Annotated in this window: 47 protein-coding genes (1 of these 47 running past the window's edge); 24 read left to right on the top strand and 23 right to left on the bottom strand. The window is 62.9% G+C overall.

What is annotated here, in order from left to right; all coding sequences use genetic code 11:
* The 5 genes in view from J3R84_RS01045 to J3R84_RS01025 are tightly spaced (at most 55 nt apart) and all read left to right on the top strand, a layout consistent with a single transcriptional unit that may run on beyond the window.
* Positions 1-2,861, top strand: the final stretch of a protein-coding gene (locus J3R84_RS01045; protein ID WP_203527364.1) for a type I polyketide synthase. It extends 4,681 nt beyond the left edge of the window; 2,861 of the gene's 7,542 nt are visible here — the last part of the coding sequence; its start codon lies beyond the left edge, outside the window; its stop codon occupies positions 2,859-2,861.
* Positions 2,858-4,273, top strand: a complete 1,416-nt coding sequence (locus J3R84_RS01040) for an aminotransferase class I/II-fold pyridoxal phosphate-dependent enzyme (protein WP_057204242.1) — start codon at positions 2,858-2,860, stop codon at positions 4,271-4,273. The genes J3R84_RS01045 and J3R84_RS01040 overlap by 4 nt, the downstream gene beginning before the upstream one ends.
* Positions 4,274-4,325: 52 nt before the next feature.
* Positions 4,326-5,144: an SDR family oxidoreductase gene (locus J3R84_RS01035; protein WP_203527362.1), complete on the top strand. Its 819-nt coding sequence runs from the start codon at positions 4,326-4,328 to the stop codon at positions 5,142-5,144.
* Positions 5,145-5,199: 55 nt separating this feature from the next.
* Positions 5,200-6,834 carry an LTA synthase family protein gene (locus J3R84_RS01030; protein WP_038575873.1) on the top strand — a complete coding sequence of 545 codons (1,635 nt, stop codon included), beginning with the start codon at positions 5,200-5,202 and terminating at the stop codon, positions 6,832-6,834.
* 28 nt (positions 6,835-6,862) lie between these two features.
* Positions 6,863-8,176 (top strand): capsule polysaccharide biogenesis protein, encoded by a 1,314-nt coding sequence (locus J3R84_RS01025; RefSeq protein ID WP_371412228.1) that lies wholly within the window; start codon positions 6,863-6,865, stop codon positions 8,174-8,176.
* Positions 8,177-8,207: 31 nt separating this feature from the next.
* Here J3R84_RS01025 and J3R84_RS01020 read toward each other — a convergent pair whose 3' ends face one another.
* The 8 genes from J3R84_RS01020 to J3R84_RS00985 all read right to left on the bottom strand — a co-directional run bounded on the left by J3R84_RS01020 (position 8,208) and on the right by J3R84_RS00985 (position 17,384).
* A complete protein-coding gene (locus tag J3R84_RS01020) occupies positions 8,208-9,218 on the bottom strand; it encodes a KpsF/GutQ family sugar-phosphate isomerase (protein WP_038575867.1) in 1,011 nt (336 codons plus the stop codon).
* Positions 9,219-9,363: 145 nt separating this feature from the next.
* Positions 9,364-9,819 carry an RrF2 family transcriptional regulator gene (locus J3R84_RS01015; RefSeq protein WP_025425861.1) on the bottom strand — a complete coding sequence of 152 codons (456 nt, stop codon included), beginning with the start codon at positions 9,817-9,819 and terminating at the stop codon, positions 9,364-9,366.
* Between the two features lie 171 nt (positions 9,820-9,990).
* On the bottom strand, positions 9,991-10,203 hold the full coding sequence (locus tag J3R84_RS01010; protein ID WP_203527360.1) for a hypothetical protein: 213 nt from the start codon (positions 10,201-10,203) through the stop codon (positions 9,991-9,993).
* Between the two features lie 509 nt (positions 10,204-10,712).
* Positions 10,713-13,253 carry a protein translocase subunit SecD gene (gene secD, locus J3R84_RS01005; RefSeq protein WP_057204246.1) on the bottom strand — a complete coding sequence of 847 codons (2,541 nt, stop codon included), beginning with the start codon at positions 13,251-13,253 and terminating at the stop codon, positions 10,713-10,715.
* 101 nt (positions 13,254-13,354) lie between these two features.
* Positions 13,355-13,696 carry a hypothetical protein gene (locus J3R84_RS01000; protein WP_128090456.1) on the bottom strand — a complete coding sequence of 114 codons (342 nt, stop codon included), beginning with the start codon at positions 13,694-13,696 and terminating at the stop codon, positions 13,355-13,357.
* A gap of 255 nt (positions 13,697-13,951) precedes the next feature.
* Positions 13,952-15,556 (bottom strand): 5-guanidino-2-oxopentanoate decarboxylase, encoded by a 1,605-nt coding sequence (locus J3R84_RS00995; protein ID WP_025425857.1) that lies wholly within the window; start codon positions 15,554-15,556, stop codon positions 13,952-13,954.
* Complete coding sequence (locus J3R84_RS00990; protein WP_025425856.1) at positions 15,553-16,743, bottom strand: pyridoxal phosphate-dependent aminotransferase; 1,191 nt, start codon at positions 16,741-16,743, stop codon at positions 15,553-15,555. The genes J3R84_RS00995 and J3R84_RS00990 overlap by 4 nt, the downstream gene beginning before the upstream one ends.
* Before the next feature lie 17 nt (positions 16,744-16,760).
* Positions 16,761-17,384: a TetR family transcriptional regulator C-terminal domain-containing protein gene (locus J3R84_RS00985; RefSeq protein ID WP_025425855.1), complete on the bottom strand. Its 624-nt coding sequence runs from the start codon at positions 17,382-17,384 to the stop codon at positions 16,761-16,763.
* Positions 17,385-17,669: 285 nt separating this feature from the next.
* On the opposite strand from J3R84_RS00985, the gene J3R84_RS00980 reads away from it, so the two are divergent.
* The 8 genes from J3R84_RS00980 to J3R84_RS00945 all read left to right on the top strand — a co-directional run bounded on the left by J3R84_RS00980 (position 17,670) and on the right by J3R84_RS00945 (position 25,524).
* The gene (locus tag J3R84_RS00980; RefSeq protein ID WP_025425854.1) at positions 17,670-18,443 is read left to right on the top strand and encodes an ABC transporter ATP-binding protein; all 774 of its coding nucleotides are present in this window, start codon (positions 17,670-17,672) and stop codon (positions 18,441-18,443) included.
* 37 nt (positions 18,444-18,480) lie between these two features.
* Entirely contained in the window at positions 18,481-19,263 is a 783-nt protein-coding gene (locus J3R84_RS00975) for a transporter substrate-binding domain-containing protein (RefSeq protein ID WP_025425853.1), read from the top strand.
* A gap of 59 nt (positions 19,264-19,322) precedes the next feature.
* Positions 19,323-20,048: an ABC transporter permease gene (locus tag J3R84_RS00970; RefSeq protein ID WP_025425852.1), complete on the top strand. Its 726-nt coding sequence runs from the start codon at positions 19,323-19,325 to the stop codon at positions 20,046-20,048.
* Positions 20,045-20,869 (top strand): ABC transporter permease, encoded by an 825-nt coding sequence (locus J3R84_RS00965; RefSeq protein ID WP_025425851.1) that lies wholly within the window; start codon positions 20,045-20,047, stop codon positions 20,867-20,869. Before J3R84_RS00970 ends, J3R84_RS00965 begins: the two co-directional genes overlap by 4 nt.
* Position 20,870: 1 nt before the next feature.
* Positions 20,871-22,040, top strand: coding sequence for a M20 aminoacylase family protein (locus J3R84_RS00960; protein ID WP_025425850.1), 1,170 nt, complete (start codon positions 20,871-20,873; stop codon positions 22,038-22,040).
* Positions 22,041-22,366: 326 nt separating this feature from the next.
* On the top strand, positions 22,367-23,770 hold the full coding sequence (locus J3R84_RS00955) for a cytochrome ubiquinol oxidase subunit I (protein ID WP_025425849.1): 1,404 nt from the start codon (positions 22,367-22,369) through the stop codon (positions 23,768-23,770).
* Positions 23,760-24,764, top strand: a complete 1,005-nt coding sequence (cydB, locus tag J3R84_RS00950; protein ID WP_025425848.1) for a cytochrome d ubiquinol oxidase subunit II — start codon at positions 23,760-23,762, stop codon at positions 24,762-24,764. Before J3R84_RS00955 ends, cydB begins: the two co-directional genes overlap by 11 nt.
* 442 nt (positions 24,765-25,206) lie before the next feature.
* Positions 25,207-25,524 carry a chorismate mutase family protein gene (locus J3R84_RS00945; RefSeq protein WP_025425846.1) on the top strand — a complete coding sequence of 106 codons (318 nt, stop codon included), beginning with the start codon at positions 25,207-25,209 and terminating at the stop codon, positions 25,522-25,524.
* 9 nt (positions 25,525-25,533) lie between these two features.
* Here the strand turns inward: J3R84_RS00945 and galE are convergent, their stop codons facing one another.
* From galE to mscL, 3 genes are all read right to left on the bottom strand, one after another.
* Complete coding sequence (gene galE, locus J3R84_RS00940) at positions 25,534-26,556, bottom strand: UDP-glucose 4-epimerase GalE (protein ID WP_025425845.1); 1,023 nt, start codon at positions 26,554-26,556, stop codon at positions 25,534-25,536.
* A gap of 286 nt (positions 26,557-26,842) precedes the next feature.
* The gene (locus J3R84_RS00935) at positions 26,843-28,009 is read right to left on the bottom strand and encodes a pyridoxal phosphate-dependent aminotransferase (RefSeq protein WP_025425844.1); all 1,167 of its coding nucleotides are present in this window, start codon (positions 28,007-28,009) and stop codon (positions 26,843-26,845) included.
* 257 nt (positions 28,010-28,266) lie between these two features.
* Positions 28,267-28,695 (bottom strand): large conductance mechanosensitive channel protein MscL, encoded by a 429-nt coding sequence (gene mscL, locus J3R84_RS00930; protein WP_025425843.1) that lies wholly within the window; start codon positions 28,693-28,695, stop codon positions 28,267-28,269.
* Between the two features lie 271 nt (positions 28,696-28,966).
* On the opposite strand from mscL, the gene J3R84_RS00925 reads away from it, so the two are divergent.
* Positions 28,967-32,470: a PAS domain-containing hybrid sensor histidine kinase/response regulator gene (locus J3R84_RS00925; protein ID WP_203527359.1), complete on the top strand. Its 3,504-nt coding sequence runs from the start codon at positions 28,967-28,969 to the stop codon at positions 32,468-32,470.
* 125 nt (positions 32,471-32,595) lie between these two features.
* Here the strand turns inward: J3R84_RS00925 and J3R84_RS00920 are convergent, their stop codons facing one another.
* Both J3R84_RS00920 and J3R84_RS00915 read right to left on the bottom strand, forming a co-directional pair.
* Entirely contained in the window at positions 32,596-33,246 is a 651-nt protein-coding gene (locus J3R84_RS00920; RefSeq protein WP_025425841.1) for a response regulator transcription factor, read from the bottom strand.
* A 75-nt stretch (positions 33,247-33,321) separates the two neighbouring features.
* Positions 33,322-33,741: a hypothetical protein gene (locus tag J3R84_RS00915; protein ID WP_025425840.1), complete on the bottom strand. Its 420-nt coding sequence runs from the start codon at positions 33,739-33,741 to the stop codon at positions 33,322-33,324.
* A 122-nt stretch (positions 33,742-33,863) separates the two neighbouring features.
* On the opposite strand from J3R84_RS00915, the gene J3R84_RS00910 reads away from it, so the two are divergent.
* Positions 33,864-34,211, top strand: a complete 348-nt coding sequence (locus tag J3R84_RS00910) for a DUF952 domain-containing protein (protein WP_025425839.1) — start codon at positions 33,864-33,866, stop codon at positions 34,209-34,211.
* Positions 34,208-35,296: a quinone-dependent dihydroorotate dehydrogenase gene (locus tag J3R84_RS00905; protein ID WP_025425838.1), complete on the top strand. Its 1,089-nt coding sequence runs from the start codon at positions 34,208-34,210 to the stop codon at positions 35,294-35,296. The genes J3R84_RS00910 and J3R84_RS00905 overlap by 4 nt, the downstream gene beginning before the upstream one ends.
* Here the strand turns inward: J3R84_RS00905 and J3R84_RS00900 are convergent.
* The 3 genes from J3R84_RS00900 to J3R84_RS00890 all read right to left on the bottom strand — a co-directional run bounded on the left by J3R84_RS00900 (position 35,272) and on the right by J3R84_RS00890 (position 37,745).
* Positions 35,272-36,630 (bottom strand): MATE family efflux transporter, encoded by a 1,359-nt coding sequence (locus tag J3R84_RS00900; protein WP_025425837.1) that lies wholly within the window; start codon positions 36,628-36,630, stop codon positions 35,272-35,274. The genes J3R84_RS00905 and J3R84_RS00900 overlap by 25 nt on opposite strands.
* A gap of 342 nt (positions 36,631-36,972) precedes the next feature.
* Positions 36,973-37,476, bottom strand: a complete 504-nt coding sequence (locus tag J3R84_RS00895; protein ID WP_025425836.1) for a CAP domain-containing protein — start codon at positions 37,474-37,476, stop codon at positions 36,973-36,975.
* Positions 37,477-37,478: 2 nt separating this feature from the next.
* Positions 37,479-37,745 carry a DUF6460 domain-containing protein gene (locus J3R84_RS00890; RefSeq protein WP_025425835.1) on the bottom strand — a complete coding sequence of 89 codons (267 nt, stop codon included), beginning with the start codon at positions 37,743-37,745 and terminating at the stop codon, positions 37,479-37,481.
* A 424-nt stretch (positions 37,746-38,169) separates the two neighbouring features.
* On the opposite strand from J3R84_RS00890, the gene J3R84_RS00885 reads away from it, so the two are divergent.
* Together J3R84_RS00885 and J3R84_RS00880 are read left to right on the top strand one after the other, a co-directional pair.
* Positions 38,170-39,108 carry a class I SAM-dependent methyltransferase gene (locus J3R84_RS00885; protein WP_025425834.1) on the top strand — a complete coding sequence of 313 codons (939 nt, stop codon included), beginning with the start codon at positions 38,170-38,172 and terminating at the stop codon, positions 39,106-39,108.
* Positions 39,109-39,215: 107 nt separating this feature from the next.
* Positions 39,216-39,851 (top strand): YitT family protein, encoded by a 636-nt coding sequence (locus J3R84_RS00880; RefSeq protein WP_025425833.1) that lies wholly within the window; start codon positions 39,216-39,218, stop codon positions 39,849-39,851.
* 64 nt (positions 39,852-39,915) lie between these two features.
* On the opposite strand, the gene J3R84_RS00875 is transcribed toward J3R84_RS00880, so the two are convergent.
* The gene (locus tag J3R84_RS00875; RefSeq protein ID WP_025425832.1) at positions 39,916-40,380 is read right to left on the bottom strand and encodes a carboxymuconolactone decarboxylase family protein; all 465 of its coding nucleotides are present in this window, start codon (positions 40,378-40,380) and stop codon (positions 39,916-39,918) included.
* A gap of 32 nt (positions 40,381-40,412) precedes the next feature.
* On the bottom strand, positions 40,413-40,916 hold the full coding sequence (locus tag J3R84_RS00870; protein WP_025425831.1) for an Rrf2 family transcriptional regulator: 504 nt from the start codon (positions 40,914-40,916) through the stop codon (positions 40,413-40,415).
* 108 nt (positions 40,917-41,024) lie between these two features.
* Here J3R84_RS00870 and J3R84_RS00865 point away from each other — a divergent pair, with 108 nt between their 5' ends.
* On the top strand, positions 41,025-43,568 hold the full coding sequence (locus tag J3R84_RS00865; protein WP_025425830.1) for a ligase-associated DNA damage response DEXH box helicase: 2,544 nt from the start codon (positions 41,025-41,027) through the stop codon (positions 43,566-43,568).
* 47 nt (positions 43,569-43,615) lie between these two features.
* Positions 43,616-44,341: a ligase-associated DNA damage response endonuclease PdeM gene (gene pdeM, locus J3R84_RS00860; protein ID WP_025425829.1), complete on the top strand. Its 726-nt coding sequence runs from the start codon at positions 43,616-43,618 to the stop codon at positions 44,339-44,341.
* A gap of 36 nt (positions 44,342-44,377) precedes the next feature.
* Here the strand turns inward: pdeM and J3R84_RS00855 are convergent, their stop codons facing one another.
* From J3R84_RS00855 to J3R84_RS00835, 5 genes are all read right to left on the bottom strand, one after another.
* The gene (locus tag J3R84_RS00855) at positions 44,378-44,956 is read right to left on the bottom strand and encodes a dihydrofolate reductase family protein (protein ID WP_025425828.1); all 579 of its coding nucleotides are present in this window, start codon (positions 44,954-44,956) and stop codon (positions 44,378-44,380) included.
* A 203-nt stretch (positions 44,957-45,159) separates the two neighbouring features.
* The gene (locus tag J3R84_RS00850) at positions 45,160-45,396 is read right to left on the bottom strand and encodes an Lrp/AsnC ligand binding domain-containing protein (RefSeq protein ID WP_025425827.1); all 237 of its coding nucleotides are present in this window, start codon (positions 45,394-45,396) and stop codon (positions 45,160-45,162) included.
* Positions 45,397-45,580: 184 nt separating this feature from the next.
* Positions 45,581-46,384 (bottom strand): TIGR02186 family protein, encoded by an 804-nt coding sequence (locus J3R84_RS00845; protein ID WP_025425826.1) that lies wholly within the window; start codon positions 46,382-46,384, stop codon positions 45,581-45,583.
* A complete protein-coding gene (locus tag J3R84_RS00840) occupies positions 46,384-47,310 on the bottom strand; it encodes a sulfite exporter TauE/SafE family protein (RefSeq protein WP_203527357.1) in 927 nt (308 codons plus the stop codon). Before J3R84_RS00840 ends, J3R84_RS00845 begins: the two co-directional genes overlap by 1 nt.
* A gap of 247 nt (positions 47,311-47,557) precedes the next feature.
* Positions 47,558-51,346, bottom strand: coding sequence for an SEL1-like repeat protein (locus tag J3R84_RS00835; protein WP_203527392.1), 3,789 nt, complete (start codon positions 51,344-51,346; stop codon positions 47,558-47,560).
* Between the two features lie 434 nt (positions 51,347-51,780).
* On the opposite strand from J3R84_RS00835, the gene J3R84_RS00830 reads away from it, so the two are divergent.
* The 4 genes from J3R84_RS00830 to J3R84_RS00815 all read left to right on the top strand — a co-directional run bounded on the left by J3R84_RS00830 (position 51,781) and on the right by J3R84_RS00815 (position 57,597).
* Positions 51,781-53,577 carry an acyl-CoA dehydrogenase C-terminal domain-containing protein gene (locus J3R84_RS00830; RefSeq protein ID WP_025425823.1) on the top strand — a complete coding sequence of 599 codons (1,797 nt, stop codon included), beginning with the start codon at positions 51,781-51,783 and terminating at the stop codon, positions 53,575-53,577.
* 170 nt (positions 53,578-53,747) lie between these two features.
* Entirely contained in the window at positions 53,748-54,956 is a 1,209-nt protein-coding gene (locus tag J3R84_RS00825; RefSeq protein WP_025425822.1) for an acetyl-CoA C-acetyltransferase, read from the top strand.
* Between the two features lie 2 nt (positions 54,957-54,958).
* On the top strand, positions 54,959-55,369 hold the full coding sequence (locus tag J3R84_RS00820; protein ID WP_025425821.1) for a YbaY family lipoprotein: 411 nt from the start codon (positions 54,959-54,961) through the stop codon (positions 55,367-55,369).
* Positions 55,370-55,380: 11 nt separating this feature from the next.
* On the top strand, positions 55,381-57,597 hold the full coding sequence (locus tag J3R84_RS00815) for an FAD-dependent oxidoreductase (RefSeq protein ID WP_025425820.1): 2,217 nt from the start codon (positions 55,381-55,383) through the stop codon (positions 57,595-57,597).
* The last annotated feature ends 74 nt before the right edge of the window (positions 57,598-57,671 follow it).

Here is a 57,671-nt window from a genome sequence, read left to right as displayed (position 1 = left end):
CGAATGCTGCTGCCTCAGCGGCGGGCTCCTACCTTCTGTTGCAGATCGGCGCGCCCAAGACAAAGCAGTCGTCCACCGGCGCCATCCCCGTCGACCTGACGGGTGATGCGGCGACGGATGCGGCCTTGCTTCGCGATGCACTTGAGGCCTTCCGCGATCGCCCCGTTCGCGCCGTCTTCCTTTCGTCGCCTGCGCCGAAGAGCCGGACGGACGATTCTGCCTCGCTGCAAAACCAGGTTCTGGCGTTTAGCGCCGTAGCCGAAGTATTGCGGCGGCATGTCGGCGATACCGATCCAAGTGGCGACGCACGTCCGAGGCTCGTTCTTGTCGCGCCTGGCGGGGCGCCGGTCGCCAGCCGTGTCTCAGGCACGACGGCCGCAAGCTCCGGCACCAATGCCGGCCTTTGGGCTTTCGCCCGGGTGCTGCAGAACGAATATGAGTTCCTGGACGTTCATGCTCTGGATCTGGCCGCAGACGCCTCGACGTCTGACGAGCAGATTGCCGCATCGCTTCCATTGCTCACCGTTTCCGGCAGCAATCGCGAATGGCTGCTGGAAGGACCGAACGGATCGCTTTCGGAAATCCGTGCGGTTCCCGGTCCGACCGACAACGCCCATGGCTCGACGGCCTCCTTCGAGGCCGCCACCATCCGCCAGCGTGTCGCCTCTCAGGTCGGCAGCATCGTTTGGGAAGAAAGCAACGTGCCGTCCGCGGGCCCCGGCGACGTCGTCGTCAAGGTTGCGGCCACCGGCCTCAACTTCCGCGACGTGATGTGGGCGATGGGTCTTCTGCCTGAAGAAGCCCTCGAGGACGGCTTTGCCGGTGCGACGATCGGCATGGAACTGTCCGGTCACGTGGTTGCCGTCGGTCAAGGCGTGGACGACCTTTCGGTCGGCGATGCGGTCATGGCGATCGCGTCTGCGGCCTTCTCCACCCATGCCGTCGTTTCGCGCGCCGGCGTCGCCAGGCTGCCGCAATCGGTCAGCCCGGTTGCCGCGGCCACCGTGCCTGTTGCGTTCCTCACGGCCTACTACGCCATGGTCGAGCTCGGCCGCATCCAGGCCGGTGAAACGATCCTCATCCATGGTGCGGCCGGCGGGGTCGGCCTCGCAGCGCTGCAGGTTGCCAAGCTCAAGGGCGCGAAAGTCATCGCCACGGCCGGCACCCGCGAGAAGCGCCGCTTCCTTTCGATGCTCGGTGCCGATCATGTGTTCGATTCGCGCTCGCTCGGTTTCGTCAACGACGTGCGCGCCGTGACTGATGGAGAGGGCGTCGACCTCGTGCTGAACTCACTCTTCGCCGAGGCGATGGAGCAGAGCCTGGCACTGGTCAAACCGTTCGGCCGCTTCCTCGAACTCGGCAAGCGTGACTACTACGCAGACAGCAAGATCGGCCTCAGGCCGTTCCGCCGCAATGTCAGCTACTTCGGCATCGACGCGGACCAGTTGCTGGTCAACGCGCCGGCCCTGACCAAGCGCATCTTCACCGAGATCGGCGCCCTGTTCGAGGACGGCAAGCTTACGCCGCTGCCGTACCGTGCTTTCGATTTCGACGAGATCGGCAATGCGTTCCGCCTGATGCAGAACGCGGGTCACATCGGCAAGATCGTCGTGCTGCCGCCGGTGGCCGGCAAACACCAGGTCGCGACCCGGCCGCACGGTGGCGTCAAGGTCGACCCCGAAGGCATGCACCTGGTCGTCGGTGGCATCGGTGGCTTCGGCCTGGCCGCCGCCAACTGGCTTGCGGAAAAGGGCGCCAAGACGATCGCGCTCTGCTCGCGGCGCGGCCTTGCCGACGCGGAAACGACGGCGATGATCGAGCTTTGGGCCAAGGCCGGCATTTCGGCCACGGTTCACGCCTGCGATATCACCGATGCAACCGCTGCGGATCTCCTGCTCACCGAATTGCGAGCCATCGCACCGCTACGCTCCATCGTTCATGCAGCGATGGTGCTGGATGACGCGCTGATCAGCAATCTCAATCGCGAGCGCAACCGGCCGGTTATCGACACGAAGGCAAAGGGTGCCGCTGTTCTCGATCAGCTGACCCGCAACGATGCGCTCGACAACTTCATCCTGTTCTCGTCGGCAACGACGCTGGTGGGCAATCCCGGCCAGGCAAACTACGTTGCGGCCAACGGCTACCTCGAAGGTCTTGCCCGCGCCCGGCGCGCGGAAGGTCGTGCCGGTTTGGCGGTCGGTTTCGGCGCGATCGCCGACAAGGGCTATCTCGTGCAGAACACCGACGTCAACGATCTGCTGGCCAAGCGCATCGGCAAGACGGCACTGAAGGCGCAGACGGCGCTGGACATGGTCGAGAGCCATCTCGCCAGCGATCCCGGCACAGTCGACGCCGCCGTCGTGATGATATCGGAGATCGATTGGTCGGCCGCCCGCAACTTGCCGGTCGCGCGCAACGCGCTCTTCGAAGTCATCCTGCGTAGCGCCGATCAGCATTCGTCCGGCGGCGAAGGCACCAAGATGGACCTCGTCGCGATGATCGAGGGCAAGTCGGCGCAGGAAGCCGAGGATATTCTCTTCGAACTGGTCGCAGGCGAAATTGCCGCCATCCTTCGGGTCTCGAAGGATACGGTCACGCGCAGCAAGGTCCTGAAGGAAATCGGCCTCGACAGCCTGATGGCCGTGGAACTCGGCATGAGCTTCCAGCAGAATACCGGTTTCGACATGCCGCTCAGTGGTGTCGCAGACAACACGACGGTTGGCGACGTCGCCCGCAAGCTCTATGACAAGGTCAGCAAGCGCGACCAGGGCGAAGAGAGCGACGGTGCGGACGACAAGTTGGTCACAGAACTGGCGCAACGGCATGTCGGCACGGCAAAGGAAAAAGCACAGAGCCAATGAGCACGAACGGAAATGGTCCCGGCTCATCCAAGATGACCAGCAGCCTCAAGGAGAACCTGCTGGACCGGATGAGAAACACGCATCAATCCTCCGAGCGCAACCGCATGGCGCGTTCGGAGCGGGAGATGCCGCCGCCGGCCCGCCGGCAACAGGCCCGTTTCGAGGACCTGCCGGAGTACAAGCAGGTTCTGACCCAGAAGTTTGCCAGCGAACAGCTGGGGATCGCCAATCCGTTCTACCGCGCGCATCAGACCGCAGCCGGCGCCACCACCGTCATCGACGGGCGCAAGCTGATCAACTTCGCCTCCTATGATTATCTCGGCCTCAACCGGCACGCGGAAGTGCTGGCAAGGGCAAAGGAAACCGTCGACGCCTTCGGGATCTCGGCTTCTGCCAGCCGGCTTGTCGCTGGCGAGCGCCCTGTTCATGTGGAGCTCGAAGAAAAGATCGCGCGCTTCTACGGCGTCGATGCCGCGGTCTGCTTCGTCAGTGGCTATCTCACCAATGTCGCGGCCATCAGCTGCCTGATGGGCCCGAAGGATCTGGTTGTCCACGACGAGTTCATTCACAATAGCGCGCTTGCGGGCATCAAGCTCTCCGGCGCCACGCGCCGGCTGTTCAAGCACAATGACGCGAGCGACCTGGAACACGTGCTGCGCACGGTCTCGGGCGACTATCGTCGTATCCTTGTCATCGTCGAGGGCATCTACTCGATGGACGGCGACATCGCCGACCTGCCGGCCCTCCTGAAGCTCAAGGCCGAATACGGCTTCTGGCTGATGGTCGACGAGGCCCATTCCTTGGGGGTCGTCGGCAAGCATGGTCGTGGTCTTGCCGAGCACTTCGGCGTCGATCCGCATGAGATCGACATCTGGATGGGAACGCTTTCGAAGACGACGTCCAGCTGCGGCGGCTACATTGCCGGCAGCGAGGCGCTTGTTGCCGTGCTCAAGGCCTCTGCCGGCGGCTTCGTCTACAGCGTCGGCCTGGCGCCGGTTCTGGCCGCCTCGGCGGCCGCCAGCCTCGACGTGCTTGCGCGCGAGCCGTCGCGCACTGCCGCCCTCCGGCGCAATGGCGCGCTCTTCCTCAAGCTTGCCAAGGAAGCGGGTCTGGACACCGGCCTCAGCAGCGGCTTTTCGGTTGTGCCGGTGCTGGTCGGGGATTCCCTGCGCGCGGTTCAGCTGTCCAACGATCTGCTTGCGGCCGGCGTCAATGCGCTGCCGATCATCCACCCCGCCGTTCCCGAAGGACTGGCGCGGTTGCGCTTCTTCATCACCAGCGACCATACCGAAGAGCAGATCCGCAAGACGGTGGCCCTGACGGCGGAACGCCTGAAGGACCTGACCGAACGCAACTTCGGCCTCGGCGGCATCGATATCGATCAGATGATGAAGGCGCTCTCGGCGCGCTGAGGATGACGTGCAGGCGCCCTTCACGGGCCGGATGCCGCAGGCGGAAACCAGCATGACCCATGTGATCATCACCGGCGGCTCGAGCGGCATAGGGCTGGCGATCGCATCGATCTATGCGGGTCGTGGCGCGCGCCTTTCGCTGATCGCCCGTTCGGCCGAGATCCTGAAGCGTGCCCAGGATGAACTCTCCTCCAAGTCGGCAACAGCCGGCGACATCCGGATCGAGACGGCGGATGTCGCGCGGGAAGAGGAAATCATCGCCGCCATCCATCGCTGCGAAGCGGCATTCGGGCCCTGCGACATCCTGGTGACCTCTGCCGGCGTCGTCGAGCCGAGCCGGTTCGACGAACTCGGCAGCGCCGCCTTCCGGCGTCAGATGGAAACGAATTTTTCCGGTACCGTCCATGCGGTTCGCGCCGTCTACGCCGGCATGAAGCAGCGTGGGCACGGAAAGATCATGATGATCTCCTCCGGTGCCGGCCTTCTCGGCATCTATGGCTATTCGGCCTATTGCGCCTCGAAGTTCGCACTGCACGGCTTTGCCCAGGCACTCCGCTCCGAGGCGCGCGCGCATGGGATAGACGTCTCGATCTGCTTCCCGCCGGACACCCAGACGCCGCAGTTCCAGCGCGAGCTTGCCTTCCGTCCCCCTGAAGCCGCCGCCGTCATGGGTACGGTCAGCCCCTGGCCGGCGGAAGCAGTTGCCCGCAAGATCGTCTACGGCATCGAGCGCGGACGGTTCGAAGTCTATTTTGGAATGACGCTTTTTCTTCTCGGTCGGTTCGGCCCCACCGTCAGACCACTCCTCAACTGGTGGTTCGACCGCGCAATCGCCCGCAGTAGCGGTGGAGTATCAAAGGGCGGCAGGTGACGGCGCTTGTGCGCGCCGGCGATAGGATCTAAGTGTCAGGCGGATGCCGTGCTGCATGAGGCGGCGCCGGTGTGCAAGAAAGCATGAAGGTTTCCGCTTGGCGTTGCTCCCCTTTCAATTGCACGACTATCCGATAACGCTGACGATCTGTTGTTTCATCTTGTCCTGTGCGGTGATCTTCTTCACCGACCGCTTCGCTCTGCCGAAACGGGAACGCCGGAAAAACCCGTCTCCCTTTGGCCGCAAGCAGGACATCATCGATGTTATTGCCCGCCTGCCGGTCATCGCGCTGGTGTTCGCCGGCTTTTTCGCTGGCTCCTGGCGGCCACTTTATGCCGCCGCCGGCACGATGAGCTTCTTCATCATCTTCACCGGGATTTCTAGGGCCAAGTTCAAGTTCATCCGCGAGCCGCTGATCTTTTCCGACATCGCCCTCGTCGTCGACGTCTTCAAATACAAGACGATCTTCTATGCCAGTTCGCTGAACATCGTGTTCTGGACCGTTGCATTTCTCTATGTCTTCGGCGTTTCCGGGCTCTACCTCTATTTCGAACCGTCTGTTCTGCCCAACAGCGGCAAGGCCTTCTGGATCCTGGTGATGGTGGCAGTCGCCGCAGGCCCATGGCTCCTGCTGTTCTACGGCCCGGTGAACCGACCCACGGCGGCCCTCGTTCAGAGGCTCGTCAAAGTGCTCGACGTCAAAATGAATACGGTGCGCTTCGGCACCTTCGGGTCGGTGATCTTCCGCTTCATCATCTGGCTCGGCGTCAAGCGGGAGAAGATCGTCGCCGAACTCTCACAAATCGTTCGGGCGGCCGTCCAGGACCTGATCGGTGACGACGGTTCGCCGCTCATCGTCGTCTGGCAGTCGGAGTCCTTCATCGACATGCGCCATTTCGGTGTCGACACGCTGAAGATGCCGACACTCGACCGGTTGCGGCGTCAGGCCGCCCAGTGGGGACGCCTCAGCAGCGTCTTCGAAGGCGGCTATACGCTGCGCACCGAGTTTGCCGTCATCAGCGGGCTCGTGCCCGACGATATCCACGTGGATGCAAGCTACCCTTATCTGCGCGCGTCCCACTATTCCGACGTCGTCTGGCCGGGAAAGATGAAACGCGCCGGCTGGCACACCCATTTCATGCATCCTTACGACCGCACGTTCTTCCTGCGCCACAAGGCGATGCCGCAGCTCGGCTTTGCCGAGCTGACGATGCTCGATGGATTCGACCACGTGCCGGCGCGCGACGGGCCTTACGTCTCCGACGAGAAGCTCGCCGCCAGGGTCATCGATGCCTGCGAGAACCTGCCGGAAGACAAGAGCGGTTTCGTTTTCGTCGCCTCGATGGCAAACCACGGACCTTGGGAACCGGGTCGCGTTGGCGATCTTGCCAACCCGGTGGACATCTATCTGGCGATCCTTGAGCAATCCGACGCAGCACTGAAGCAGCTGACCGATCGGCTCGACAGGCTCGACCGGCCTGTCTGGTTCGTCTTTTATGGCGATCATGCGCCGCTGCTGAAATCGTTCGCAGACCCCTTCCCCGACCCACGCACGGATTATCTCATCGTGCCTTTTTCCAAGGCGAAATCGACGCATCATCGACCGGTCGAACCACGGGATGTCGCTGCCTGGGATCTGATCGAGGCGCTGCTCAACCACGCCAACCTCAAGAAGGACACGCTGCGTTAGCGGCGGCGAGACGATGGAAAACGCAGCGTTGAACACCCGTGTGTCAGCCGATCGGCCAAGCCGACGGGTCTTCCTGTTCCTGCAAGGCCCGTCATCGCCGATCTTCCGCAAGATCGCCGATCGGCTTGAGAGCTACGGCCACACCTGCCTGCGGATAAACCTCAATGTCGGCGACGAGATCATCTGGCGTCGCAAAGGCGCATCCAACTACCGCGGGAGAGCGGAGGATTGGCCGGACTATCTGGCACGCTTCATCGGCCTGCACCAGGTCACCGACATGATCCTGCTTGGCGAAGAGCGCCCCTATCATCAGGCTGCCACTGCGGTCGCCCGGCGGACCGGGGTCGCGATCGCCATCGTCGAGATGGGCTATCTCCGACCCGACTGGCTAACACTCGAGCGCGACGGCATGTCGTCGAACTCCCACTTTCCCGCCGACGCCGCCCATATCGTCGAAGCCGCGAAGACCCTGCCGGAGCCGGATTGGCGCAAGCACTACAGCCAGACCTTTCTCGCCGATGCCAGCTACGACCTTCTCTACAACCTGCCCAACGTCTTCCTGTGGTTCCTCTTTCCGCATTATCGCCGTCACGCGATCTTTCATCCACTTGCCGAATATGCCGGCTGGATCCGCCGCCTTTTCACCGGCAAAAGACGCAGTGCCGAGGCCGAGGAAACGGTCCGCATCCTGCTTTCGGAACGCGTGCCCTTTTTCGTCTATCCGCTGCAGCTCGAAACCGATTTCCAGCTGCGCGCCCACTCGCCGTTCCACAGCCAGAAGGACGCGATCGACGAGGTCATGCACTCGTTTGCAGCCGATGCGGCTAGGGAAACCAGACTGGTCTTCAAGGTTCATCCGCTCGACAACGATCTGATCGCCTGGCGCAAATTCATCGACGACAAGGCAGCGGAACTCGGGCTGACCGGTCGCGTGTTCTATCTCGATGGCGGCAATCTCGATGTGCTGGCAGAGGCCAGCGCCGGCATGGTCACGGTCAACTCGACCGCCGGTCTGCACGCGCTAAAGCAGGGACGCCCGGTCAGGGTGCTGGGCACGGCTGTGTTCGACATTGCCGGTTTGACGGACCAGCAGCCGCTGGAGGATTTCTGGCAAAGGCCGACAGCACCCGACGCCGAGGTGAGCAGCGCCATGTTCCGGCTGCTTGCGGCTTCGATCCAGGTGCGGGGCAATCTCTATTCAAGAACAGGAACCGACGCAGGCGCCCGGGCAATCGCCGAGCGCCTGCACGAGAACACGGTCAACCAGCCCGGCGCGTTCATCGATCCGCCACCGCGCCGGAAGCCGCAGAAAAGACAACGGCCAGCCTCGCGATCGGCATAGGCTGGCCGTAAAAATTCCAAGACGGCTTAACTCAGGCAACGCCGGCGCGAAGCAGATCGTGAATGTGCAGGATGCCGACGGGAAGCCCGTCGTCGTCGACGAGAAACAGCACGGTCACCTTGTGATCCTGCATGAACTCCATTGCACCGCTTGCCAGAACATCTCCCCTGATGACACGGGGGTTACGCGACATGACCGCCTCGACGGTCTGCGCAAGCAGATCGCCCGACATGTGGCGACGGAGGTCGCCGTCGGTGATGACGCCGGTCAGCTTGCCATCCTCGTCGACGATGCCGACGACACCAAAGCCCTTGGAAGACATCTCGATGACGGCTTCGCTCATCGGGCGACCGACGCTCAAGAGCGGCACCTGTTCCCCGGCATGCGCCAGTTCGCGCACGAGACGCAGTTGAGCGCCGAGCTTGCCGCCGGGATGGAAGGTCTTGAAATCTTCGGCGGAGAAACCGCGGCGCTCGAGCAGGGCGATGGCAAGCGCGTCGCCGACCGCAAGCTGCAGCATCGCCGACGTCGTCGGCGCCAGCCCATGCGGACAGGCTTCCTGAACCTTCGGCAGCACGATCGGCACTTCGGAGTTGCGAGCGAGAACGCTGTCGCGGTTGGACGAAATCGAAACGACCGGCACCTTGAAGCGCTTGGCATAGGTGAGCATGTTGGCGAGTTCCGCCGTTTCGCCCGACCAGGACAACAGGATCAGCACGTCCTGCGACGTGACCATGCCGAGATCGCCGTGGCTCGCCTCGGTCGGATGGACAAAATAGGCGGACGTGCCTGTTGATGCCATGGTCGCCGCCATCTTGCGGCCGATATGGCCACTCTTGCCGACGCCGGAAACGACAACGCGCCCCTGGCTTTCGCCAATGAGTTCGATCGCTTCGACCATGCTTTGCGCAAACGCCGTATCGGCACCGAGATGATCGGCCAGCGCCTTGATGCCTGCCATCGCCGTCGTCAGCGTCCTGCCGACCGACTCCAATGCGGCAGAACCGCGTCGCTCATCCGCTGATGCGTGTCTCAAACCCATGATGTTTCCATTCCCGCGAAGACGTTTGCGCCGGTTAGAAGCGGCGTTTCTCAGACCCATTGCAGGCAGATAGGCGCTTTTTCTTGGCAAACCAAGCCAAAGCCATCGAGTTTCGGCAGGAAATCCCACAAAGACGACGGTTTCGTCAGCCGACGCGCTGTTCTTCCGGCGCTTCGAGCGGCATCGACTTGTCGGCCGCAAACTCTTCGAGCGTCATGGAGTCCAGGATCGCGGCAACCGCGTCGCGCACGGTCGTCATCGACACACGGACCTGACAGGTCTCGGGATCATTGCAGTCCTCGCAGACCTCGTAAGCCGTGCGGCTGGCGCAGCGGATCGGCGCAAGCGGACCGTCAAGCGTCCGGATGACATGGCCGATGCGGATTTCCGCCGCCGGGCGCGACAGCGAATAGCCGCCGCCTGGCCCCTTCTTCGAACGCAGCATGCCGGCGTTGCGCAGTTCGAGCAGGATCGTATCCAGGAATTTTTTCGGGATATTGTTGCGCTGGGCGATTTCGGTAATGAAAGCCGTCTCTCCCGGCTCCAGTCGAGCGAGGTCGACAAGAGCCTTCAATCCGTACTTTCCCTTCTTCGTCAGCATTCCGGCAAGCTTTCCCTACGGTTCCCTTGAGAACGGGAATCATCCGCGCAAACGCAATCTTGTTTTGGCATAGCACAAGAATCGTGCGGCAAACACACAATTGTGGCACAGAATCAATGCAAAGCTTGGTCTGGGATTATACTCGGAATAAGGGGGCGGCCGCCCCAGACATTATGCTGCGGCCGCATCGCCATGGCGTTCGGCAGGCACTCCCTGACGCGCGAGCAGATGGCGAATTGCCGCGCGTGCTTCGTCAGCCGACCGGAACCGCTGAGCGTCCAGATCCCAGACATGGTACTTGACTGCCAGGAACTTGAACCGGCCGTCGTCCGGGACGACGACCCCGACGGCTTCGCCGCCATATTCGATAACCTGCTTGCTCATGCAAATAACGCTCCTTCCACACCCGGAGGCGCGGACATTTCAATTTCGGCAAAGGATGAATTTCGAGAGTTCGAGGATCACATTCGGCAGAGGCGAATGAGACGTTTCTTCACTGTTGCACGACAATGGGAACGCGTGCCGAAGAAGGCGGCGGTCGAGACGGTTTCGGACATGTCACACTCCTTTGGCTTGGTCCGGCATCGCAATGCCGGAGCGGTTCATGAACAACTGTGAGGCGGACTCGCCCGCGTCACAGAGCTGCAAACTAGAATAATCTACCAATTCCGTCAATTAAAAACATGATGACGCGAAAAATATTTCTCAACCCATCAAATTTTAGGGGTCCCGGATGCAATATCCGTTCTCCCGATCCGAAACCGGAGACCCTCGCTATCTAGGAAGCGACGAATCAACCTGCAAGGTACGGGGCGATAAAGACAGCACTTTCTGACAAAAAAGGGGCGGCCCATAGGACCGCCCCTTCACATTTTATAACCTCAGCCCTGATATCAGGCGGCCGGTGCGCCCGGCTGCGTGGTTCCGGTGCCGGTGCGGGTCGCTTCGCGATCCTTCCACCAACGATTGAGGAAGAGCAGGATCGGGCCGCCGATGTAGATCGACGACGTCGTCGCGACGATAACACCGAAGATCATCGGCCAGGCGAAGCTCTTGACGGCATCGCCGCCCCAGATTGCCATCGGCACCAGTGACAGCGCCGTGGCCATCGAGGTGAAGATGCATCGCGCGATCACCTGGTTGATGCTCATGTCGATGAGGTCGGAGAACGGCATCGACTTGTACTTGCGCAGGTTCTCGCGCATGCGGTCGTAGACCACGACCTTGTCGTTGACGGAGTAACCGATCATCGTCAGCAGTGCGGCGATGGCCGTCAGGTTGAAGTCGATGCCGGTGAGCGCGAAGAAGCCGATCGTCTTGGTGATGTCGAGCAGCAGGACCGCGATCGCGCCGACGGCGAAGTGCCATTCGAAGCGGAACCAGATGTAGAACAGGATCGCCACCATCGCGAGACCGACGGCAAGGAAGCCCGAACGCGCGAGTTCCGTGCTGATCGTCGGGCCGACGACTTCCGTCCGCTCGAAGGTCACGTCGGGAATGGTCTGAACGGCTGCATCCTTGATCTTGTTCAGGGCAACCGTCTGCTCCTGCTCACCGCCGGGCTGGCGCTGAACGCGGATCAGGACCGACTTGTCCTGGCCGAATTCCTGAAGGGCGACTTCACCGATGTTGAGCGACTCCAGACCATGGCGCAGCGCCGGCAGATCGAGCTTCTGCTTGGATGTCGCTTCCACCTGGATACCGCCGACGAAGTCGATGCCGTAGTTGAGGCCGGGCGTGAAGAACAACACGACCGAGCTGATCGACAGGAAGGCGGACATGCCGATGGCAACGAAACGGCCCTTCATGAAGGAGAAGGACGGCAGATGCGGAACACGTCCGAAGAGCGAGGGGATCTCGAGCTTCTTCATCTTCCGGCGGATGACGACTTCACGCATCATCAGGCGCACGACGGTCACCGACGTGAACATCGAGATGACGATGCCGAGCATCATGGTCACCGCAAAGCCCTTGACCGGTCCGGAGCCGAACGCAAACAGCAGCACGGTGCCCGAAAGCGTGGTGACGTTGGAGTCGATGATCGTCGCATAGGCTTTGTTGAAGCCGATATCGAGCGCCTTCATGGCGCCGGCGCCGCCCTCGGTTTCTTCTCGAATACGGGCATTGATGAGAATGTTGGCGTCCACCGCCATGCCGATGCCGAGGATGATACCGGCGATGCCGGGAAGCGTAAGGGTCGAGCCGAGCATTGCGAGCACGCCGATCGTCAGAATGGTGTGCAGTACCAAGCCGACGTTAGCGATCATGCCCCATGCGCCGTAGAGCACGACCATGAGGGCAACCACGAGGCCGAAACCGGCAAGGCCGGTGAAGATGCCCATGCGGATGGAATCGCTGCCGAGGTTCGGGCCAACGGAACGCTCTTCGATCACGGTCAACGGTGCGGGCAGTGCGCCCGAGCGCAGCAGTGCCGAAAGAACGGTTGCTTCCTGTGCGGTGAAATTACCGCTGATCTGACCGTTACCGCCGATGATCGGTTCGCGGATGACGGGCGCGGTCAGGACTTTGCCGTCAAGCACGATGGCGAAGGGCCGGCCGACATTGTCACGGGTGATTTCGGCGAACTGCCGGGCGCCGAGCGAATCGAAGGTGAACGAGACAATCGGCTCATTGGTGCGCTGGTCGAAGCCGGCCTTGGAATCGGCCAGACGCTCGCCTGAAATGGCGATGCGGCTTTCGACCGGATATCTGTTGCCGTCGTTGGCACCGGGCAGGATGTCGACGCCACGGGGCGCCGGCTGCGTCACGTCGACGGTCTGATCCAGCATGTGGAAGCTCATCTGGGCGGTCGAGCCCAGGAGTTGGCGGAGCCCGGTCGGATCCTGCAGGCCCGGAAGCTGGACGAGAATACGGTTGGAACCGACGCGCTGGATCAACGGCTCGGCGACGCCGACCGTGTCGACGCGCCGGCGAATGATCTCGAGGCTCTGTTCGACCGCCTTGGTCATCCGGTCGTTGAGGCCGGCTTCGGTCATTGCCAGGCTAATGTTGCCACCGTTCTCGGTGACTTCGATATCCGAGGCCGAACCACCGAAACCGAGCGTGCCGACAGGGGCTGCGAGCTCCTTGAGCTTCGGCAGCGCCTTTTCGAGGTCGGCCGGATCGTCGATCTTGACGGTGACGGCATCGCCGCTGATGCGCGCCGACGAGGCGGGAATGCGCTCGCCGCGAAGCGCCCTGCGCGTATCGTCGAGCAGGGTTTCAAGCCGCGCCTTGCGCAGGCCGGCGGCGTCGACCTCGAGGACGAGGTGAGAGCCGCCCTTCAGGTCGAGGCCGAGGGTAACGGGCTTCACCGGCAGCCAGGCGCCGAATTGCTCGCGTTGTGCCGGCGAGAGAACGTTTGGCAGCGCTGCTATGCATCCGAAGATGATAACGACGACATAGGCGAAAATCGCCCATTTGGATGTACGCATGTTGTGGTTCCAAGAGAGCCTGTACGGGCGAAAGCCGCGTGATCAGGACTTTGTTTCATCAAGGGCATGAACACGATCGCAGCGATCATCGTGCCCGAATATCAGCAATCACCAGAGGCGCGCGGAGGCGCACGGATTTGCGGGCCGCGGTTCGACAAACCATCGGCGAAGGGGGTACGGCCGAAAGCGAGGTCTTCGCCGGACGGCTCGAAAGCAAGAAACTGGACCGACGCAAGCAGCATCGGCACCGCGCCGTCGCCGGTCGCGGATTTGCCATCCTTGCGTTCGGCGGTAAAGCGCAGATCCGAAACCGGGGTGGCGCGCGAAATCTGGCGCGCGGCGGGGTGATCCGAAGGAACGGTGTCAGGCGCGGAGAAATTGCCCGCCTGCTGTTCGGCTGAAAGACGCGAGGAGAAGCCCTGCCCGACGACGATCAGCTGCATGGCGAGCGAGGCACAGAAGAGCCACAGCACGGCGATTAGCCGGCCGGCAAACTTGCCTCTGTTGCCACCACACACTGGGTCCATTCGGGACGCCGCCCCTTCCTCGGCGCTTGGCGCCTGAAAGTTCAATTCAGCCGGAATGCAACAAATCTAGCCGAAGAACATGGCCGGAATCGAGCACGAGGCGCTCTTAACACCATTGCGGGCGCGAAATGTCAAATTTCGCGCCGCTCAAACGGTGACATGATTTGCAGGTTACGCGGTTGCGCCGCTGGTTTTCACCTGATGAATCTCGATCAGCGACGGCCCGCTGCGCGCGCCGGCATCCGCAAGTGCCCGCGAAAGGTCAGTGACCGACGTCAGCCTTTCCGCCTCGATGCCATAGGCCTTGGCGGCGAGGATAAAGTCCGGCGCAGACGGCCTCACACCCTCCGGCGTCACACCGGAATCGATCATGTAGGACTCGATCTCCTGATAGCCGTCGTTGTTCCAGACGAGGAAGATCACCCGCGCTTGGACATCGACGGCAGAACCAATCTCGGCAAGCGAAAACTGGAAACCACCATCGCCGACAAGGCAGACGACCGGCCGCGACGGGTCGGCCACGGCAGCACCGACGGCTGCCGGCGGCGCGTAGCCCAATGCCCCGTACCCCGTCGCCGAGTTGAACCAGCTGCGCTGGCGCGGCGCGTCGCAATAAAGGTTGCCGGCGTAGACGGCCTGAGTGGAGTCACCGACGATGGTGCAGTCCGGCAGCGCCTTGTAGACCGCATCGATCACGGCAATCTCGGCCCGCATCTTCGCCGTCAGCTCCTTCAGCGCCGCCTTACGCGCTACCTCGGCGCGGGCCGCTCCATCCTTCGGCGCATGTCCCGGCAGGAAAGCCAGAATGCTCGCCGTCGCCGTCTTGGCGCCGGAGAGGATCGAAAGTGCGGCATGCGGACCGCGGGCCAGCTGTGCTGCATCGATGTCGGTACGGATCAGGTTGCGCAGCACCGGGAACCCGCCATCGGCATACATGTCGTAGTCGGTCTGGCCCATCTCAGTGCCAAGCGCCAGCACGAGATCAGCCTCCTTGAGCAGCGATCGCACCGCCTTGAGGCTGGGGCTTGCCGGAACGCGCAGCGGGCTGCCGGCCAGCATGCCGCGCGCATTCACCGTCGTGACGACGGGCGCGCCGATCTGCTCGGCAAGTGCCCTGACCTCCGCCTCGGCAGTCAGAGCGCCGCCGCCGCAGATGATCACCGGGCGGGTCGCGTCGGCGCAGAGGATCGCGGCGCGTTGTAGCGTCTCGCTGTCGGAGCGCGGACGGGTCGCGGCGGCCGAGCGGATCGTCTTCGGCTCGATCCGTGCCGTCATGACGTCGGTCGGGATCTCGATATGCACCGGCCCTGGCCGGCCGGACAGCAGCACAGAGAAAGCCCGGTCGACGACAAAAGGCAGGTCGTCGGGATTGAGCAAGGTGTGCGAATAGAGCGCCAGCGTCTTGATCATGCCGTGCTGGTCGGGAAGCTCATGCAGCAGCCCGCGACCGTGCCCAAGCGAATCGCGACGATTGACGCCTGAAATTACCAGCATCGGGATCGAATCCTGCCGGGCCTGCGCCATGGCGGTGATGGTGTTGGTCAAGCCCGGTCCGGTGATGACAAGGGCGACGCCCGGCTTGCCGCTGACGCGGGCATAGCCATCGGCCATGAAGCCGGCGCCCTGCTCGTGACGGGGGGTGACGTGGCGGATCTTCGATGCCGCCAGGCCGCGATAGAGCTCGACCGTATGAACGCCCGGAATACCGAACACCACCTCGACGCCATTGGCCTCGAGCAGATCGACCAGGGCTTCGCCTACTGTTTTCGTGGTCATGCGCGGCGCTCCTGACGCAGTGTGGCGCGCTCGGCAAGCACGGTGATGCGACGGCAAGCCTCGTCGATGTCCTTGTCGGGCACGGTCAGGCTGACGCGCAGAAAGTTCTGCGCCTCGTCACCGAAGGAGGATCCCGGCATCACCGCGACCCCCTCTTCCTCCAAAAGCGCCCAGGCGAAGGCTTCGCCGGTCATGCCGGTGGCCGACACGTCGATCAGCGTGAACATGCCAGCCTCCGGTGGCAAGACCAGGATGCCTGGCGCATTGGCGAGGCCCTCGACGATGCGGCGCGAGCGAGACTTGTAGGTCTCGCGCATCCGCCGCGCCGTATCGATGTCATGCGTCAGCGCGTAAGCCGTCATATCGGCAATGAACGGCTGCACGCCGAACAGCATGGTTTCCGACACCGGCAGAAGCCTATTGGTAAACTCCTCCGGCCCGACGGCCCAGCCGCTGCGGAAGCCTGGCGCTGCATGCGACTTGGAGATCGACGACACGACGATAGTGCGCTCGGCCAGATCCGGATTGTCGAACGGAGAGGCAAACACGGCGTCGAACACCAATTCCTCGTAGACCTCGTCGCAGACGATCCAGAGATCGTGGCGGCGCGCGACCTCGCCGATCTCGGCGATTTCAGCCGCGGTCAGTACGGCCCCGGTCGGATTGTGCGGCGTGTTGAGCAGCAGCACCCGGCATTCCGGCGTGATCGCCTTCTCGATATCGGCGGCCTGCATGTGAAAACCAAACTCCGGCTTCAGCGGCACCAGCACGTGATGGGCGCCCGTCGACTGGATGACGCCCTCATAGGTGGCGTAGAGCGGATCGCCGACGAGAACGGCATCGCCGGCCTCGACCAGGCCCAGCATGACGCCGAAGAGCGCCGTCTGCGTGCCCGGGAAGCACATGACGTTTTCGGTGGTGACATCGGCGCGGCGACGGCGGTACTTCTCGACGAGCGCCGCCACGACCGCATGCTCGCCGCGGCCGTTGGAATAACGATAGCGACCGGCATTCATGGCACGCTGGCATTCATCGAGCAGAGCGCGGTCCGGCGGCACGTCCGGCTCGCCGATCGTCAGCTCGATGATATCGGCACCACTCGCCTTCAGTTGCCGCGCACGGATGTGCAGCGACCATTTTCCCGAACCGAGGTCGGCGAGGCGTTCGGTGATCGATGCATACCGCATGGTGTTTTCTCCCGTTTTCATTGTTTGTCACTGCCAATCGAGGTGCCGAGCAGCGCCTCGACCGAGGCCATGGCGATGGCGACCAGTTCGCCTTCCCGAAACAGATCTCCCGCCAGGCACCCTTCGATCCACAGGCCGTCGACGAGGCCGTTGATCGCGATCGCGTAGGCGCGGCAGGTTTCCGCGTCGGCCGGTTTGTTCTTCACCGCCAAGAAATCGGCAAGCAGGTCCTGCAGCGTGTTGCGAAAGGTCAGGTAGCCGTCCCGGTGGATTTCGGCGAGGATCGGGTCGACGCGGACCTGGCTGATGAAAGCCGCCCAGAGCGAGATGCTGCGGCTGTCGGCGACCGGCTCGGTCAGGTTGATGGCGATGAAGTCCCTCAGCCGCGTTTCCGGGTCGCCTTCGACATGGGCGGCCTTGTCGGTCAGCGACGCGATCACCGCACGGTAGGCCTCGGCGACCATCTGGTCCTTCGATTCGAAATAGTGCCGGACCAGCCCAGCCGTCACCCCGGCGCGGATAGCGATCTGGCGCACTGTCGCACCCTTCAGGCCGAATTCGGCGATGCAATCGAGCGTCGCTTCGATCAGCTCCTGGCGGCGTTCTCCTTCAGGGGCCCGGTGAAACGCGCGACGATTCATGCCGTCATCCGTGCCATCATCCGCGCACGGGGGTCGGCGAACGGGTTCGTCAAATCCTTCGAGCGGAACGGATGCATGGGAGCTCCTTCAGGGAAAATCGGGCACGCGGCGGGCGATAAAAAAACGACGATACGTGTTATTATACGCTTGAACAATAGCGGCACAAGTGCAACCATGCCTGCCAACAAAGACCGTGACAAGCCAAAGATGCTGCACGGAAAGACGACAGGGGAACTGTTTCATGCCTTCACGGAAAGCTCGCAGAGCCATTGGATCGGCGCGTCGATGACGGATGCGGCCCAGGCAATCGCGGTCACTGACCTGCACAAGCGTTTCGGGCCATTGGAAGTGCTGAAGGGAGTTTCGCTCACAGCGAAACAGGGCGACGTCATCGCCATCATCGGCGGCAGCGGCTCCGGCAAGTCCACCTTCCTGCGCTGTATCAACATGCTGGAACTGCCGTCCGCCGGCACTGTCAGCGTACACGGCGAAAAGATCCGGATGAAACCGGACGGCCGCGGCGGACTTGTCCCGGAAGACCGAAAACAGGTCCAGCGCATCCGCAGCCAGCTCGGCATGGTCTTCCAGAGCTTCAATCTCTGGCAACACATGACAATCCTCGAAAACGTCATCGAGGCGCCGATCCATGTGCTCGGCAAACCGAAGGCCGAGGTGATCGCCACCGCCGAATCGCTGCTCAAGCGCGTCGGGCTCTATGAAAAACGCGATGCCTATCCGGCTTTCCTGTCGGGCGGTCAGCAGCAGCGTGCCGCCATCGCCCGCGCGCTCGCCATCCAGCCGCTGGTCATGCTCTTCGACGAACCGACCTCGGCGCTCGATCCTGAACTGGTCGGCGAAGTGCTCTCGGTGATCGGCGATCTCGCTCGCGAGAAGCGCACGATGATCCTCGTCACCCACGAGATGAAGTTCGCGCGCGACGTCGCCAATCACATCATCTTTCTGCACAACGGCGTCATCGAGGAACAGGGCTCGCCTGAGGCCATCTTCGGCGCGCCCAGATCCGAAAGGCTCAAGAAGTTCATCAGCTCCATTCACTGAATTCAACAATGCTCAACAACCAAAAAAGGGGAACAGCATGAAGAAGACATTGAAAGTCCTGGCGGTTGCGGCCGCCATCGCCGTCAGTGGCGGCATCGCCGCTTCGGCGGAAGCATTGAAGGTCGGCGTCGCCGCCGAGCCTTACCCGCCCTTCACTGCGCCGGATGCGAACGGCAACTGGGAAGGCTGGGAAGTCGAGTTCATGAAGGCCGTCTGTGCCGAGGCGAAGCTCGAATGCGTGCTGACCCCCGTCGCCTGGGACGGCATCATCCCGGCGCTGACCTCGAAGAAGATCGACATGATCATGAGTTCGATGTCGATCACCGACGAGCGGCTGAAGACGATCGACTTCTCCGACAAGTACTACAACACACCGACCGGCGTCATCGGCACCAAGGGCGTCGACTTCAAGCCGACGCCTGAAGGCCTTGCTGGCAAGACGATCGGTGTCCAGGTCTCGACCGTGCACCAGGCCTATGCCGCCAAGCATTTCGCCTCGGCCGGCATCGAGGTCAAGGAATACCAGACGCAGGACGAGGCCAACAACGATCTGGCCGCCGGACGCGTGGACGCGGTCCAGGCGGACGCGATCGCGCTCAAGGCCTTCCTTGCGACGGACCAGGGCAAGGAGTGCTGCGACTACAAGGGTGATGTGGCCGAGGACGTGGCCGTGATCGGCCCGGGCGTCGGCGTCGGCCTGCGCAAGGGCGAGACCGAACTCAAGGACAAGCTCAACACCGCGATCAAGGCGATCCGCGACAACGGCACCTACGACACGTTCTCGAAGACGTACTTCGACTTCGACATCTACGGCAAATAAGGCGCAACCGGCCGGCAGCCCTCGGGCTGCCGGCCGGTGCCTTCGGAGGTCGAAGACGCATGGCATCGGATTCTATCGTCAACTGGAGCCTGCTCGCACTGTCCGCACCCGGTTGGGGCGGCGTGCTGCTGCAGGGTTTCTTCAACTCGATCCAGATCGCCGTCGGCGGTTTTGCGCTCGGCATGGCGCTCGGCGTCGGCGGCGCCTTCGGCAAACTCTATGGCGGTCCGATCCTGCGTGACCTGCTCGAATGCTACACCACGGTCGTCAGGGCCGTGCCCGAGCTGGTGCTCATCCTTCTGCTCTACTACGCCGGCACCGATCTGTTGAACCAGTTGCTGGCGCTGTTCGGCATCGGCCCGGTCGACATCAGCGGCCTGATGGCCGGCATCTTCGTCATCGGCGTGGTTCAGGGCGCCTATTCGACCGAGGTGCTTCGCGGCGCGATCAAGGCGGTTCCGGCCGGGCAGATCGAAGCCGCCCGCGCCTATGGCATGTCGCCCCTGAAGGTGCTGCGGCGTGTCACCTTGCCGGCCATGCTGCCCTACGCCATCCCGGGCCTTTCCAATCTGTGGCTGATCGCCACCAAGGACACGGCGCTTCTGGCCGTCGTCGGCTTCAGCGAACTGACGCTCGTCACGCGCCAGGCGGCGGGCACGACCAAGGCCTATCTGTTGTTCTTCCTTGCGGCCGGCGCGCTCTATCTGGCGCTGACGCTCATCTCCAACATCTTCATCGGCATGCTGGAACGACATGCGAGGCGCGGTTTCGCGGAGCAGCGATGACGGATCAAACCACCCACGCCATCGCCTTCACGCCCGAGGACCTGCCGAACGCGCGCAGTTTCTTCCAGCCGCATCGCATCGTGATGATGCTGGTCTTTGCCGCGTTCGTCGTCACCGTCGCCGTCTTCATGCGCTGGGACTGGTTGCCGCGCTACCTGCCGCGTCTCGGCTGGGGCATTCTCATCAGCCTGGTGATGCTGTTCAGCACATCGATCCTCGGCTTCCTGCTCGCCGTACCGATCGGCCTGGCGCAGGTGACCGGCCCGTGGTTCTTCAAGTTGCCGGCAAAGGTGTTCTGCACCGTCATTCGCGGCACGCCGCTGCTCCTCCAGCTTTGGCTTCTCTATTACGGGCTCGGCTCGCTGTTCCCGCAGTTTCCTGCCATCCGCCAATCCTTTCTCTGGCCGTATCTGCGCGAAGCATGGCCCTATGGCGTCGCGGCGCTGACGATATCCTTCGCAGCCTACGAGGGCGAAGTGATGCGCGGCGCTTTTGCAGGCGTTCCCGCCGGCGAACTGGAAGCTGCCAAGGCCTATGGCATGAGCCGTTGGACGATGTTCCGCCGCATCTGGCTGCCGCGCGCCATCCACCGTGCCCTGCCGACGCTCAATGGCGAGGCAGTGCTGCAGCTGAAATCAACGCCGCTGGTGGCGACGATCACCGTCGTTGACGTCTACGCGGTGATTTCGAAGGTCCGCCAGGAAACGTTCCTGACCTACGAGCCGCTGCTGCTGCTCGCGCTCATCTACATGTGCCTCACCGGCATTCTGGTGGTGGCCTTCCGCACGTTCGAGAATCGCATACCAACCCGTGGTGCATGACATGAAGCTTTCCTCCTCCATCGACAACGCCATGCCGGACCTCGTCGCCATCCGGCACGATCTGCATGCCCACCCCGAACTCGGCCTGGAGGAGACGCGCACCTCCGCCTTCATCGCCCGGCACCTCGCCGAACTCGGCTACGAGGTGACGACGGGGCTTGCCAAGACCGGCGTCGTCGGGACGTTGCGCAATGGCAGCGGGTTACGTTCGATCGGCATTCGCGCCGATATCGATGCGCTTCCGATCCTTGAGGAAACCGGCCTCGGCTACGCCAGCAAGACACCGGGGCTGATGCATGCCTGCGGCCACGACGGCCACACGACGATGCTGCTCGGCGCGGCACGCGCCCTTGCCGAACGCCGCAATTTCGATGGCACCATTCACCTGATCTTCCAGCCGGCCGAGGAGAATTTCGGCGGCGCCAAGATCATGATGGACGAAGGGCTGTTTGAAAAATTCCCCTGCGACGCGGTCTTTGCGCTTCACAACGAACCGGGCCTGCCCTTCGGGCAGTTCGCTTTGCGCGAAGGGCCGATCATGGCGGCGGTCGACGAAGCGCGGATCACCGTGCACGGACGCGGCGGCCATGGTGCCGAACCGCAGGACACCGCCGACCCGATCGTCTGCGGCGCTTCGATCATCATGGCGCTGCAGTCGATCGTCTCGCGCAACATTCACCCGATGGATCCGTCCGTCGTCACCGTCGGCGCCTTCCATGCCGGCTCCGCCAGCAACATCATCCCGGAGCGCGCCGAGATCGTCGTCGGCATCCGGTCCTTCGACCCCGCCGTGCGCGACGAGCTGGAGCGCCGTATCCGCATGATCGCAGAGGCGCAAGCCGCAAGCTTCGGCATGCGCGCAACGGTCGACTATCTGCGCAGCTACGACGCGACCATCAACCACAAGGCAGAGACGGATTTTGTCCGCGATCTTGCCGTCCGCTTTGCCGGTGCCGACAAGGTGATCGATCTCGCCCGCCCGTTCATGGGCAGCGAGGACTTCGCCTACATGCTGCAGGAGCGGCCGGGGACTTACTTCTTCCTCGGCTCGAAAGTGAGCGGCGAGGAGAAGCCGCTCCATCATCCCGCCTACAACTTCAACGACGATCTTCTGCCCGTCGGCGCCGCCTTCTGGACGGAGCTTGCGGAAGCCTATCTGCCGACGCGCTGAAAACGGCGACACAACACCAAGCGCCCCCATGTGCTCGTGCCATCGATGACCGGCGCGCCCGCTCCCTTTTGCCGCAAGCGCGACATTGCCGCAGTGTGACAACGTGGCGGCCGGCCCATCATTGACCTTTGGCAATTTTGGCTCAGATTCAATCACATGCTGAAATTCGGGTGCAACCACAGGATTGGCCCGGCCCGAAAGGCACCGCGTAACGCCTTAGGTCGGAAACGATCCGAGGCCGAAAGTGCGCAGCAGACCAGAGAGCTGCAGTGAGCCTTGCGCGTCCAAATGGACACGCGGCGCTGCACGTCTGAAAGGATTGTGCCGTGTTTGAAAATTTCGATGCGACGATACTTGCCCGCATCCAGTTCGCCTTCACCGTCTCGTTCCACATCATCTTCCCCGCCTTTTCGATCGGGCTTGCGAGCTACCTTGCGGTGCTCGAAGCGTTGTGGCTGTGGAAGAAGGACGAGGTCTATCTCGAGCTCTTCAATTTCTGGAAGACGATCTTTGCCGTCGCCTTCGGCATGGGCGTCGTCTCCGGCATCGTCATGTCCTACCAGTTCGGCACCAACTGGAGCGTCTTTTCCGACAAGGCAGGGCCGATCATCGGGCCGCTGATGGGCTACGAGGTGTTGACCGCCTTCTTCCTCGAGGCGGGGTTCCTGGGCGTCATGCTCTTCGGCCTCAACCGCGTCGGCCCGAAACTGCATTTTCTGGCGACTGCCATGGTCGCGATCGGCACGCTGATCTCGGCCACCTGGATCCTTTCGGCAAATTCGTGGATGCAGACGCCGAGGGGCTTCGAGATCAATGCGGTCGGCCAGTTTGTGCCGGTCGATTGGTGGGCTATCGTCTTCAACCCGTCCTTTCCCTATCGCCTGGTGCACATGGTGCTTGCCGCCTATCTGACGACCGCCTTCGTCGTCGGCGCCTGCGGCGCCTGGCACCTCATCCGCAAGACGGCGCCGCGCCGGGCGCGAAAGATGTTCTCGATGGCGATGTGGATGGCGGCGATCGTTGCGCCGATCCAGATCTTTGCCGGCGACATGCACGGCCTCAACACGCTGGAACATCAACCGGCCAAGGTGATGGCGATGGAAGGCCACTACCAGAGCCACCCGGACGGCGCGCCGCTCATCCTCTTCGGCATTCCCAATTCCGCCGAAAAGCGCGTCGACTACGCCATCGACGTGCCGAAGCTGTCGAGCCTCATCCTCAAGCACGATCTCAATGCGCCGCTTGCCGGCCTCGACACCATTCCCGACGAACTGCATCCGCCTGTTGGTATCATCTTCTGGTCGTTCCGCGTCATGGTCGGCCTCGGCTTCGCCATGCTCGGTATCGGGCTGTGGAGCCTGTGGTGTCGGTATCGCGGCACGCTTGACAGCAATGCCTGGCTACACCGTGCAGCAGTCCTCATGGGCCCGGCCGGCTTCGTCGCCGTGCTTGCCGGTTGGATCACCACGGAGGTCGGCCGCCAGCCCTATACGGTCTACGGCCATCTGCTGACGGCAGACTCGGTCGCACCGATTGCGGCCCCTGCCGTCGGCGCTTCGCTGCTGGCCTTCATCATCGTCTACTTCTTCGTTTTCGGCGCAGGCACTTTCTACATCCTGCGGCTGATGGCGCGGCTGCCGCGTGATCCGACGCCGGATCTCGACGAGGGGCCGATCCGCACGGCCGGTGCCGCCCTCGCCAACCCCCATGGAGGTCATCATGGACATTGATCTGCCGCTGATTTGGGCCGGCATCATCGCCTTTGCGGTGCTCGCCTATGTCATCCTCGACGGGTTCGACCTCGGTGTCGGCATCCTTTTCCCGTTCTTTCCGCAAAAGCATGATCGCGACGTGATGATGAACTCGGTCGCACCCGTCTGGGACGGCAACGAGACCTGGCTCGTGCTGGGCGGTGGCGGCCTGATGGCGGTGTTCCCGCTCGCCTACGCCACCATCCTGCCGGCACTTTACGCGCCCATCATCGCCATGGTCATCGGCCTTATCTTCCGTGGCGTTGCCTTCGAATATCGCTGGCGCACCAAGCGGGCCGAGTATCTCTGGAACTGGGCCTTTGCCGGCGGCTCGATGCTCGCCGCATTTGCCCAAGGCATCACGCTGGGGGCGCTGGTTCAGGGCATTCCGGTTGAGAACCGGGCCTATACCGGCGGCTGGTGGGACTGGTTGACGCCATTCTCGATCATGACCGGCATCGCCGTCGTCGTCGGCTATGCACTGCTCGGCGCCACCTGGCTTGTCATGAAGACCCATGGGGATCTGGCGGAGCGGGCTCGCAGCCTTGCCCTCAAATGCTCGTTCGGCACAATCGCCGCCATGGGCATCGTCAGCCTGTGGACGCCCTTCCTCGAACCGCTCTATCTGCAGCGCTGGTTCGGCTGGCCGACGGCAATCTTCAGCATCATCGTGCCACTGCTGGTGCTCGGTTGCCTCTATCTTCTGATAACCGGCATCAGGACCCGTCATGACACCCGGCCGTTCCTTGCCGCGCTGGGGCTGTTCGTGCTCGGCTATGCCGGCATCGGCATCAGCTTCTTTCCCTATATCGTGCCGCCATCGCTGACGATCTGGGATGCGGCGGCACCTGACGCCAGCCTGTCGTTCCTGCTTGCCGGCGCGCTGGTGCTGGTGCCGATCATCCTTGCCTATACCGGCTACGCCTATTGGGTCTTCCGCGGCAAGATCGACCCGGAGGAGGGCTACCATTGAAAAGCGAAACGGGAACCGGTCGCAAGCTTCTGTGGTTTGTCGGCCTCTGGTGTGCGGGCGTGGTGACCGTCACCGTCGTCGGCCTGATAATCAAGCTGATGATCGGCACCTGATCATGATGGTTCGGTGACAGGGCATAAAGCCTCGCTCAAGCTTGGCGGGTTAGCTTTTCCCAACACGTCAGCAGGCGATCGCCGCGGACGGAGACAGGACCGCACCCTCCTCCCTCGCCAAGCGATCGCCTGCTGAGGTGACCACCAACCCGGTGGCACCTGGTGATTACGGTCCCGGTGTCACCTCGTGATCACCGTTCCGCTGACACTGGGACCGTGCGACCCTGTTGCCTCTTCTCAGATCCCCCGCCGTTTGTTAGCAGTGCGCCGCAAGAGCGCCGCGTGCCCCTGCGGGCGCAAGGCATCCCTGCCGCAACCGGACGAGACAGATGCAAAAGACCCCAGCCGAATGCACTGATATGGCCGATGTGCGCGCCGAGATCGATCGGCTCGATCAGGCGCTGATGGCGCTTTTCGCCGAGCGCTGGGGCTATATCGACCGCGCCGCAGAGATCAAGCGGCCGCTGAAGCTGAAGGCCGATATCCCGGCGCGGGTCATGGAAGTGCGCGAGAATGCCCGCAAGAATGCCGAGAGCCAGAACCTGGACCCGGATTTCTACGAGGAGATCTGGGCACGGCTGATCAACCACGCGATCGCGCATGAACAAAAGATACTGGGCGAAACGAGCGACGATCAAACGCCCTGATCGAGGGCCTCAGACCAATCGCATCTGCGGGCGTGGCAGGTCGTAGCTGTTCTTGCGTGAAAGATGCTCTTCCCAGGCGAAGGCGCTCTCTACGATCTGGTCAAGACTTGCATGGGCCGGCACCCATCCAAGCTTCAGCCGTGCGAGCGCGGGATCGGCAACGATGCGAGCGATATCGCCCGGTCGCCGCGGCCCATGCTTAACCGCAATGTCACGGCCAGAGATGCGCCTGATGGTGTCGATGACCTGCAACACCGAAAAACCCTCGCCGTAGCCGCAATTGCTGATCAACGGCTCGCCACCGGCCCTGAGATAGGCAAGCGCACGCATGTGGGCTTCGACGAGGTCGGCCACGTGGATGTAATCGCGGATGCCGGTGCCGTCGGGCGTGGAATAATCCGTGCCGTAGATATCGACCTTCGGCCGCTTGCCGAGCGCGGCTTCACAGGCGACCTTGATCAGATGGGTTGCGCCGGTCGTCGACTGACCTGTCCTACCCAGGGGATCGGCGCCGGCGACGTTGAAATAGCGCAGCGCCACATAGCTGAAATCGTGGGCTGCAGCGGCATCCCGCAGGATCAATTCGGCCATCAGCTTCGATAGCCCATAGGGGCTTTCGGGGTGGAGGGCTGTCGTCTCGCGCACGGGTTCCGCGCCGTCCTGGCTGCCATAGACGGCCGCCGTCGACGAGAAAACGAAACCGCCGATCCCCGCTTTCACGCCGGCCTCTATCAGCGTACGCGTGTTGCCGGTGTTGTTTTCGTAATAGGCAAGCGGGTTGGCAACCGATTCAGGAACGATCGCCGAACCGGCGAAATGCACGACCGCATCGATGCTGTTCTCGTCGAAGATGCGTGCCAGCAATACCTTGTCGCCGACATCGCCACGGTAGAAACGCGCCTCTGATGGCACGGCCCAGCGGAAACCGGTCGACAGTCGATCGAGCACGACCACATCCTCGTGGGCGTCGAGCAACGCCCACGTCATGTGGCTGCCGATATAGCCGGCACCGCCCGTTACCAACACAGCCATTTACTGCTTCCCGTTCCCTGGAACATAGGAGACAGCAAAACCCACAGATGCTTTCGGAATAGGTAAGGGCCGCACGTCTGCGCGGCCGCGGGACCACAATTCCTTGGTGTAGAGTTAAGAAATAGTCACGCCGAAAGGTCGGCGGGGCACTTACAGCGCCGCGCGTCAAATCTGACGCGCTAAGGACGCTGTAACATTCTAAACTTGCTGCATAATTTTTGCCTTAAATCTATCCTGATTTAAGGAATTATGCAGGAGCGCACGCCGACCTAAGCGATGGCGACCGTTACCGACCGAGAATGTAATTTTGCAGGCGGTGTGCCGCTTCCGCGACCTGCGCCGGATCACGCAGGAAGCAGGCGCGCATGAACAAGGAGCCGCCATCGCCGAATGCGGTTCCCGGCGCAAGGCCAACGCCTGTCTTGTCGACGATGTCGATCGCCGCAGCGCGCGAATCCGTGACGCCGTCGATCTTGAGGAACGTATAGATCGCACCGTCCGGCTTCAGCGTTTCGACCCGATTGGTGGCGATCAGCGCGTCGCACAAGAGGTCACGGCTCTGTGCGGCCTTGGCAATGTTGGCGTCGACGAAAGCATCGCCCTCTTCCAACGCCACGACGGCGCCGCGCTGCATGAACTGCGCCACGCCTGAGGTTGCATATTGCACCAGGTTTTCAAGCACCTGGCCGATTGCCGGCGGGGCGACGATCCAGCCGACGCGCCAACCGGTCATCGACCAGTTCTTGGAGAAGGAGTTGACGAAGATGATGCGCTCGTCGTCGTCCATCACATCAAGGAAAGAAGGCGCCCGGCCGCCTGCGTAGTGATAAAGCGCATAGATCTCGTCGGCGACGATCCAGAGGCCGTGCTTGCGCGCCAGCGCCAGAATGGCGCGAAGATCGTCATGGCTGGCGGTCCAGCCGGTCGGGTTGGACGGCGTGTTGATGAAGAGAGCCTTGGTCTTCGGACCGATTGCCGCTTCGAGCCGCTCGTGATCGAGCTGCCACGTGCCGTTTTCGAAGCGGAGCTCAACGGAGACGGGCTTGACGCCCGACAGCTCGGCAGCCGCGGCAAAATTCGGCCAAGCCGGGGTCAAAAGCACCATCTCGTCGCCCGGCGAGGTGATCGCCTCGATCGAAAGCTTGATTGCCTGCATGCCGGAGCCGGTGACATAGAAATGCTCCGGTGACAGGGTCTTCTGGAACCGGCGCTGGTAATAGCGCGACAGCGCTTCGCGCAGTGGCGGGATGCCGCGCTGCCAGGTGTAGAAGGTTTCTCCGGCGAGCAACGCTTCGCTGGCGGCCTCGGAAATGAAGGTCGGGGTCGAAAGATCGCCTTCGCCGACCCAGAGCGGGATCAGACCGTCGCGCCCACGGGCATAGTTCACGACCTCGACGATGCCGCTTTCCGGCGCCGAGAGTGCACGGGGACTGAGGGTGGTGATGATGGTCATCGACGGGCTCCTGGATCACGTTTTTGATTTGGTCGGGTTGGCTCGACCCAAATCAAAAACGTGATCGATTTTCATGAGTTAGAGCGGGATGCGGGCGGAAAACCGCCCACACTTTTCCTGATCCCGCTCCGGATCGCCCGTCGCTTCTAGCCGCTTTCGCAGCGGCGATCACGCGACTTTATCTGACCGGTTTATTGATTTCTATGATGTTTCGCGGGCTTCGGTCGACGACGCCGGAGCCCGCGGGAAGAGGAAACTCAGGCGCGCTGCTTCAAGAGATCGCGGATTTCCGAAAGCAGCCGGACATCTTCCGGCGGCGGAGCGGCCGGCTCGGATTCCTTCTGCTTTTCGACCGATGCACGCACGCGGTTTACCGCTTTGATCATCAGGAAGATGATCCAAGCGAGGATCAGAAAGTTGATGAGGACAGTGATGAAGTTGCCATAGGCGAAGACGGCGCCCTGTTCACGGGCAGCGGCAAGAGACGTCGCCGTCACGTTGGCCGAGAGCGGCAGGAAGTAGTTGGAGAAGTCGAAACCGCCACCGGTGAGCGCACCGACAACGGGCATCACCAGGTCTTCGACGATCGACGTGACGATCTTGCTGAAAGCGGCGCCGATGATCACACCCACCGCGAGATCCATCACGTTCCCGCGGGCAACAAACTCTTTGAACTCATTCAGCATACGTCTCTCCGTATTATCCCCGTTGAAAGCGACCGCTGGCGCTGTCCCGCGCTGCAACCGTTTACGGAAACTAAACCAAAGCGGGCAGGGGGGAAACCATTCTTTGCCTTTGATCAAATCGTATGCAAGCGAGTTGCCCGATTGCGATCGCCCGCTGACGACACCGGCGGGCCGCGCGCTTTCTTCAACGCCGCCTTGAACTTAAGACTGATGCCGAGGCAATTCTCAACCTCTTGCAGTTGGCCTATGCTTGCCCCCGGAGGAATGAGGCATGCTCTCGGGTTCGGTCATCTTCGCCTCGGCCTTCGCCTATCTGCTGCTGCTTTTCGCAGTCGCAAGCTACGGCGACCGGCGGGCCAGGAAAAAAAGCACTGCGGTCAACGGCAGGCCGCTGGTCTATGCGCTGAGCCTTGCGATCTATTGCACGTCCTGGACCTATTTCGGCGGCATCGGCCTTGCGGCCGAGCGTGGCCTCGAGTTCACCGGCATCTATATCGGCCCGATCCTGATGTTCACGCTTGGCATGCCGCTGATCCGCAAGATCATCCGGCTTGCCAAGACCGAGAAGCTGACATCGGTCGCCGACTTCATCGCCGCCCGCCATGGCAAGAACCCGGCGGTGGCGGCGATCGTTGCGCTGATTTCGCTGGTGGGCGCCGTGCCCTATATTGCGCTGCAGCTGAAGGCGATCTCGAGCTCGGTCGCGGCGATGATCAACACCAGCGACTATGGCATCGGCGCCGGGCAAAGCTTCATCGACCTGCCGCTCCTCGTCACCCTGTTCCTCGCCTGCTTCGCCATCGTCTTCGGCACCCGCCATACGGATGCAACCGAACACCAGGACGGCCTGATCCTCGCGATCGCGATGGAATCGGTGGTCAAGCTGGTGGCGCTGATCACCGCCGGCCTCTACATCGTATTCGTGATTTTCGACGGGCCGACGCATCTGTGGACCCTCGCCCAGCAAAGCCCGGCGGTCGAAAAGGCGCTCTCCTACGAAACGCCGATCGCGCGCTGGATCCTGCTGATCGTCACCTCGGCCTTTGCGATCATCATGCTGCCGCGGCAGTTTCATGTCACTGTCGTCGAGAACCGCACCGAAGGCGAGTTGCGCACCGCCGGCATTCTCTTTCCGCTCTACCTCGTCGCCATCAACCTTTTCGTTCTGCCGATCGCCATTGCCGGCATCCTGACCTTCTCGGGATCCGGCGACGCCGACCTCTACCTGCTGACGCTGCCGCTCGCCAACGGCCTGCCGCTATTGACGCTGATTACCTTCATCGGCGGTTTTTCGGCAGCGACGGCCATGGTCATCGTTGCCTCCGTGGCGCTGTCGATCATGATTTCCAACGACATCGTCATGCCAGTCTTCCTGCGCCGCAATCTCGGCCAGCGCGGCGGGCTGCAGGAAAATCTCGCGGGCACACTGCTCAATATTCGCCGCACGGCGATCTTCGTCGTGCTTTTGCTCGGCTATGCCTATTACCGTTCGGCCGATATCAGCGCCGGCCTCGCCTCGCTCGGGCTTCTCTCCTTCGTTGCCATTTCGCAGATGGCACCTTCTCTGCTCGGCGGCCTGGTCTGGCGTCAGGCCAATGCCCGCGGCGCCATCTGCGGCATGGTCTCGGGCTTCTTCGTCTGGGCCTATCTCCTGTTCCTGCCGAGCCTCGGCGGACCGGATAATTCGCATGTCGCAACGACGGTCCTCAGTTTCCTGCTACCCCTCACCGAGGTCTTTTCCGGCACTGACGCCGATCCTCTGGTCAACGCCACCGCGCTCAGCCTGCTCGTCAATCTGACCATGTACGTGCTCGCCTCGCTGACCCGGGCACCCAAGCCGCTCGAACGTTTTCAGGCGGGGGTCTTCATCACCCGGCGCTCGCGCAGCGAGAGGGCGTTTCGCGGCCGAAAGACCAAGATCACCGTCCGCGACCTCAAGGCGACGATCGCCCGCTATATGGGCGACGAGCGCATGCAGCGTTCGTTCCATACCTATGAGCGCCAGTCCGGCCGCTGGCTCGACGACAATGCGCCCGCCGACATGGCGCTGGTGCATTTTTCCGAGCAGCTGCTCGGCAGCGCCATCGGCTCGTCCTCGGCCCGCCTCGTGTTTTCGCTGGTGTTGCAACGGGTCGACGACACCTCGTCGGATACGGCCTGGCTGCTGGACCAGGCAAGCGAAGCGCTGCAGTACAATCAGGACATGCTGCAGACCGCGCTTTCGCAGATGGACCAGGGCATCGCCGTCTTCGACAACGCCAACAACTTGATCATCTGGAACCGGCGTTTCCGCCAGCTGCTCGACCTGCCGGAAGCCGCCGGCCAGGTGGGTTTCCCGCTTGCCGACATCGTCGCGATCCTCACCAAGCGGGGCGATATCCGCAAGGAGGACGAGAAGCGGCTGATCGCCAACTTCCTGACGCTCGACAAGCCATTCCTGATGGAGCTTGGAAACGGCCAGCAGATCATTGAAGTGCGCACCAACGCAATGCCCGACAAGGGTATCGTCACGACCTACACCGACATCACCCAGCGGGTCGCCGCCGACATGGCGCTGAAGCAGGCAAACGAGACGCTCGAGCTTCGGGTGGCCGAGCGCACCGGCGAACTGACCCGGGTGAACCACGAACTCGCCGAGGCTCGCGCCGCCGCCGAAGAGGCCAATATCGGCAAGACGCGCTTCTTTGCCGCCGCCGGCCACGACATCCTGCAGCCGCTCAACGCCGCCCGGCTCTACTCCTCCTCGCTGGTCGAACGCCTCGGGGAATCGGACAACAGCACGCTGGTGGAAAACATCGATTCCTCGCTGGAATCGGTAGAAGCCATTCTTGGTGCCGTTCTTGACATATCCCGCTTGGACACCGGCGCGATGAAGGCGCGCCTGCAGTCGGTCCCGCTCAACGACCTCTTGCGCCGGGTCGAGACGGATTTCGCGCCGATGGCACGGGCGAAAGACCTCGAGCTGGTGGTGATGCCGACGTCGCTGGTGGTGCGCACGGATCCGAACCTGCTCCGGCGCGTCGTGCAGAACCTGGTCTCGAACGCCGTCAAATACACGCTCCGAGGCAAGGTGCTCGTCGGCGTGCGCCGGCGCGGCAAGATGGCGACGATCGAAGTGCTGGATTCCGGCATCGGCATCCCGTCATCGAAGTTCCGCACCGTCTTCAAGGAGTTTGCGCGCCTCGACGAGGGCGCCCGCACCGCATCCGGGCTCGGCCTCGGGCTTTCGATCGTCGACCGGATTTCGCGGGTGCTTAACCATCCCGTCAGCCTGCAGTCCAAGCCCGGCAAGGGCACCGGTTTCAAGGTCACGGTGCCGCTCGATCCAACGGCGGGAGAACGGGTCGCCGTCCCGCCCGTGCCGACGACCAAGGCCAGCGAGGCGCTCAACGGCCTGCGCGTGCTCTGCATCGACAACGAGCCGCGCATCATCGAAGGCATGCGGGTGCTGCTATCGGGCTGGGGCTGCGTCGTCACGACGGCGGAATCGCTTAACGCCTGCACCGAGATGTCGACGTCCACGCAGGAGCGTCCGCACGCCATCATCGCCGACTACCATCTCGACGACGGCACCGGCATCGAGGCGATCGCGCGCATCCGGGCGCTGTTCGGCGACAACATACCGGCTTTGCTCGTCACCGCCGACCGGTCGCCGGAAGTGCGCGGCGCGGCGGAGCGCGACGGCGTCGGCCTGCAGAACAAGCCGGTGCGGCCAGCCGCCATGCGGGCATGGCTGACCCAGCTCTCGACGGCGGCAAAGACGGCTGCGGAATAGTCGCTAATGCGGTGTCGCGCATAAAGCGCGCTGCGTTCTTTTAGGAACGCTTTTCGAACTCAAAGCGCTGGTTCCGTCGCATGTCGCGATCGCAAAACCGGGTGCCCACTTTTGCGCGGGATGCTCTAGGCCGCCGCCACAGTACCGATCTTCGAAAGCTGGATGACGGCCTGCGTGCGGCTGTCGACGTTGAGCTTCAACAGGATCGCCGAGACATGCGCCTTGATGGTCGCCTCGGAAACCCCGAGCTCATAGGCGATCTGTTTGTTGAGCAGGCCCTCGCCGAGCATGCTCAGAACGCGCGATTGCTGCGGCGTCAAGGTTTGCAGCCGCTGCAGGAGATCGGCGACCTCCGGCTCGTATTCCTGCCCCTGCTCGTAGCCGGCCGGCACGAAGACTTCGCCGGCCATGACTTTCTCGATGCCATCGCGGATTTCCTCGATCCCCGCCGATTTCGACAGGAAGCCGGAGGCGCCGAGATCGAGCGCCCGGTGGATCGTCGCCGGGTCGTCATGTGCGGAAACCACCATGACCGGCAGGCTTGGAAATTCGGCGCGAAGGGCGATCAGGCCCGACAGGCCGCTGACGCCGGGCATGGTGAGGTCGAGCAGCATCAGGTCTGCGTCGGGACAATCGGCGGCGGCCTTGCGCGCGGCAGCGAAGTCGCCGGCTTCGACGATGGCAGGCGCGCCGGCCATGCCGCTCAATGCCTGCCGCATGGCGCCGCGAAAGAGCGGGTGGTCGTCTGCGATGATGATGGTCATGTCCGGCGTCATGTCGCTCCCTCCCAAGAGCTTCGGCTGCAGCCCGCGTCCCCACGCCGGTTGTAGCCGCACAGTCCGTCCGACCCGTCAGGTCTTCTGCGGCGACGTTCCGTCGCTGCTGCCTTCAAGATCCTTCACGATATCCATGAACTTGCGCATCATTCTTTCCATGATGCCCATTGTCCGGTCAATCTCTTCGTCGGTCGGAAGGTCCGGTTTTGCGACGGCCCCACCGGATTTAGCGGCCTTTTCCAACGCTTCCACCCGCTTGGTAAGGAGATCGATCTCCAATTCGAAAGCCGTGCGCTCATCGGCAGCCATGCGGCAAACGAGCTGACCGTCTTTCTCCTGGCAGAGCGAGACCTCGCCGGTCTGGGTGTCGAGCCGGGCAATGCCGGTGTCCGACTTCTGCATGGCGTAGCGACCGGGCGCCGGTTCCTGGGCGCGTGCGCCTGCGGCAAGGCCGAGGCTGCCGCCTATAAGCATGACTGCAATTGCTCTTCTCATGATTTCCTCTCCGTTGCGGACATACGGGCGGAAATCCGCCGGTGAAAGATCTTCAGCAATGGACAATCGCCGATATTTGCGGCAAGGCCACGACAGGATATCACGACGGACAAGCGGGCATCATGAGCTCAATCATATACAAGATCGTTCCGGCCGCACTATGGCAGGAAGCCAAACGCACCGGCCGTTTTGATGGCGCGCCCATCGACCTCGCGGACGGCTTCATCCACTTTTCGACCGGCGAGCAGGCGATCGAAACCGCCGCCCGCCACTTCGAAGGGCAGGAAGGCCTGCTGCTGGTGGCGATCGATGGCGATGCGCTCGGCGAAGAGCTGGTCTATGAGCCGTCACGCGGCGGTGCCCTTTTCCCGCATCTCTACGCACCGCTGTTCCTTTCGGCCGTCCTGTGGGAAAAGCCGCTGCCGCTCGGCGCCGATGGCCTTCACGTCTTCCCGGAACTCGAGGCATGACCAATCCCTTTGCCAATCTTGCCCGCCGCGGCCTTTTCCTCTTCGATCCGGAGGCAGCCCACGGACTGTCGATCAAGGCACTGAAGACCGGCCTCGTGCCGAGCTGTCCGTCCAGACAGGACAAGCGGCTTGCCCAGACCGTTGCCGGTATTGCCTTCCCCAATCCGCTCGGCATGGCAGCTGGATACGACAAGAATGCCGAGGTGCCGGAAGCGCTTTTGAAGATCGGCTTCGGCTTTACCGAAATCGGAACGGTGACGCCGCGTCCGCAATCGGGCAACGACAAGCCGCGCATCTTCCGCCTGGTGGAAGACGAAGCGGTGATCAATCGCCTCGGCTTCAACAATGAGGGCCACGGCGCAGCCCTGGCCCGCCTCAAGGCCTGCTCGCGCGACGCGCTGATCGGCGTCAATATCGGCGCCAACAAGGACAGTGCCGATCGCATCGGCGACTATGTCAGCGGCATCCACACCTTCTACTCCGTCGCCAGATATTTCACCGCCAACATCTCCTCGCCGAACACGCCCGGTCTTCGCGACCTGCAGGCGCGCGAAAGTTTGGCGACGCTGCTTTCGGCCGTGCTTGCTGCGCGCGACGAGGAAGCCTCGCGCAGCAACAGGCGCGTGCCGGTCTTCCTCAAGATCGCTCCCGATCTGACCGAGGAAGGCCTGGATGACATCGCGGCCGAAGTGCTCGCCCAAGATCTCGACGGGCTGATCGTCTCGAACACGACGCTTTCGCGCGATGGCCTCAAAGACCAGGCCCAGGCGAAGGAAGCCGGCGGCCTTTCCGGCAAGCCGCTGTTCGAGAAATCGACGGCCGTTCTTGCCCGGATGCGCAAGCGCGTCGGCCCGGCCCTGCCGATCATCGGTGTCGGCGGCGTCAGTTCGGCCGAAACGGCTGCAGAGAAGATCCGCGCCGGCGCCGACCTGGTCCAGCTCTATTCCTGCATGGTCTATGAAGGTCCGGCGCTGCCCGGCCGGATCGTGCGCGGGCTTTCCGAGCTCTGCGATCGCCAGGGCCTGACATCGATCCGCGACCTTCGTGACAGCCGCCTCGACTACTGGACCGAACGAAAGGTCTGACCGGCCTTTGCCGGAATTCTGGCGAGCAGGAACAGGCCACGCATCAGCAGGAACAGGTTGAGCCCCGCCCATAGGCCGTGATTGCCGAAGGCGGGGACAAGGATCCCCAGGGCGGCTATGTATCCGACCAGGGCTGCCAGCATCATGTTGCGCATGTCGCGCGACCAGGTAGCGCCGATGAAGACCCCATCCATCAGGAAGGCGAGCGCGCCGGTCATCGCCGTCAGGGCCGCCCAGGGCAGATATTCGTAAGCGACCATGCGAACGTCTTGCGCCGTGGTCAAGAGATCGACCATCCCGCGGCCGAAAAGCAGGAGCGCCATCGTCGTCAAGGCGGCGAGACCGAGCGACCATGCCATCGTCAGCTTCAGTGCCCGATCGAAAGCCGGACGGTAATGGGCACCGATCGAACGGCCGATCAGTTGCTCGGCCGCATTGGCAAGCCCGTCGAGATAATAGCCGGCAACGAGAAAAATGGTCATCAGCACCGCGTTCGCCGCCAGCGTCACCGGGCCGAAAGCTGTGCCGATCCGCGTTATCAGCGCGAAGGCCGCGACGAGAACGAAGGACCGGATCATGATGTCGCGGTTGAGCCCGAACAGCGGCCGGAGCCGTTCGCGGTCGAAGATCATCGCCCAGCTCGGCGCGTCCGTCCTGTCGAAGCGGCCATAGACGATGGCAAAGCCGACCAGAGCGCCGATGACCTCGCCGGTCACGGTTGCGATCGCGACACCGGCGACACCCCAGCCCAGGATCAATCCGAGTAGGATCGACAGCACAATGTTGACCCCGTTGATCAAAGCCTGCAGCAACAGCCCGGTCGTGCCCTGGCCGCGCCCGAGCACAAAGCCGAGGATAGCATAATTGGCAAGTGCCGCCGGGGACGAGAGGATGCGACAGAGGAAATAGGTGCGCGTAACAGCTTCCACTTCTGCCGGTGGGTCCATCAGCCAGAGACCACCGGCGAGCAAAAGCGGCGACAGGGCGACAACCGTAACACCGGCCGCAAGCGCGATCACCAGCGAGCGCCAGAACACGGCCTGCTGTTCGCGCCGGTCACCCCGACCATAGGCCTGCGCGACAAGGCCCGTCGTGGCGGCGCGCAGGAAATTGAAGGTGGTGAAGATCAGGTCGAAGATTATCGCCCCGACAGCAAGTCCGGCCAGCAGCGTCGCCTGGCCCATGCGGCCGACCACCGCGGTATCGACGAGGCCGAGCAACGGCGTGGTCAGAAAGCCCAGCGTCATCGGCAGCGCAATCGCCAGGATCAGCCGGTGGGTGACCTCAAAGGGGCCGGCGGTTTCGGTCTGCGCGGCGGGAGAAATGGCGGTCATCGAACGGTCCAGGGGAATGAGTGCGTGACGACCGTTTTAGGGAAAGATCATAGGCGGGCGCAAGAGACTGCGGTTGGTGACAGCAGTCGATACCTCAGCGCCACGATGGCCCCTCACCCTAACTCTCTCTCCGCTTGCGGGGAGAGAGGACGCACACGGGCGACAGATGTCGAATGCCTCGTAGGTTTGCAGGCAAGATTGGAGCTGCCGGCAAGCCCGCGGGAAAACGCAACGTCCCGATGGAAGGCAAAACGGTAGAGCGTCGTCCCTTCTCCCCGCCCGCGGGGAGAAGGTCCGGGGGATGAGGGGCGGCCTCGAACGCGGTGACAGAGAAACGAGCGATCAGCCCGCCAGCACCATGGCCCAATAGGGCCGGTTGCCCGAAGCGGCGTTTTGCGCCACGGCCACGCCGAGACCACGATAGTTGCCAAGCATGTTTTCCAGATGCTTCGGCGATTTGTACCAGGCGTCATAGGCGCGTTCGGCGTCGTCCTGGCCGACAGCGATGTTCTCGGCAGCCGGAAGGACCACGCCCTGGCTCTTCATCCTGTCGTAGAAACTGTCGTTCCAGCCGATCAGGTGCTGCATCTTGCCGACCTTGGCCATTCTCGCCGCCTGGCTCATGGCCGCAGCGGAAGCCGCCTTGTCCGCCACCAGCGGCGACAGGCCCTTGTTCTTGCGCAGGACGTTGACATAGCCGAGGCTCGCCGCGGTCTGGTCGCTGCCGGTGCCAGTTGCCGGCGACAGCACGTTGGATGTGGTGCAGCCGGCGAGAGCGCCAAGCGAAAGCACGGCACCGGCGCGCAGAAAGCCGCGGCGCTCGATGAGGAAAAGCTGATCCTTCATGCTCAACGCCGGTAGCTCATGACACGCAGGATGACGAAGGCGGGAATGACGATCGCAGCGCCCAGCAGCAGATAGTCGCCGATCCGGCCAAGGGCGGAGAAGCCCGTGTGCCAGAGGTCGAGCAGGAAGTTGCGGATGCCGAAATAGATGTCGGCGGGATACCAGCCGAAAACGGTCATGACGAACCCGACCAGGATCGACACCACGACGAGCTTGACGAGGACGCGCAGCGGCGAATCCCCCAAGAATTTGTTCACTCCGTCCGACATCGGCGAAATACTCCTGTTTCCCTTCACATAAGCTGCCATTCGCACCCTCGCAAGTCACCGGAAAAGGCGGGCTTATACCAACCTGCGCTGATATTGACCTATTGCGCCGGAGCGATTTTGGTTTCCGGCAAGGAGAAAACCGGAACCGGACCAAGTGGTCCGGTGAGGATTATCGACGCTATCCGGAGGCCAAAAGCGCCCGGCCCTTCGGGTGGGCCTTCTGTCGGCCAGCGGCAGCGTCGCAATCCTCGACCGATGCCAAGGCATCGCTCTTGCGGTATGCTCCTCGCCGGATGACCGCAGACGGTCCCACGCAATAGGTCAATATCAGCGCAGGTTGGTATTATGCCCGGTTTTCAGATTCCGCTTGTGTTTTGCCCGGTCCGGCGTCAGAAGCGCTGATCGCAACCAACATCTCACATTGATGACGCTCAACCAGCTCTCCTCCGGCGACCTGATCGCCGATCGCCGCGCCGACTACGCAAAAATGCTTGCCGAGGCCGGCGAGCCCGAGAGCGCGGCCGATCTCATGGCCCAGGCGCTCGAGCGTGTCCCGGAATGGGCTGCCGGCTGGTTCCGGCTGGCGGACTATGAGGAAAAATCGGGCCGGAAAGAGGCGGCGATCGACGCGCTGCGCAAAACCTTGCGCCTCAATCCGAAAGACATTTTTGGCGCGGGGCTGAAGCTGGCGCTGCTCGGCGCGACCGAGATGCCGGAACAACCGCCGAGCCTTTATGTCGAGCGGCTTTTCGATGACTACGCCGACCGGTTCGACCAGGCGCTCGTCGAGAAGCTCGATTACAGCGTGCCGGAAAAGCTCGCTGCGCTGATCGAGACGTCAACGGCCGGCGGGCATTTCGAGCATGTCGTCGACCTCGGTTGCGGCACCGGGCTCTTCGGCGAGCGCATCCGCGAGCGGGCGGCATTTCTCGAAGGCTTCGACATTTCCGCCAACATGCTGTCGAAGGCAGAGACGAAAGCCGTCTATGACCGGCTGGCGCGGGCCGACCTATCGCTGCCTCCGGAACAATCTGATGTCTTCGGGAATTTCGCGGCAGCCCGCGCCGATCTCGTCAGTGCCGCGGACGTGCTGATGTATCTCGGCAGCCTCGATGGCGTCGCCGAGATCGTCGGCAAGCTGCTTTCCGATGGAGGCCTGTTTGCCTTCTCGGTGGAGGATGCCGGCACGGACGATGGTTTCGTCCTGCGCCCGTCGCTGCGCTACGCCCATAGCGAGGCTTATATCCGCGAGCTTCTCCAATCCCACGGCTTGGAAATGGTGGCTGTCGAGCGCACGATCATCCGCATGGATGCTGGCCAGCCGATCTCGGGCATCCTGTTTTTGGCCCGCAAGCCTGCATAAAACGCAGGGCTGGTTCGCAAAATTACGTCAGCATTGCTGACATATTTTTCTTGATTGTTTTTGTGCGTTGCAGCATTGCTTGGCGCATCGCAATCGAGGTTTTTGCCATGGCTCTGAGCAGCAGCGTTTTCGGTCTTTGGAACACCAGCCCGACCCGGCACACGCCGATCGAGGACCTGCAGGGCATCTTCTCCGGCAGCCTGATCGCCGCGCTCGGCCTGTATTTCCTGGCAAGCGCCGGGTTGCTCACCGGCAGCACCGCCGGCGTCGCCTTCCTGCTGCATTACGCGACCGGCGTGAACTTCGGCCTCGCGTTCTTCCTGCTCAACCTGCCGTTCTTCTATCTCTCGCTGAAGAGGCTTGGGCCGGCCTTCACGGTCAAGACCTTCATCGCCATCGGCGTGACCTCGTTCCTGACTGACATCCAGTCGCGCCTGTTCCACATCGGCGATATCCACCCGGCCTGGGCGGCGCTGATCGGCGGCCTGCTTCTCGGCTATGGCCTGCTGGCGCTCTATCGCCACCGCGCGAGCCTCGGTGGCGTCGGCATTCTCGGCATCTACCTGCAGGAGCGTTTCGGCGTTCGCGCCGGGCTGGTGCAGCTTGCCATCGACATGGTCGTGCTGGTCGCCGCCTTCGGCGTGACGTCCCCCGCAGTGGTTGCCTGGTCGGTGCTCGGCGCTGTGGTCCTGAACCTGTTCGTGGCCATCAACCACCGCGCCGATCGTTACATCGCCCTGTAGAACATCACTTGCCGATAGCCCCGAATAGACTTCGGGGCTGTGCTTTCGGCCCGCCTCGAAGGTATCAGGCGGCCTTTGCCGGCGCATCGACCGGATGCTGCGAACGCAGGCCGACGGCGACGCGATTCCAGACATTGATGACGCCGATGGCCATGGTGATCTTGGTGATCTCGGCTTCGTCAAAATGCTCTCTCAGCGGCTCGAAGTCCGCGTCGGGCGCACCGGTCTGGGCAAGGTTGGTGAGCGCTTCGGTCCAGGCGAGCACCGCGCGTTCGCGGGCATCATAGATCGGCGATTCGCGCCAGGCGCAGATCAGGTGGATCCATTGCTCGCTCATGCCGGTATGACGCGCCTCCTTCACATGCATATCGATGCAATAGGCGCAGCCGTTGATCTGCGAGGCACGCAACTTGATCAGGTGGATCAGGCGCGGCTCCAGTTCGGATTCCTTGATGATGTAGCTGTCGAAGGCTGCCGCAGCCTTGTAAGCGTCGGGAGCGGCTTTGACGAAGTTCAAACGCGGATGCATGTCTTCTCCTTCAGGTGGTTGGGATCGTTGTTTCAGGCGCCGGCGGTCGACTTGCGTTCGTTGACCGCCAGGAATGTGTTGGTCCGCGCCGAGATGCTGCCGTCATCTATGGCGTTGAGATCGGCGATGATGTCACCAATGGTCACGCGCCGAAGCTCGGCGCGGTAGGCCTGCTCGGCTTTCAGCATCGCGACGTTGATCGTGCACGCCGCCTTCGGCTTGCAGGCATAGGGATGGGGGCCGCGCAACCGGATTTCGTTGCAACGAAACGCCGGCTCCGGCCCTTCGACCGCAAGCACGATATCGAGCAGGCTGATCTTTTCCGGCAGGCGGGCGAGCCGGTAGCCACCCTTCGGGCCGGGAACCGCTTCGAGCAGCCCTGCCCCGGACATGGCCTGGAGATGCTTCAGGAGATAGCTGGTTGAAACCCCGTGAAATTCGGCGAGCGCTGCCGCCGACAGCGTGCTGCCGGGCTGAAGACAGCTCAGCATCGTCATGCTGTGGATCGCCTGCTCGACACCGTCCCCGAGTTTCATTCGCCGCCTCCATATCGTGGATATTCTTTATCCACGATTTACCGAAGAGTCAATCGCCCTGGGATCGCCGAGGCCGCGGGCTTCTCTTTTGCCGGATTTGATCTACCTTTGTTCTCCGTGAACAGGATCGATTCCCCGCGCCCGCAAGGCGACGCGTTGGCCTTGCCCGCCCCCTTCCTTCGCTGGTTCGGCGAGAAGGGCTGGCAGCCGCGCGCCCACCAGCTGGAACTTCTGGCGCGGGCGGAGGCCGGCGAATGCACGCTGCTGATCGCGCCGACCGGGGCCGGCAAGACGCTCGCCGGCTTTCTCCCCTCTCTCGTCGATCTCACCCGGCGCGGAAAAATCCCTCCGGGCTCCGCCTTTACCGGCATTCACACGCTCTACCTCTCGCCGTTGAAAGCCCTTGCCGTCGACATCGAGCGCAATCTGATGAAGCCGGTCGACGAAATGGGCCTGCCGCTTCGCGTTGAAAACCGCACCGGCGACACGCCGCAGGGAAAGCGCCAGCGCCAGAAGCTCAACCCGCCCGACATCCTGCTGACGACGCCGGAGCAATTGGCGCTGCTGCTTGCCAACGGCGAGGCAGAGCGCTTTTTCCGGGATTTGCGCTACGTCGTCTTCGACGAATTGCATTCGCTGGTCACCTCGAAGCGCGGGCACCTGCTGTCGCTCGGCCTTGCCCGGCTGCGCAGACTGGCGCCCAGGCTGCAGACGATCGGGCTGTCGGCGACGGTCGCCGACCCGATGGACCTGCAGCGCTGGCTGGCGCCGCAGTCACCCGATCGAAGCGACCATGCCGGCCTCGTGACCGTTAAGGGTGGGGCCAAGCCTGATATCTCCATCCTGCGCACCGACGAACACGTCCCCTGGGCTGGACATTCGGCACGCTACGCCATCGCCGACGTCTACGCCGCGATCAAGGAGCACGGCACCACCCTGCTCTTCGTCAACACCCGCAGCCAGGCGGAGCTGCTGTTCCAGGAACTCTGGACCATCAATGACGACAACCTGCCGATCGCACTTCACCATGGCTCGCTCGATGTCGCACAGCGGCGCAAGGTCGAGGCGGCTATGTCGGAGAACCGGCTGCGCGCCGTCGTCGCCACCTCGACGCTCGACCTCGGTATCGACTGGGGCGATGTCGACCTCGTCGTGCATGTCGGCGCGCCCAAGGGGGCAAGCCGGCTCGCTCAGCGCATCGGCCGCGCCAACCACCGCATGGACGAGCCTTCGAAGGCGATCCTGGTGCCGGCCAACCGCTTCGAGGTGATGGAGTGCCAGGCGGCGCTCGACGCCAATTACATCGGTGCGCAGGATACGCCGCCGGTCGGCAAGGGCGCGCTCGACGTGCTTGCCCAGCATGTGCTCGGCATGGCTTGTGCCGCACCGTTCGGTCCCCTGTCGCTCTACGAGGAAATCACCAGCGCGTCGCCCTATGCGTCGCTCACCTGGGAAACCTTCGAGCGCGTCGTCGATTTCGTCGCGACCGGCGGTTATGCGCTGAAGACCTACGAGCGCTATGCCCGCATCCGCAAGACCAAGGAGGGGCTCTTTCGTGTTTCCAATCCGCTGGTCGCGCAGCAATACCGCCTCAATGTCGGCACCATCGTCGAATCGCCGATGCTGAACGTGCGCATGGTCAAGCGCAACCAGCGCGGTTCGCTCGGCCGCGGCGGCATGTCGCTCGGCAAGGTCGAGGAATATTTCCTCGAAATGCTGTCGCAGGGCGACACCTTCCTGTTTTCCGGCAAGGTGCTGCGTTTCGAAGGCATCCGCGAAAGCGAATGCCTCGTCAGCCAGGCGCTTTCCTTCGACCCGAAGGTACCAAGCTATGCCGGCGGCAAGTTTCCGCTGTCGACCTACCTCGCCGAACAGGTGCGCAAGATGCTGGCCGACCCGGCCCGGCGGGCGGCACTGCCCGAACAGGTCCGTGACTGGCTGTCGCTGCAGAAGGACGTATCGATGCTGCCGCGCGAGGACGAACTTTTGATCGAGACCTTTCCACGCGGCAGCCGGCACTACATGGTGATCTACGCCTTCGAGGGGCGGCTTGCACACCAGACGCTTGGCATGCTGCTCACCCGCCGGCTCGACCGTGCCGGCCTGAAACCGCTCGGTTTCGTCGCCACCGACTACTCGCTGGCGGTCTGGGCGCTGGACGATCTCGGCGCGACATTCCAACTGCGCCGCAAGGCGCTCGCCGATCTCTTCGACGAGGACATGCTTGGCGACGACCTTGAGGCCTGGCTGAACGAATCCTTTCTGCTGAAGCGGACCTTTCGCAACTGCGCGGTCATTGCCGGGCTGATCGACCAGCGACACCCTGGCAAGGAAAAGACCGGCCGCCAGGTGACCGTATCGGCCGACCTCATTTACGACGTATTGCGCGCGCACGAGCCGGACCACCTGCTGCTGGAGGCCACGCGCAACGATGCGGCAACCGGGCTTTTGGACATCGGCCGTCTTGGGGATATGCTGAAGCGAATCAAGGGCCACATCACCCATCGCCGGCTCGACCGGATCTCGCCGCTTGCCGTTCCCGTCATGCTGGAGATCGGCAAGGAGGCGATCCAGGGCGAGGCGCAGGATTTCCTGCTTTCCGAAGCCGCAGACGACCTGATCAACGAAGCGATGGGCGGCGAGCCGCTATAGAATAGCCCCGTGTTCATGCGAACACGACAAGGACGGTGAAGAGACGCATGCACAGGCTCGCTCACGCACTATCGGCTCCGACAGACGGCACGGCGGCTTCCGCGCGCGCCATCGTCCACGGCGTCGAAGCGGTCTGCGATCCGCTCGGCAGCCTCTATCTGCCGGAGACGAGAACGCTTGTCGTTTCCGATCTGCATCTCGAGAAGGGATCGGCCTTTGCCCGGCGCGGCATGATGCTGCCGCCCTACGACACCCTTGCCACCTTGCGCGTGCTCGAAGCGGCGATAACCCGCCATGACCCCAGATTGGTCATCAGCCTCGGCGACAATTTCCATGACCGGGTCGGATCCGCGGCGATGCCCGATACCTTCCGCCACATGATCGCCGCGATGGCGATGGGACGGGAATGGGTCTGGATCAATGGCAATCACGACCCCGATGGCGCCTCGGGTCTGCCCGGCATATCGCTGGACGAATTCCGACACGCCGGCCTCACCTTTCGTCATGAACCATCGAGGGGCGAGGCATCGGGGGAAGTTGCCGGCCACCTGCACCCGGCAGCGACGGTCGTCCGGCGCGAGAAATCGGTGCGCCGCGCCTGCTTTGCTACCGATGGGAAACGGCTGCTGATGCCGGCCTTCGGCGTCACCACCGGCGGCCTCGATCTGCGCCACCGGGCAATGACCGGCCTCTTCGATCGCGCCAAGCTGGTCGCCCACATGCTTGGTCGCGATCGGATCTACTCGGTCCGCTTCACAAACCTGATCGCCTGAGGCGCACCGGACTTCACGCCGGCGACGTTCGGTGTTTCAGGCCGCAACAGGTTGCGGCGCGTAACGCAGGATCACGCTGCCGGTAGAAAGCGGTCGCGCTTCCAGAAGCGCCATCGACATCGCGTTTTCGGCACTCTTGAAGAACGGCGTGCCTTTGCCAAGCCGGAGCGGAACGACGCACAGCATGATCTCGTCGATCAGATTTTCCGGCAGCAATGAATCGACCAGTTCGGCACTGCCGAAAATATAGAGGTCTTTCGCGGCTTCCTGCTTCATCCGCCGCAGTTCGCCGGCGATATCGCTGACGACACGGCTGTTGTTCCATTCTGCCCTATCCATCGTTCGCGATGCGACGATCTTTGGCAGAGCGTTCATATAGGTCTTGACCTCGCCCTCCTCCTCGGTCGTCGACCAATAGGCGGCCATGCCTTCGTAGGTCACGCGACCGAAGACCAGCGCCTCGGTCTTTTGTCCAAACTCACGGCTGAGTTCGTCTAGTTCAGGACCCCAGGCACTGTTGTGGAAATCGAGATCCCATTTCTTCGCGCCTTCGAAGTAACCGTCGAGCGTCACCAGATTCCAGACGATGAGTTTTCCATTTTTCCGCTCTTTCAAAACTGGTTGCATAATTGAAGCAGTTTGACGATATCAAACTGATATCAAATTGCAAGCAGTTTTGACCTTCGGAAAAATCGAACAGCCGTGGGTGCTCCGCCGACGGGCTGTGCAATGATCGCGGATTGTTTTCGTACAGCGCGAGAGGCGTGCCTCACCGTCGAGCGTGAGGCCTGCCGGGTAAAGCGGGGCCGCCCGCTAGCTCAGAACGCGTTGAAGGTCAGCGTCGTCAGCGAGCGGGAGATGCCCGCAACCGTGGCAATGTTGTCGTTGATGAACTTGCCGATGTCCTGGCCTTCTTCGATGTAGATCTTGAGCAGGAGGTCGTAGTCGCCGCTCGTCGAATACATTTCCGAAACGATCTCCTTGCGGTAGATCTCGTCGGCAACCTCGTAGGTCTTGCCGGGAGCGCACTGCAACTGGACGAAAATCGCTTTCATGGAGTTTCCTCTGTTTCTGCCTTGCAGCGCCGCGCGACAAGAATGACGCGCTAAGGCCGCTGCAACGCTTTAAACTGCTGCATCGTTTTCTCCTTAAATCGATTCCGATTTAAGGAACTATTCAGTAGGCCTTCTTTACCCGTCCGGCGCCCAAAAGGGAACGTCGGCCGATTGCCGCCGAGGACTATTCCTTGCGGAAGAGCAGGCTCGCGCCCCAGCCGGTGATGACAGCGAGCAGCACGGCAAAAACGCCGTAGAACAGCGGCTGCCCATGCGCCGTCTCGGTGATCACCTGCTCCAAACCCGTCTTGACCACGCGCAGCGGCAGCGCCTTGGCGGCGACGAAGGTGCCGTCGCGGAAGAGATAGGCGCGCACAACATGCACCCCGTTCGGCACGTTGGCAGGCAGGCGCACCGACGCCTTGAACAGGCTGGAGCTGATGAACTGCACACCACCGGGATCGCGCTCATAGACGCCGCTCGTCTCGCGGATGCGGCGGAAGGCATTGCGGAACTCGCCGAGATTGCTGCCGTCGCCGACGAAGCCGAGGGGCACAAGCCGCATGTGGTCGACCCCGATGCCCATGTTGCCCATTTCACCCGGTGGGGCGATCGTCTCGATGTCACGCGTGCTCGACAGCGAATAGGATTCCGGCACCAGCTCGAAGGTCATGGAGCTGGTGTTTACCCAGATTCCGAAGACGCGTTCCTTCTTGCGCACCGTCGCATTATCCTTCGGCCCCTCGAGCGAAACGATGATGTTGTATTTGCCCTGCGCCAGGAGATTGGGATTGAAACCGTCGACCGCGCCGAAGATCGTCAGATCCGCGCCGCGGAAATCCGAGGTGATGGCGATCTCGTCGGTCGAGATGCCGATCTCCAGCTTCTCGGTGAAGTCGTTGGCGTTCTCGTCCTGCAGCTGGGCACTGGCCGGAGCGGCGAAGGAGAGCGTCAGGGCTGCGAGGGCGATATTGATGAGGCGGCGCATCAGAAGCCGAACCCCGCTGACACGACCGAATAGATGTCCTTCGGCGGAATGACGAGTTCGATTGCCAGACGAATGCCGACGGCAAGCACCAGCAGCGCCAACAGCGCGCGCAGCTGCTCGCCGCGCAGCTTCTGGCCGACCCGGACGCCGTATTGCGCACCGACGACGCCGGCAATCATCAGCACGAAGGCGAGCACGATGTCGACGGTATAGTTGGTCGAGGCCTGGACGATGACCGTGTAGGCGGAGACGAAGATGATCTGGAACAGCGAGGTGCCGACAACCACATTGGTCGGGATGCGCAGGAGGTAGATCATCGCCGGGACCATGATGAAGCCACCGCCGACACCCATGACCGACGTCAGGACACCGATGCAGAAGCCGAGGGCAGCGACGGGAATGACGCTCAGATAGATCTTCGATTTCTTGAATCGCATCTTCAGCGGCAGCCGGTGAACCCAGTTGTGCTGCCCGGGACGGCGCAGCGGCGTCGCGTGGTTCTTGGCCGCCTTGCGCATGGCGCGCACGCTCTCCCACAGCATCAGGCTGCCGACCGAGCCCAAAAGCACGACATAGAGCAGCGAGATGACCAGATCGAGCTGACCGACGCGGCGCAAGAGCGAGAACAGCCAGACGCCGACCGTTGCCCCGGCAAGGCCGCCGCACAGAAGCACCGTGCCGAGCTTGATGTCGATCGTGCCGCGCCGGAAGTGGGTGATGGCACCCGAGATCGAGGAGGCCACGACCTGGTTGGCGCCGGTCGCAACGGCAACCACGGGGGGAATGTTGTAGAAGATCAGGAGAGGCGTGATCAGGAACCCGCCACCGACGCCGAACATGCCCGATAGAAAGCCGACGGCCGCACCCATGCCGAGGATGATGAGTATGTTCACCGACAACTCTGCGATGGGCAGATAAATCGTCACGCCGGACCTCAATATGCCAACGGCCCGCGGTGCGGGCAAAAAACGTCACAGTGGCAAGTAATTCACCACGGAGGGGGGATTATCTCTGAAAGCCGACACCCCTCCCGAGGGCGAGGTGGCATAGGCTTCCGTCATGCGCTCCTGGGCCGGAGCTGTCAACCTTTTCAGCCACATGGCGTACAGCTTCGGCTCCGCGAACCGTGTCACCCGGTTCTGCGGCTTTATTGCGGCGGCAGACCCTGCCGGATCAGGAATTGCGCTTGAGCAATTCCTTCACCAGCTGGTCGGTGATTTCACCGGTCGGCTCCTGGCCGACGGATGTCTGGAAGGCCTTGATCGCGGCAACCGTCTTCTTGCCCATCTGGCCGTCCGGCTTGCCGGCGTCGAAGCCGTTATTGTTGAGGATCGCCTGGATGTTGCGAATGGCCTTGCTCATGTCGATCGAGGCGGTCTTGTTGGCCGGTCCTACCCAGGCATCCGGCACGTCGACCGTGTTCGCCTTGGCGTCGACCGCCTGCGGCTTCCATGCGTCGGCCTTGGCCTTGGCGCTCGAAAGTTGCTCGGGCTTCATCGCCTTGGCCACGTCGTCGCGCTTGGCCGCAGCATCCATGTCGCCCTCGCGGGCGGCGGCGGAAAACCACTTGTAGGATGCTTCAAGATCCTGCGGCACGCCGTTGCCGCGGGCATAGAGGACAGCCAGATTGAACTGGCTGTCGCGGATGCCGAGCTCGGCTGCCTTGGCAAACCATTTCGTCGCCTCGGCGAAATCCGGCGAGCCATCGCGGCCGCTGGCCAGCATGACCGCGAGATTGTGCATGGCGCTGGCATTGCCCTGCTCGGCGGCCTTCAGGTAGAGAACCTTGGCCTTGGCAGCGTCGCGCGTCAGACCCGAGCCTTTCTCATACATGCTGGCGAGCCGGTATTCGGCCGGCACGACGCCGGCGTCGGCGGCGCGCTGATACCATTTGGCGGCTTCCGCCAGATCTTCATTGACGCCGCGGCCTTCTGTGTAGCGCGCACCGATCTCGTAGAAAGCCAGGGGATCGCCACCCTTGGCGGCCGTCACCAGCGCAACCGGGCCGAAACCATCGGGCAGGACGACTTCGGCAGCCTTTGCGACCGGCGCAAAGGTTCCGGCCTGCGCGGCATCGACTGGGGCGGCCTGGAACGTCGAAGCGGCGACCGGCCCCTTGGCTTCCGGCACGGGCTGGAGCAACGGCGCCTGCGTTTCGTTTACCGCCTTCGTCGATGCGGATGTGTCGGCCGGTGGCGTCGCGGCGGCTGGCGTCTCAACGGCGCTTGACGGCTGCTCGACGGAATCGAGCGGCGCTTCGGGAATGGGCTGCAGCGCTTCGACCGGTGTTTCGGTCGCTACGGCGGCTGCCGCCGGTGCCTGGTCGCCCGCGACCTTGGTTGCGTTGGCGATCGCCGGCTGTTCAGCGACGGGCGCCAACTGCTGTTCGATGATCGCCACCGGTTCGGCAACGGGCGCATCGCTGCCCTTCAGCATGGCGCCGACGAGCGGATAGGACATGATCGCAAGCAGCACGGCGCCGACAGCCATCAAGATCGGGCGGCGATGGCGGGCAAAGGCACCACCAACGCCGCTGGCAACGCCACCGTCCTTGGTCTTGTTGAGCGTATCGGCTTCCTCGACCGCCAACTGCGCTGCCCGGCGGGCGGCGGCGATAAAGTCCGCCTTGTCGCCGTCTGCCGCCTGTTTGCCGCCGCGGTTCATCTGGCCGGCGCGAACACGCTCGAGAATCTTCTTGACGTCGGGAACACCAGAGCCCGGCTCGAGCAGCTGATTGGCCTCTTCGGGTGCCAGCATTTCGGATGGGTCGATGGAGGGGGCGGGCTCGACCAGTTGTCGTGCCAGCTCCTGTGCGGGCTCGGCACGCTTCCCGGAAAAGCGCCGGGTCAGGTCAGCAAGCAGGCCCGTGCGGGCGGTAGCCGGCTGTTCGCGCGCGCCATCGGGCTCGATGGTCGAAACCTGACCTTCGTCACCGGCGAACGCAGTCGCATGCGCAGATGCGGTGGCGGCGGCAATGACGCCGTCGTCTTCCGCCTGGAGCGCGCGGACGTTGCGCTGCAGATCCTGATAGCGGTCATCGAGATCGGCGCCGCTGAACGGGTCGTTGAATTCCGGTTGAGCTGCCTTGGGCATCGCAGCAATTTCGCGCGCCACCGGCGCCTCGTAATGCGCCGCGGCCATGGCGGGCTCGCGGCCCTCGATACGCTCGAGCTTGTCGGCGATGTGAACGAGGGTTTCATGCAGGGCTTCAAAGGTGCGCGCCGTGCGCTCGTCGCTGGAGCGGCTCAGATCTTCGAGCGTGCGCAGGTCTTCCGCCAGCGCCGAGATCGCCGCGAGATCGCCGCCACCGGCCGACTGAGGCATGCCCTTCCTGGAATATGCCTCCATCACCGCCTCGGCCGCCTGCCGCGCGGCCTCGACGATGTACTCGTCGCTGGTGGCGAAATAGTCTTCGAGCGCATTCATGCGGCTCTCGAATTCCACCGGCATGGCGGCACCCGCCTCACTGCGGGGCTGGCTGACCAGGGTCGACAGGTTGGCGATCTGCGCTTCGAGGTTGTGCAGCGCGGCGCGGTCGTCGAACGGCGCCGCATAGGTTTCTTCCAGCCGCTGCGCTATGCCAGCGAGGCGATCTTCAAGACGGTCGAAACGCGGATCGGCGACGGGGTGTGCGCTGAGCGTGTCGAGGTCGTCGATGCGGCGGGCGAGATAGTCGAGCCGCTCGGCCAGAGCATCGTTGACGCTGCCTTGATCGAGCGCTTCGATCTTGCGGGAGATGTCGTTGAGGTAGTTCGTCAGGTCCGGTTGGACATTTCGGTGGCTGCGCTCCATCAGCATGGAAAGCTGGTCGAGGCGTTCTTCCAGTCCGGCCGCAGCCTTCTCGCCGGCGAGATCCTCAACCCGTGCGGCCAAGGCTTCGAGGCGGGCACCGAGACCGGAATCAACAGGGCGGGACAATCCGTCGATCTGCCGCGAGAGGTCGCCGAGCCTGGTCTCCAGGCGATTGGCGAACCCGCCCTCGAGGCCGCTGGCACTGCGGCTGTTGGCGGCAATCGCCCGGCTGATTTCGTCAAGCCGCGCGTCGAGGTCAGCGAACTGCGACACGAGGCGCCGGTCGTCCGGCTGTATCTGGCGGCCGAGCATCTCGATCGCCTGGGCGACCGCAATCATCTTGTCTTCAAGCACGTCGACCGCAGAGCTGTTGCCCAGCGCCCCGATCTGCGACTTGATCTCGTCGAGACGGTAGGCCAGCGCCACCAGCTCGTCGTCGCGGTTCTGGTCAAAGGCGATCAACCGATCCTCGACGCCGTTCCAGCGGCTTTCCATGCGGCGAACGCTGTCTTCGCGCGCCAAGCCGTCGATCATCGCCCGCAGATCGTCAAAGTCGCTGCGCAGCGCATCCGCCTGGGCAGGCGACGCCTGGCGGCCGAGCTGCTGGATGCTGTCGGCAAGGCGCTGCATGTCGCCGCGCACGTCCTCGGCGAAGCTGTGGTCCTGGGCCTGCACCTTGATGCCGCGAATTTCGGCGCGCAGGGAGTTCATCTCGCGGGTGACGCCTTCGGTGATGTCGCGCTTGAGGTCCTGGCGCAATCCGACGAGTGCCTCGGCGATATCGTTGACGGCCGCCGCCGGCCGGGCGACGGGCGCACGTACCGGCTGGGGCCGTATATCGTCGACGTAACGCTCGGGCTCGCGCTGGGCCAGGCGATCCGGCTCGCGTTGCGGCAAACGGTCTCTCAAGGGTGGCCGCTCGCGCGACGTGCTAAGCGCCCGCTGGCGCTGCATGATTTCGGAGACGGCATCACGCGGGGATGGGATATCGCGGGGGGCGACACGCTCGCGCTCGACTGGACGGGCCGGCGGCTCGCGTCCCGCTCCGTTCATCAGGCCTTCGATCCGGGCTTCAAGCCCTTCAATCGTGCGGTTCAGGGCGTCCAGAGAGGGCCGCTCGCCATAGCTCTGGCTACCAGCGCGCTGAGGATTTGATCGCGATCCATTCATTGTGCTCTTCGCCCCTGTCCGTCGGCCATCTCGAAAGTCGCCACGGAAGGAAACGGCTTCCTTCACCCCTGCGGCACTTGCGACGTGGGCAAAGCTACAACAATGCGAGGACCGGACCGGTTGCAGCTTTGACCATCTCAACACGCACCTTTCATTAAACGTGGTAAACAAGCCGTTAACCGGCGCGGATTTTTTAACGATTTGACAGTGCTAGCTGATGGAGAGTGTTGTGCGGCGGCGATTTCACCGCGCCTTTTATCCGCAAGCGAAACTTCGATCGGGCGGTATTTTTGACGTTTACGCAAACGTCAAAATTTTGTAGCATCCTGCCAACGATGCGAGACCGCCCTCAGATGGCGGCGCATTCGGCATGTTGCAACCGGACGTCGGCCGCTTGGAGGCGGCGATCCGAAAGCGAAAAAGGCGAGGAAAGAATGCCCACCTACAAGGCACCGGTAGACGATACTCTCTTCATTCTGAACGACGTGCTCGGCATCGAGCGATACAACAACCTTCCCGGCTTTGCCGATGCGACGCCCGACATGATCGAAGCAATCGTCGGCGAAGCCGCCAAGCTTGCGGAAGAAGTGCTGTTTCCGGTCAATCTTTCCGGCGACCAGGAAGGCTGCAAGCGGCACGACGACGGCTCGGTCAGCGTGCCCAAGGGCTTCAAGCAGGCTTTTGATCTCTACCGCGAAGGCGGCTGGCTCGGGCTTTCGGTGCCAGAGGAATTCGGCGGCCAGGGCCTGCCCTACACGCTGCACACCGCCGTCGGCGAATATATGTCCTCGGCCAACATGGCGCTGACGATGTATCCCGGCCTGACCCAGGGCGCGATCGCTGCGATCCTCGTCCATGGCTCGGATGAGCAGAAGCGGGCCTATCTGCCGAAGATGGTGGACGGCACCTGGACCGGCACGATGAACCTGACGGAGCCGCATTGCGGCACCGACCTCGGCCTCCTGCGCAGCAAGGCCGTGCCCGATGGCAACGGCGCCTACAAGATTTCCGGCCAGAAGATCTTCATCTCCGCCGGCGAACACGACATGTCGCAGAACATCATCCATTTGGTGCTTGCCCGCATCGAGGGCGCGCCGGATGGCGTGAAGGGCATTTCCCTGTTCATCGTGCCGAAGTTCAAGCTCACCGCCGACGGCGAGCCGGGCGAGCGCAATGGCGTCTCCTGCGGCGCCATCGAGCACAAGATGGGGATTCACGGCAACTCGACCTGCGTCATGAACTATGACGAGGCGGAAGGCTACCTCATCGGCACGGAGAACAAAGGCCTCAACGCCATGTTCGTGATGATGAACGAAGCCCGTCTCGGTGTCGGCCTGCAGGGCCTGTCGGTCGCCGAAATCGCCTACCAGAACGCCGCCAACTATGCCCGCGACCGCATCCAGGGCCGCTCGCTTTCCGGCCCGAAGGCGCCGGACAAAAAGGCCGACCCGATCATCGTGCATCCGGATGTGCGCCGCACGCTGATGACGATCCGCGCCTTCAACGAGGCCGGACGCGCCTTTACCCTTTGGACTGCTCTCAAATCCGATATCGCCCACCGCTCCGACAATGACGCCGACCGCCAGACGGCCGACGACATCCTCGGCCTGATGACGCCGATCCTCAAGGGCGTCCTGACCGACAAGGGCTTCGACCACGCGGTCATGGCGCAGCAGATGTTCGGCGGTCACGGCTACATCGAAGAACACGGCATGAGCCAGTATGTCCGCGATGCCCGCATCGCGATGATCTACGAAGGTGCCAACGGCATCCAGGCGCTCGACCTCGTCGGCCGCAAGCTCGGCCTCAACGGCGGCCGTGCCGTCATGGCGCTGTTCAAGGAAATCGGCGATTTCTGCGAGGAAAACCGCGGTAACGAGAAGCTTTCCACCTACACCAAGGCGCTGAAGAAAGGCCTCAACGACCTGCAGGCGTCCACCATGTGGTTCATGCAGAACGCCATGGCCAAGCCCGACAATGCCGGCGCCGGCTCGACCGACTACATGCACCTCTTCGGTCTGGTCGTGCTCGGCTACATGTGGGCGAAGATCGCCAAGACCGCCGAGGAAAAACTGGCCTCTGGCGAAACGGCACGCGCGGACTATCTGAAGAACAAGCTGATTACCGCGACGTTCTTCATGGAGAGAATTCTGCCGGAAACGGCGCTGCGCAAGGCCCGCATCGAGACTGGCGCCGACACGCTGATGGCGCTCGACGCGGCGGCGTTCTGATTTCGCCGCGTTCCGATTTCTACTGCATGATTCCTTAAATCGGATCCGATCTAGGCGTAAAATTATGCAGCAAGTTTAAAGTGTTACAGCGTCCTTAGCGCGTCTGACGCGCCGCGCTGTAAGTGTTTGACGGGCGGCACCATCAGGTGCTGCCGAAAGGGAGATGAGACATGACGAAAGTCTTCGTTTACGACCACGTGCGCACGCCGCGCGGCCGTGGCAAGAAGGACGGCTCGCTGCACGAAGTGCCGTCCGTTCGCCTTGCGGCCAAGATGCTGGAGGCCGTGCGCGATCGCAACGGGCTCGATACGTCAACCGTCGACGACATCATCATGGGCTGCGTCGATCCGGTGATGGATGCCGGCGCGGTTATCCCGAAGGCAGCCGCCTTCGAAGCAGGCTATTCCACCCGCGCGCCCGGCATGCAGATCTCGCGCTTCTGCGCGTCGGGTCTCGATGCCGTCAACTTCGGCGCGGCGAAGATCGCCCAGGGCGCCGACGACATCGTCATTGCAGGCGGCGTCGAGAGCATGTCGCGCGTCGGCCTCGGCATGTCCGGCGGCTCCTGGTTCATGGACCCGTCCGTCAACCTGCCGGCCTATTTCATGCCGCAGGGCGTCTCGGCCGACCTGATCGCCACCAAGTACGGCTTCAGCCGCGACGACGTCGATGCCTACGCCGTCGAAAGCCAGAAGCGCGCAGCGCATTCCTGGGAAAAGGGTTACTTCAAGAAGTCGGTCGTGCCGGTGAAGGACCAGAACGGGCTGACCATTCTCGACCGCGACGAGCATATGCGTCCCGGCACCGACATGCAGGCGCTCGCCTCGCTCAACCCGTCGTTCCAGATGCCGGGCGAGATGGGCGGCTTTGAAGCCGTCGGCATCCAGGCGCATCCGGAAATCGAGAAGATCAACTACGTGCACCATGCCGGCAACTCGTCGGGCATCGTCGATGGCGCCGCGGCCGTGCTGCTCGGCTCCAAGGCCGGCGGCGAAAGCATGGGCCTCAAACCCCGCGCCCGCATCCGCGCCTTCGCCAATATCGGCTCCGACCCGGCGCTGATGCTGACCGGCCCGGTCGACGTGACCGAGAAGTTGCTTAAGCGCGCCGACATGAAGCTCTCCGACATCGACCTCTTCGAGCTCAACGAGGCGTTTGCCGCGGTCGTGCTGCGCTACATGCAGGCCTTCGACATTCCGCACGACAAGATCAACGTCAACGGCGGCGCGATCGCCATGGGCCATCCGCTCGGCGCTACCGGTGCGATGATCCTCGGCACGGTGCTCGACGAGCTGGAACGGCGCGATCTCAACACCGCGCTGGTGACGTTGTGCATCGGCGCCGGCATGGGCACCGCAACGATCATCGAAAGGGTCTGACGATGGTAGCCACGCGCCGCACGCTTCTCGGGCTGATGGGGCTGGGGCTGCTTGCAGTCTCAGCTTGCGTCTCCGAAGACGAAGGCGGCGACAGCTTCACGCTGACCGGTGCGATCTCCAATGTCGCCAACGGCCCGGTTCCGGCAGGCACCGTCACCATCCGGCTCGAGGAGCAGGGCGTGATGGATGTGGCCGCCAAGCTGATCGCCGAAACGTCCGTTTCGAGCGACGGCAAGGCAAACCGTGTGCCCTTCGTGCTGCAGGTGCCGAAGCCCGAACTCGACAAGGCCGCCGATGCCGGCTTCACCATCAGCGTCGAGCGCGACGGCAGGCTGATCGCCACCAACACCACCAAACAACGTTACAGCGGCGGATCGAATATCTCGCTGCGCATCGAACCCATTCTCTACTGAGGGGGAGAACCATGACGAAGTATACCAATTTCAAGATCGAGACCGATGCCGACGGCATTGCCCTGGTCACCTGGGACATGCCTGAGAAGTCGATGAACGTCTTCACCCAGGAGGTGATGGAAGAGCTGAACGCCATCGTCGACGAGACGACGGCCGATGCCGCCGTCAAGGGCGTCGTCTTCACGTCGGGCAAGTCGTCGTTCTCCGGCGGCGCTGACCTCTCGATGATCAAGTCGATGTTCACCTTCCAGCAGGAAGAAAAGAAGAAGGACCCTGATAACGCCGCCCAGAAGCTTTTCGACCTCGTCGGCCGCATGACCGGCTTGTTCCGCAAGCTCGAAACCTCCGGCAAGCCGTGGGTGTCGGCGATCAACGGCACCTGCATGGGCGGCGCCTTCGAGCTTTCGCTCGCCTGCCACGGCCGCGTCGCCTCGAACTCCAAGTCGGTCAAGATCGCCCTGCCTGAAGTCAAGGTCGGTATCTTCCCCGGCGCCGGCGGCACCCAGCGCGTGCCGCGCCTGACCAACGCGCAGGACGCGCTGCAGATGATGACCACCGGCTCGTCGCTGACCGCGGCGCGCGCCAAGGCGCTTGGCCTGGTGCATGAAGTCGTCGACGCCGACAAGCTGGTCGAGGCTGCCAAGGCGATGATCAAGAACGGCCTGAAGCCGGTCCAGCCCTGGGACGAAAAGGGCTACAAGGTACCCGGCGGCGGCATCTGGACCCCGGCCTCGGCCCAGCTCTGGCCGGCTGCCTCCGGTATCCTGCGCCGCGAGACGCAAGGCAACTACCCAGGCGCGATCGCGATCCTCAAATGCGTCTATGAGGGCCTGCAGGTCCCCTTCGACACGGCTCTGAAGATCGAACAGCGCTACTTCACCGAGATCCTTCAGACGACCGAAGCCTTCTCGATGATCCGCTCGCTGTTCGTCTCGATGCAGGAACTCGGCAAGGGTGCCCGCCGCCCGGCCGGCGTGCCGAAGTCCGAGTTCAAGCATGTCGGCGTCGTCGGCGCCGGCTTCATGGGCGCCTCGATCGCCTATGTGACGGCCGCCGCCGGCATCGCCGTCACGCTGATCGACCGCGACATGGAAGCGGCGACCAAGGGCAAGGCCCATTCGGAGGGCCTGGTCAAGGATTCGGTCGGCAAGGGCCGCCTGACCAAGGAAGAAGGCGAAGCGCTGCTTGCGCGCATCACGCCCTCCGCAGACTACAACGACCTGAAGGATGTCGGGCTCGTCGTCGAAGCCGTGTTCGAAGACCGCCAGGTCAAGAAGGACGTGATCGAGAAGGTGGAAGCGGTTATCGGCGAAGACACGATCTTTGCCTCCAACACCTCGACGCTGCCGATCACCGGCCTTGCGAAGAACTCGAAGCGTGCCGGCCAGTTCATCGGCATCCACTTCTTCTCGCCGGTCGAGAAGATGATGCTGACGGAAGTGATCCTCGGCAAGGAGACCGGCGACAAGGCGCTCGCCGTCGCGCTCGACTATGTCGCCGCGATCAGGAAGACGCCGATCGTCGTCAACGACACGCGCGGCTTCTACGTCAACCGCTGCGTCTTCCGCTACATCCACGAAGCCTATGACATGCTGATCGAGGGCGTGCCGCCGGCGATGATCGAAAATGCCGCCAAGATGGCCGGCATGCCGGTTGGCCCGCTGTCGCTCAATGACGAAGTGGCAATCGACCTCAGCCAGAAGATCCTGAAAGCCACCGTCGCCGATCTCGGCGAAAAGGCCGTCGATCCCAAGCACATGGCGCTGATCAACAAGATGGTCGACGACCTCGACCGTCGCGGCCGCAAGAACGGCAAGGGCTTCTACGAATATCCGGCAAAGCCCGCGAAGAAGTACCTGTGGCCGGAGCTTAAGACGCTCTATCCGCAAGAGAATGCCGACAAGATCGACGTCGAGGTGCTGAAGCAGCGCTTCCTGGCAACGATCGCGCTCGAAGCGGCCCGCACCATGGAAGAAGGCATCGTCACCGATCCGCGCGAAGCCGACGTCGGCTCGATCCTCGGCTTCGGCTTTGCGCCCTACACCGGCGGCACTCTCTCCTACATCGACGGCATGGGCGCCAAGGCCTTCGTCAAGATGTGCGAGAAGCTTGCCAAGGACTATGGCAGCCACTTCAAGCCGACGGCACTGCTGAAGGAAATGGCCGAACGCGGCGAAACCTTCTACGGCCGCTTCGACCCCTACGGCGAGAAGAAGCAGGCGGCGTAAAAGATCCCACCGAACATGCAGACAGGCTCCTCACGGAGCCTGTTTTCGTTTGTTGGAAATCTCAGATGAGTTGG

This window comes from Ensifer canadensis (assembly GCF_017488845.2).
In the GTDB taxonomy this organism is placed as follows: domain Bacteria; phylum Pseudomonadota; class Alphaproteobacteria; order Rhizobiales; family Rhizobiaceae; genus Ensifer; species Ensifer canadensis.
The sequence above is the reverse complement of the archived record's forward strand: the minus strand, read 5'-3'. Positions and strand labels throughout refer to the sequence as shown.

Excerpts from the sequence above, each read along its gene's own strand:
- J3R84_RS00920 (WP_025425841.1), bottom strand. The coding sequence starts at position 33,246 with ATGACGCCGGACATGACCATCATCATCGCAGACGACCACCCGCTCTTT.
- J3R84_RS00880 (WP_025425833.1), top strand. The coding sequence starts at position 39,216 with ATGGCTCTGAGCAGCAGCGTTTTCGGTCTTTGGAACACCAGCCCGACC.
- secD (WP_057204246.1), bottom strand. The coding sequence starts at position 13,253 with ATGCGTACATCCAAATGGGCGATTTTCGCCTATGTCGTCGTTATCATC.
- J3R84_RS01020 (WP_038575867.1), bottom strand. The coding sequence starts at position 9,218 with ATGGGTTTGAGACACGCATCAGCGGATGAGCGACGCGGTTCTGCCGCA.
- J3R84_RS00815 (WP_025425820.1), top strand. The coding sequence starts at position 55,381 with ATGACGAAGTATACCAATTTCAAGATCGAGACCGATGCCGACGGCATT.
- galE (WP_025425845.1), bottom strand. The coding sequence starts at position 26,556 with ATGGCTGTGTTGGTAACGGGCGGTGCCGGCTATATCGGCAGCCACATG.
- J3R84_RS00825 (WP_025425822.1), top strand. The coding sequence starts at position 53,748 with ATGACGAAAGTCTTCGTTTACGACCACGTGCGCACGCCGCGCGGCCGT.
- J3R84_RS00850 (WP_025425827.1), bottom strand. The coding sequence starts at position 45,396 with ATGAAAGCGATTTTCGTCCAGTTGCAGTGCGCTCCCGGCAAGACCTAC.
- J3R84_RS00915 (WP_025425840.1), bottom strand. The coding sequence starts at position 33,741 with ATGAGAAGAGCAATTGCAGTCATGCTTATAGGCGGCAGCCTCGGCCTT.
- pdeM (WP_025425829.1), top strand. The coding sequence starts at position 43,616 with ATGCACAGGCTCGCTCACGCACTATCGGCTCCGACAGACGGCACGGCG.
- mscL (WP_025425843.1), bottom strand. The coding sequence starts at position 28,695 with ATGCTGAATGAGTTCAAAGAGTTTGTTGCCCGCGGGAACGTGATGGAT.
- J3R84_RS00885 (WP_025425834.1), top strand. The coding sequence starts at position 38,170 with ATGACGCTCAACCAGCTCTCCTCCGGCGACCTGATCGCCGATCGCCGC.
- J3R84_RS01030 (WP_038575873.1), top strand. The coding sequence starts at position 5,200 with ATGAGGCGGCGCCGGTGTGCAAGAAAGCATGAAGGTTTCCGCTTGGCG.
- J3R84_RS00960 (WP_025425850.1), top strand. The coding sequence starts at position 20,871 with ATGAAGCTTTCCTCCTCCATCGACAACGCCATGCCGGACCTCGTCGCC.
- J3R84_RS00895 (WP_025425836.1), bottom strand. The coding sequence starts at position 37,476 with ATGAAGGATCAGCTTTTCCTCATCGAGCGCCGCGGCTTTCTGCGCGCC.
- J3R84_RS00830 (WP_025425823.1), top strand. The coding sequence starts at position 51,781 with ATGCCCACCTACAAGGCACCGGTAGACGATACTCTCTTCATTCTGAAC.
- J3R84_RS01015 (WP_025425861.1), bottom strand. The coding sequence starts at position 9,819 with ATGCTGACGAAGAAGGGAAAGTACGGATTGAAGGCTCTTGTCGACCTC.
- J3R84_RS00890 (WP_025425835.1), bottom strand. The coding sequence starts at position 37,745 with ATGTCGGACGGAGTGAACAAATTCTTGGGGGATTCGCCGCTGCGCGTC.
- J3R84_RS00935 (WP_025425844.1), bottom strand. The coding sequence starts at position 28,009 with ATGACCATCATCACCACCCTCAGTCCCCGTGCACTCTCGGCGCCGGAA.
- J3R84_RS01010 (WP_203527360.1), bottom strand. The coding sequence starts at position 10,203 with ATGAGCAAGCAGGTTATCGAATATGGCGGCGAAGCCGTCGGGGTCGTC.
- J3R84_RS00965 (WP_025425851.1), top strand. The coding sequence starts at position 20,045 with ATGACGGATCAAACCACCCACGCCATCGCCTTCACGCCCGAGGACCTG.
- J3R84_RS00970 (WP_025425852.1), top strand. The coding sequence starts at position 19,323 with ATGGCATCGGATTCTATCGTCAACTGGAGCCTGCTCGCACTGTCCGCA.
- J3R84_RS01035 (WP_203527362.1), top strand. The coding sequence starts at position 4,326 with ATGACCCATGTGATCATCACCGGCGGCTCGAGCGGCATAGGGCTGGCG.
- J3R84_RS01000 (WP_128090456.1), bottom strand. The coding sequence starts at position 13,696 with ATGCAGCTGATCGTCGTCGGGCAGGGCTTCTCCTCGCGTCTTTCAGCC.
- J3R84_RS00995 (WP_025425857.1), bottom strand. The coding sequence starts at position 15,556 with ATGACCACGAAAACAGTAGGCGAAGCCCTGGTCGATCTGCTCGAGGCC.
- J3R84_RS00945 (WP_025425846.1), top strand. The coding sequence starts at position 25,207 with ATGCAAAAGACCCCAGCCGAATGCACTGATATGGCCGATGTGCGCGCC.
- J3R84_RS00900 (WP_025425837.1), bottom strand. The coding sequence starts at position 36,630 with ATGACCGCCATTTCTCCCGCCGCGCAGACCGAAACCGCCGGCCCCTTT.
- J3R84_RS00925 (WP_203527359.1), top strand. The coding sequence starts at position 28,967 with ATGCTCTCGGGTTCGGTCATCTTCGCCTCGGCCTTCGCCTATCTGCTG.
- J3R84_RS00985 (WP_025425855.1), bottom strand. The coding sequence starts at position 17,384 with ATGAATCGTCGCGCGTTTCACCGGGCCCCTGAAGGAGAACGCCGCCAG.
- J3R84_RS01040 (WP_057204242.1), top strand. The coding sequence starts at position 2,858 with ATGAGCACGAACGGAAATGGTCCCGGCTCATCCAAGATGACCAGCAGC.
- J3R84_RS00990 (WP_025425856.1), bottom strand. The coding sequence starts at position 16,743 with ATGCGGTATGCATCGATCACCGAACGCCTCGCCGACCTCGGTTCGGGA.
- cydB (WP_025425848.1), top strand. The coding sequence starts at position 23,760 with ATGGACATTGATCTGCCGCTGATTTGGGCCGGCATCATCGCCTTTGCG.
- J3R84_RS00875 (WP_025425832.1), bottom strand. The coding sequence starts at position 40,380 with ATGCATCCGCGTTTGAACTTCGTCAAAGCCGCTCCCGACGCTTACAAG.
- J3R84_RS00910 (WP_025425839.1), top strand. The coding sequence starts at position 33,864 with ATGAGCTCAATCATATACAAGATCGTTCCGGCCGCACTATGGCAGGAA.
- J3R84_RS00980 (WP_025425854.1), top strand. The coding sequence starts at position 17,670 with ATGACGGATGCGGCCCAGGCAATCGCGGTCACTGACCTGCACAAGCGT.
- J3R84_RS00975 (WP_025425853.1), top strand. The coding sequence starts at position 18,481 with ATGAAGAAGACATTGAAAGTCCTGGCGGTTGCGGCCGCCATCGCCGTC.
- J3R84_RS00870 (WP_025425831.1), bottom strand. The coding sequence starts at position 40,916 with ATGAAACTCGGGGACGGTGTCGAGCAGGCGATCCACAGCATGACGATG.
- J3R84_RS00820 (WP_025425821.1), top strand. The coding sequence starts at position 54,959 with ATGGTAGCCACGCGCCGCACGCTTCTCGGGCTGATGGGGCTGGGGCTG.
- J3R84_RS00845 (WP_025425826.1), bottom strand. The coding sequence starts at position 46,384 with ATGCGCCGCCTCATCAATATCGCCCTCGCAGCCCTGACGCTCTCCTTC.
- J3R84_RS00905 (WP_025425838.1), top strand. The coding sequence starts at position 34,208 with ATGACCAATCCCTTTGCCAATCTTGCCCGCCGCGGCCTTTTCCTCTTC.
- J3R84_RS00835 (WP_203527392.1), bottom strand. The coding sequence starts at position 51,346 with ATGAATGGATCGCGATCAAATCCTCAGCGCGCTGGTAGCCAGAGCTAT.